Source organism: Psychrobacter sp. UBA3483, from assembly GCF_002377905.1.
Taxonomy (GTDB): domain Bacteria; phylum Pseudomonadota; class Gammaproteobacteria; order Pseudomonadales; family Moraxellaceae; genus Psychrobacter.
Genome location: NZ_DFQS01000057.1, coordinates 1 through 57671, shown reverse-complemented (window position 1 = coordinate 57671; position 57671 = coordinate 1). Strand labels below are relative to the sequence as shown.

Genomic DNA, 57671 nt, shown 5'->3' with positions numbered 1-57671 from the left:
AACCTTTTACTTTTATAATATTCGTTATTCCAAATATATCTATCGATATATCGCTTTTTGACTATACTTTCGTCTTTACATAATGGTACATTAGTATAACAGATAGAAACATTAGTACGTTAAGATAGCAGCCACCGCCTTCTTGGGTAGGTGTTGATATTTCTTCTATTAATGAGTAATGACTATGAAGAAGAATAATAAGAACAAGCTTATATCGCGACCTTTATTGAACGAGGCGGCCTTTGTGTCCTCACAGGCTGCTTGCCAACGCCAAAGCGCATGTAGTCTTCTAACAGCCAACGCTCAGAGCAAAAACAACGCTTATAGAAAAAACATTCCGATAAAAATAAAGAAGTTGCCCTTATTCATGACAAAAAAAATGATATTACCGCTATTTGCTGCCATTAGCGCCGCTTTATTGAGTTCAGTGACGCAGGCTGCCACGCCTGTGAGCTTTGACAATCAAGATTGGGAAGTCGCATGCGATAATACTCGTACTTGCCGGCTGGCAGGTTACCAAGCAGAAAACAACAGCGATTTACCTGTCTCTGTCTTGTTAATACGCCGTGCAGGTGCCAATGCCATAGTCGAGGGCAAGGTCAAACTTGGTGGCGCTAAAGAAAGCTCTGCTAAGGCGTTGATGCAGCTCGGTAATCGTCATCGTATCTCTTTATTTATTAACGATAGAGATTATGGGGAAACTAAACCTTACTCGGTAGCCGCAGGTCATGCCGAGCTGACCTCGGCACAAGTGAGCGCGCTACTTGACGCATTAACCAAATCGAGCAAGATTGAGCTGGTGATTCGCAACACGCGCTGGCAGTTATCGGATAAAGGGGCGAGTGCCGTTATGCTCAAAGCCGACGAGGCTCAAGGCCGAGTAGGGACAGCAAGCGCCTTTATCAGCAATAACGCCAGTAAATCCAATAGCAGTGTCTTGACCCCGCAAGCAGCTCCTTCACTGCGACTGGTCACTCCTAATCCCAACGCCATCTCTAGTAGCAAGAAAAAATTTGCCATGCGCTCGTCGCAGTTGGCAGAAATGATGAAACCCACTATGAAGGATGTAAGCACTGAATGTCCAAACTTGGCGGATAAATCACCGTGGCGCGTCAGCCGTCTAAATAACAAGCAGCTCCTCGCGGAGCATGATTGCTGGACGGGCGCTTATAATATGGGTACAGGCGTTTGGGTACTCAATGACACTAAGCCGTATAAACCGAGCTTGGTGACCACCAGTGCCACCGATTATAGCAATGGCAAACTAACCTCAGTACAAAAAGGCCGCGGGCTAGGTGACTGCTTATCTAAAAGTGAGTGGGTCTGGACAGGCAGAGCATTTGAGAAAAGCCATGAAAGCACCACAGGTATGTGCCGACTGATAGAGGCGGGCGGTGCTTGGCAATTGCCAACCTATGTGACGGAAGTAAAAGTGTCGCGCTAATCATTAAATTTTTTTAGAGCTTTAGCTTACTTAAAGGCTTGGTTTAATATCAGTTTTTAAGTATGTATTTGTGCTTATACTGAATCTTTTACTAATAAACAGAAAAATAGCTACAGCTTAGCGTTTTGTTGTGCTATAATGCGTCGCCACGTTAGCATAGACTAGCGTGAATTATGAGATTGATAACATCGCCTGCGATTTTGGGTCTAGGATGACCATAAGTAATTGTTGCCGATGATTTTGTGTACTTAAATAACCCTTCATATACATAGTGAAAAACACGTTATTTTTGACTCATATCTTATCTACTGACCCCTATATCGGTTAGATTGGTTGTTGTCAGCCTTTATCTGCTTTGGACAAAGCATAGATAATGCGCTTTTAGCAAACAAGGATGAGACACTCGGCACTACCACCAAAATACGTCAGACAGCACGAACGCCTTTATAATATTGACAAGCTCTATCAGCTTGGCTTTTGATTGTTAAGCCTTTTTAAGGTGAGATAATTATTTTATAAATGCAGCGTGGTGAACGGTTATCAGTGGTATGCATCAAGCTTGCTGAATTTACAGCAGCTTATACTTACCAAGGATTACTATGACTGACATCTTATCTGCTATCGCCGCTGAAAACGGCATCATCGACAGCACTGATACCCCAAACACAACTGCAAATACCGATACTAATAATCAAGCGGCTACTACTGACGCTGCTGAAGAAAACAAAATCACTTTTAGCGATCTTAATATCGCCAAGCCAATTTTGACCGCGCTTGATCGTAGTGGTTATACCCATCCAACACCTATTCAAGAACAAGCCATTCCTTTTGCTCTAGCGGGTCGCGACTTATTATTGTCAGCACAAACCGGTAGTGGTAAAACAGCGGCATTCGTTATCCCAGTACTTGATCGTTTAAGCCGTGCCACTAGCTTTGACAAATTAACCAAAGCCCTTATCTTAACGCCAACGCGTGAACTTGCTCAGCAAGTACATGACAGTGTGCGCACCTATTCGAAAGATATGCGCGGTTTGTTCTGTGTGCCATTAGTCGGCGGCGCACCTTATAACGGTCAGATTACTGCTTTGAAAAAGGGCGTTCAAGTGATTGTTGCGACGCCTGGTCGTTTACTTGACCATATCAAAGCAGGTCGCGTTGATTTATCAAATCTTGAAGTATTGGTACTTGACGAAGCTGACCGTATGCTAGACATGGGTTTTGCCGATGATATCAACGATATCTTGAAAGCGGCGCCTGATAACCGTCAAACGATTATGTGTTCAGCGACTTGGGATGGTCCTGTCGGCAAGATTGCTGCCAGCTTCACCAAAAATCCTGAGCGCGTTTCAATCAAAGTTGAATCGGCTCACATCGAAGAAAAAGTATATTACTGTGATGATTTTGATCACAAAAACCGTTTGCTTGATAAAATCGTTTGTGACAAAGATATGGAACAAATCATCATCTTTGCAGCAACCAAACGTAGTACGGAAAAATTGGCCAAACAGCTGCAAGAAGCGGGTCATAAAGCCAGTTTCTTACATGGCGATTTACCGCAAAGCAAGCGTAACCGTATCGTACAAGACTTACGTAATGGCAAATGCAAAATCTTAGTAGCGACTGACGTTGCTGCTCGCGGTCTCGACGTTCCAGCGATTTCACACGTCATTAACTATGACTTGCCACGTCAAACTGAAGATTATGTGCACCGTATCGGTCGTTGTGGCCGTGCTGGTCGTACTGGTATTGCTATCAGCCTATGTAGCATGGATGATCGTCCACAGCTAAACGCTATTAACCGTTACTTAGATCGCAAAATGGAAGTCTGTGTCATCGAAGGCATGGAGCCTAAGAAGACTTATGTACCGAGCGAAAACAAAGGTAATGGTCGTGGCCGTGGTCGCGGACGTTCAAGTGGCGGCGGTAACGGTCAAGGCCGTGGTCGTTCAGCTGGCGGTTATGCAGGTCGCTCAAACGGCGGCGGTAATGGTCAAAGCCGTGGTCGTTCAAGCGACAGCGCGCCGATTGGTCAACGTGCCAGTAATGACAGTGGTTACCAAGGCAAGCCAAGTGAGCGCTCAGGTGGCAAACCATATCAAGGCAAACGCACAGGCGCTCCTAGCCGTGGTGACGGCACCAGCGCACCACGTGGCGATCGCGCTGCAACCGGTCGCGGTCGTCCAAGTGGCAGCCAAGGTCGCCCAGCGAATCGCTCTGATAGCCGTGGCCAAGGTCGTCCAACAGGCGGCAACCGTGGTAGAAACTCGTAATAACGTTATAATCAACGGTTAATAATGGCTTAAATAAATGCCATTATTGGCCATATAACATATAGCGTCATATTAAAAAGCCAGATACCTGTTATCTGGCTTTTTTGTGGCATATGGTTTTATAGTAAGGCTTATTTATTTCAATAATAAAAAATCAACAATGCTATATCGTTGCTTGCGCGTCTTTTTCGCCTTGTCTATACTGACAGGCTTTTATTCATCGTGTGCTGCGGAGCCATCTGATGCCCGATATTTCTCATTTAGCCATTGATAATTTGCCATTAGCCTTTGGCATTATTATGGCCATTATTGGTTTGGTGTTTTATACCCAAGGGCTGCCTGGTAAGTTTTGGCGCCGCTTTTATGCCGTACTGCCGGGTATTGTGCTGTGCTGCTTTATTCCCGCCACCCTAAACAGCTTGGGTGTCTTTGCCGATGGTATTGGTTCACAGATTTATGGCTTTACCGCCACTTATCTGTTGCCAGCCAGTTTGCTACTGATGACGTTGTCGATGGATGTGCCAAAAATCTTAGGTTTAGGCTGGAAAGCGATTGCCATGTTTTTTGCGGCCAGTGTTGCCATTGTTATTAGTGGGCCGATTAGTTTAGGTATTGCCAAATGGATTTCGCCTGAGATGTTTACCGACGATACCTTATGGCGTGGGTTTTCAGCGGTCGCGGGTAGCTGGATTGGCGGGGCGGCAAACCAAGCGGCGATGAAAGAGCTGTTCGGCGTCAGTGATGATTTATTTGGCATGATGATTTTGGTCGATACCACCAATGCTTCATTATGGCTATTGGCGATTTTGGTCATGGCCAAACACAGCGCGAAGATAGATAAGTTTTTACGGGCGGATAGCAGTAGTATTGATAAAGTGATTGCCGCGGTGGAAAGCTATGAGCGTGACCATGCGCGTCCTGCCACTATCAATGATTTGATGGTGATGTTTGGCTTATGTTTTGCCATGGTCGGGGTAGCGCATTTCGTAGGCGGGCAAATAGCAGGCTTCTTTGCGCCTTACAGCTGGGCAGTACAATATAGCTTTGCCAGCTCATTCTTTTGGATGGTGGTGATTATTACTTTAATAGGGGTGGTGTTCTCTTTTACTAAAATACGCCGTCTTGACCATGTGGGCGCCTCCAAAATCGGGACGGTCTTTATCTTTGTACTGATTGCCGCTATTGGTATGCAAATCAATCTAGCGGGCATTGTCTCGCAGTGGCGCTTACTGCTCATTGGTCTACTATGGATGAGTATTCACGTGGTGATTGTTTTTGCGGTTGCTAGGATGATTCGTGCGCCGTTTTTCTTTTTGGCAGTTGGTTCTAATGCCAATACCGGCGGCGCGTCATCAGCACCGATTGTCGCCACGGCATTTCACCCATCACTGGCGCCAGTTGGCGTATTCTTGGGTATTTTAGGCTATGCAGTGGGTACTTTTGGCGGTTATATCAGTACGCAGATGATGCGGTTGGTGGTGGGGTAAAATTTAGCTGTATGAGTAATAATAAACAAGGCGTTCAATGATGAGCGCCTTGTTGCATTTTTTATTCTTTATACCATTCATTGGTATCTATAAACGCCTGCAAACTTTGGGTTTTAATGAAGTTCAGCTTCTTATCGTAAGTTTCCACTATGTTTTTATGGCTGTTGATGGCATACAGCCTGCCTTCAGGATCATAAAGATTCGTTCTAACATCATAGTATTTCATATCAAGTACCACTTTACCTGATAAATTCATTAAACCTAAATTATTGGCTTCACCAACGGTCTCGCTGTCAGCGCTTTTATCTTTAACGACTGCTAAATAAGCGGGGTAAATAAGAGATTGTATATAATCATATGCTATTGGTGCTACAACGCTGCCGTTATGAGAAAAAATACCGTGTTTGCCATTTTTTCCTACGATGTATAGCAGTAGAGGGGCTTTGTTCTCACCCCATACAGCCTCATAGTTATTTGATAGCCCTTGTAGTTCTAAAGAATCATAAACGGCCGGTATGATGGTTTTACCCTTGTAGTCAATCACCCCGTATTTATCGTCGTTTGTTTTTACGATGATATTGTTTTCATTATTTGATCGCTCAATTGCAGCATATTGTGACAAATCACTAACCAGTACTTTGCCTGACGTATCTATTAATACTTTTTTGCCATTTAATTGGGCAAGGATGCTGTCGTTATAGATACGCTCATACATATCCTCATATATAGGCTGAATAAGTACCTTCTTTTCTTTGACGCTGAATAAGCCGTATTTGCCGTCTTTTTCAATCACACTCATATTGTCTAAGTAATCAAGTTTATTATCCACAAATCGATAGTCAGAAAATGGCGTTATGATACTGCCAAATTCATTAGTGAGTTGTTGCTGATTGCCTTTGGTAAAGACAATACCGATATTATCCTCGGTTCCATGTGAGTCGCTAAGTGGGGTAATATCATCATAAATAAGTGCTTTTACTGTCTCATTATTATCTGTCAGTAAGCCATACTTATTGTCTTTTTTTACCTTTATAAACCTATTGAAATAGCTGAGTTCATCGTAAATGATGGGTATCAATACCTTGTTGTTGCTATCAACCAAACCAAACTTATGATTTATTTGAGCAATATATGAGCTATTAGATGGGTTGTATAGGGTTGCTCCAAGCGTATTATCCGCTTCTTCAGTAGCTTCTTCAGCGCTTGTAGCCTCATAAATGACTTCCTCTTCAGTACTGGCGTCCTCCTCATTTTTTAATAATTGACTCTCTATTTCATGCAAAGTGTAAGTACTGTCTTCATTTAGCTCAAGGCCATCATAGAATTCACTGACCTTAAGTTTGCTATCAGCGCCCTTAGTAACAATACCTATTTTTTGATTGTAGGCGGCCAAGATAGGAGCGTTATATTGGCTATACTGACTGTATAAATAGTCAAAGCTCGCTGGTAGTACGATGGCCCCACTATTATTAATGATGCCGTACTGACCAGATTTTTTATACTCATATAAATGGCTGTTTAGCAGTCTAATACTGGCGTCAGATTTTATTAGCGGTACACCTTTACCGTTTATTAGGTTTTCGGAAATAACGGTCTCTCTATTCAAATGACCAATATTGCCAGTGCCTTTAGGAACGTAGGACTTAACACTGAATATCTGCTTATCTTCATTAAAGTTTTCGATATCTATATTTTTGGTAAAGGGTACGACGACTTTTTGATACTGATCGATTAAACCAACTTTGTCCCCTAATTTTGCCTTCATAAACAGACGTTCATTAGGGCAGGTGTCTAGCAACTCTAACTGGTCATACACAGGGGTAATCAAAGTCTGTTTTTTATCATTGATTAAACCGTATTTACCATCTTTTGAAATCATAAAGTAGGTAACGTTATTAGTTTTATCCGCATACAGATAATTAGTTTGGATATCTTTATCGAATACTTTGCTGGCAGGATAAAGCCAATCACCTGCGCCATTGGCTATTGCGGTGGCTTCTTTACTACCAAAATACTTGGTTAGATGATAAAAATTATTGTCTAAAACCTCAATAGCACCATATTTGAAGTCTAAAACCATTTTTCCAGTTGCATCAATAGCGCCAAAGTAGCCATGACGTTTGGCGACAATACGCCCATCTTCATAGGCTTTGATGTCATATAACTTGTCTTGAACGACAGCACCTTTATCATCGATAAGCTGATAATAAGCATTGTTGGCTGTTAATGTTAGCTTATGAGGGTGGGCGTTGTTTAGCTCATCAATTTCAATGGAATACAATTTACCTTGATCACAACTACAAGTGTCGGCGTGGGCGCTTTGTGTCGTTGTTATCGAAACGATGGTAAGTGATGCTAACGCTAACGAGATAGCTAAGCTTAATTGACGTACCTTAGTTGCAAGTGATTTGGCGTTCATAGTGGTTCTTGGTATATTTAATCAAATTTTGTTGGTAGTAGGAGTTGAAATTTACCCTATATATAGATTCATTGGCAATAGCTTTGTTTGCTTAATAGGAGATAAACAAACTTTTTATAGCTACAGCTGTACACTCACAGTCAAAAACTCTGCACGCACAGTCCATCTATTTGACCAAAACCTAGCTATAGTGAAAAAGCTTGATCATTAGGATAGATGATAAGCCAGATAAAGCGCACGCTAAAGGGTAAGGATAAATGGTCGTATAGACCGGAATATTCTTTTATTTAGCCTATATAAATGCGCTTATTCTGACCCAAATTTCTCGACAAGGAGTCTTTTATGAGCAACGCTCACCCCTCTATAGATCCTATTACCTTGTCTGTCGTACGTGGTGCCCTAGAAACGGCGCAGCGTGAGATGACAACCACCTTAGAAAAAACCGCCCGTTCGAGTGTCTTTAACTTAGCCCATGACTATAGCAATGCGCTGTTTGATCATTTGCCTGAGATGATTTTGCAAGGGCAAGATATTCCCATTCATTTAGGCTCACTGATGCCTGCCATGAAAGCCGTTGCCGAATATTATGGTGACGACATTCATGAAGGCGATGTGATTTATCATAACGACCCTGTGATGATGGGCAGCCATATCCTAGATTGCTGTATGTATAAGCCGGTATTTTATAAAGGCGAGCTGGTCTTTTGGACGGTCTGTAAAGGTCATGTCACTGATATCGGAGGCCCTGTACCCGCCGGCTATAATCCTGATGCTAAAGAGATATATGCCGAAGGGTTACGCATTCCGCCCATTAAGATTTGGGAAAAAGGCGTCAAACGCCATGACGTGATTAACCTCATACACAGTAATATGCGCTCACGCCGTAATCAAGAAGGCGATCTTAATGCTCAATATGGGGCGTGTGCCGTCGGTGAGCGCAACATGATTGCGCTGTTAGAAAAATATGGCATTGAGACGGTACGTGGCGCGATTGAAGAGCTAAAGAGCATGGCTGACACCCATATGCGCTCATTAATCTCCTCTATTCCAGATGGCGATTATCATGGCGAGGCGGTGTTAGAAGACTCAGGTCATGGCTTGGGTGATATGACCATTAGCGCCGACATTGTCATCAAAGACAGCGACGTGCATATTAAAATCACCAGTCCACCGCAAGTCCCTTACTTTATCAACTCTTATGCCGGTAACTCGATGTCAGGGGTATTACTTGGTCTGATGATGTTTGCTCAAGTAGAGCCGCCGTATAACGAAGGCTTATACCGCTGTGTGACTGTTGATTTGGGCGAGCATGGCACCTTATGTAATGCCAAAGAACCGGCGCCGCATGTTAACTGTACGACCACGCCGATGGAAACCTTGACCGATGCGGTACGTATGGCATTTGAAGCGGCAGCACCTGAGCGTGTTACCGCGTCTTGGGGACATTCATCAGGGATTAATATTGCTGGTATAGATCCAAAGACTGGCGAGCAATACGTCACCATGATTTTGGCGTCTATTATTTCAGGCGCAGGCGCCACACAACAAATGGATGGCTGGCATGCTTGTGGACCATTGAGCTGCTTTGGGGCGCTAAGCTCGGGAGATATTGAGCTATTGGAATATCAGTATCCCATCTTAATTCATAAGTATGGCTTGGCAGCTCATTTGATCGCGATATTCAAGCGGTCATCAAGGATGTACAAGAAAGGATTATCTCAATTGCTGCGGCAAAGATTGAATACGGTGTGGTGATTGACCCAGAGACTCTGACGCTCAATGAGACTGAGACTGAGTACTTACGCCGCCAGCTAACCGCATAAAATACCCATTAATATTTCACGATTGAGTTAAGGATGACTTATGAACAACGATTTTCGTATTGGCGTTGATGCTGGCGGGACTTTTACAGATTTTGTCTTAGCAGAAAAAACCGGTGATATTCATTTGTTTAAAGCACCATCGACCCCAGAGGATGGCACCTTAGCCATTGCCAATGGTTTACAGCAAATTGCCAATAAATTTAACCGTCCTATCGAAGACATCATTCAAGCCTGCGATTTGTGCATAAATGGTACGACGGTTGCACTGAACGCACTGATTCAAATGACGGGCGTGAAAGTGGGCTTGCTATGTACCAAAGGGCATGAAGACAGTATCGAGATACGCTTAGGGCACAAAGAAGAAGGGCACCGCTATGATGCCAGTTACCCGCCAGCGCCGCAGATTGCTACTCGTGAGCGCCGCTTTCCCATCCGTGGGCGTATCTTAGCAGACGGCAGCGAACACGAGCTGCTAAATGAGCAAGATATCCTCGATGCGATTAAAGTGTTAAAACAGCAAGACGTGCAAGCGGTTGCTATCTCTTTTGTGTGGTCTATTCGCAATACCCAGCACGAACAGCGTGCCAAAGCGCTCATTGAGCAGCACATGCCGGGGGTGTTTGTCTGCTGCGGTAGTGAAGTATATCCGCAGATTAAAGAGTATACACGTACCTCAACGACATTGGTGAATGCCTATTTAAGTCCGGTTATGGCGTCTTATGTACATAAGATTGATGATTACTTTAAAGCGCTCGGCGCTGAGCAGCCTGTTCGTTACTTTCAGTCGAATGGTGGACTTGCCGTCGGTAACATCATGCGCGAACGCGCAGTTAATGCCATCAACTCAGGACCCGCATCAGCACCGCAAGCAGGACTGTATATTGCCAGCGCCTTTGGCATTGATAACATTATCACCGTCGACATGGGCGGTACGTCTTTTGACATCACTATGGCCAAATCTGGCCGAACCAGCCTAAACCGTGATATTGATTTCTTACGCAATCGTATTGGCGTGCCGATGATTCATGTCGAAACGCTGGGCGCAGGCGGCGGCTCTATTGGTCATGTGAATAACTTTGGTATGTTGGAGGTTGGTCCACAAAGTGCTGGCGCGACTCCGGGGCCTGCCTCTTATGGTAAAGGCGGTGAGTTGCCAACGGTTACCGATGCCAATCTGGTGTTAGGCTACTTAGAGCCCGATGCCGTGCTAGGTGGCTGCGTGACTTTGGATAAAGACAAAGCTCAGCAAGCGGTACAAAAACATATCGCTGATCCACTAAAGATTGACTTGGCACATGCAGCCTTTGGTATCAGTGCCATCGTTAACCAGAATATGGCAAATGGCATTCGCCGTATTACCATTGAAAAAGGCTATGACCCTCGCGACTTTGCATTAATCTGTGCCGGCGGTGCTGCTGGCATGCATATTGTTGATTTGGCAGAAGAGATGGGTATTGGCACTATCTTGATACCAAAGATTGCCTCTTGTCTCTGCGCCTTTGGTCAAATCATCTCTGATATTAAATATAACTATTTGGCCACGCAAATGATGCTTATTGCGCCAGATTCAGAGCTACAGTCGCTCAATGCCACCTTACATGAGCTAGAAAGCCTAGGAGTGCAAAAGCTGTTAGAAGATGGCTTTGCAGAAGACGACATTATCATCGAGCGTACCATGGAGATGCGCTACGTCGGGCAGGTGCATGAGTGTAATGTACTGATACCCAATGGCAAGCTTGATGCCGATAGCGTGCAAACGATTTTGGAAGCCTTCCACCATCGTCATAAAGAGCTCTATACTTATGATGAGCGTGATAATAAGGTGGAGCTCGTCAATATCGAAGTCGCTGTCATCGGTAAAATCAGTAAGCCCAAGCTACCAGAGCTTACTAAGCAACAAGGTGATATCAGTCAGGCTCAAGTCGGCAGCCGTGAGATGATCATGGATCAAGAATACGAATGGATTGATACGCCTATTTATAATGGTGAAGAGTTTGGGGCAGGGGCGTTGATTGCAGGGCCTGCGCTTATTCAAGAGCCAACTACCACGATTGTGATTAAAAAAGGCTGGCAAGCAGAGCTGCATGAAACGGGCACTTATAAGCTGACCAAAGCCGCTTAGCTTGCAGTTTTTATCGTTTTTTATCGTTCTAGCTTTTTATAACCTTTCCATCAGGCATTGAACCCTCGTTTAATGCCTGATGTTTGTTTTAGGTATCGTATTAGACATGATAGTAGTTATACGTTTATGATATAAAAATAACCGCTTAGCATCTAATAAAATGCTTACAAATAGCGCTTAGTGTATAAACAGCGATTACGGCTCGTTTTTTATTCATAGAGTATTCAAGGATGAATGCAGGTCACGATACAGATAAGACAAATGGCACAGCAAACAGCGATAGTCTCATGGACATTGTAGGGGAGTGTTCTATTTCAAATTCGGCAATATCATCACCACTATTAACCCCATTTTCGCCAATATCTTCAACGCCTGCTATAAGCGCTCCTCAAACGTTAGACGCGTTTGATTGGAAGCACACCATCAACGACACCTATTTTGATCTCAATGTCAACTTTCGACAGCCAAGTCAATTTGCTGGTTATTTGCAACACGCCAAGCTTTTGGATATCGGCGTGTCTCATTATCATGCCAATACCGTGCATTATAAACGCAGCTTAGTAAGCAATCAGTCTAGTGACGGCGTTAAGGACAATAGTAGCGATGACAGTATTTTAATCACCTTTCCTGTGACCGGTAGCGTCCGTTTTGCGCAAAAAAACCGCCAATTAACCTCAAGCCCGGGTCAGTTTTTTATTGAGCTATCAAACTTACCTTACGAGTTTTATCACCTGCAAGAAGTATCGTTATATGTGATTAAGGTACCATTAGCGCTATTAAGCCCGCAAATGGGTACGATAGAGCGGCAATTTGCCCGCAGTCTGTCTATTGATGAAGGGGCTGGCAGGTTGCTGGTTTTTCAAATCAGACAGATATTAGAGCTGATTCAGCAGCATCGATTGGCGGCTTTAGAGGTTAAAATCCTAGAGCAGCAGCTGCTTAATCTTATTATATTGACATTGGGCGCCCCGAAAGAGGTGATGATGAGTAGCAGCTCGTCCATACAGTCGGTGCGTCTAAAGCGCATCGAGCATTACGTCCATCTGCACCTAGAAAACCCTGCTTTGACACCAGCGATGGTCGCTGCTGCTTGTCATATATCGGTCAGATACTTGCATAAGCTGTTTGCTGAGTTGCCCTATAGTTTTTCGGAATGGGTAAAAGAATTGCGCTTAAAGCAGGCCAATCATATTTTAAAAACCAAAAGTTATGTGACCATCGATGAAGTGGCGCATCGAGTCGGTTACGGTGACCAAGGTTACTTTTCACGCATTTATAAGCAGCATTTCGGTTATACGCCGCGAGATACGCCAAGCACAGGCACAGAATAGTCATTGTTATGTACTCTGTCATGCAGTCGCTGTATGATTTGCCTATTAAGAATAATAACCACAGCGCAAGCATTTATATTGGGATTAGGATTGGGGGAGAGCTGAGATGATTAACGTTATGAATGATGAAGTGGCAAAAGTAGAGATATATGAAAGCGCTGATGGAAAGGCGCAGATAGAGATACGCTTAGAACACGACACTCTATGGCTCTCACAATCCCAATTGGCGACGCTGTTTGAAAAAGACTCGGATACCATAGGGTTGCATCTAAAAAATATTTATAAAGAAGGTGAGTTAGACCCAGAAGCAACTACCGAGTATTCCTCGGTAGTTCGTCAAGAAGGGAGTCGGCAGGTTCGACGTAACATTCGCTTTTACAATCTAGATGCTATTATTTCTGTGGGTTATCGAGTTAATTCCAAAAAAGGTACTCAGTTCCGTATATGGGCAACTCAGCGCTTACGAGAATACTTAGTTCAAGGCTACACGCTCAATCAAGAGCGCTTTGATAAAAACTCAAGCGAGCTACAACAAGCGTTAAATTTAATTCGAAAAACCGCGCAAAGTCCCGAGCTTAAAACTGATGAAGGCCGTGGCTTGGTTGAGATTATCAGCCGTTACACACAGACATTCTTATGGTTACAGCGCTATGACGAAGGATTACTTGATAATCCTGTAGGGCAAGAGGGCGGTATCTTACCCAGTCCGACTGAGGCGATGGCAGCGCTGACAGATTTGAAAGCGCAGCTGATAGATAGAGGTGAGGCGACTGAGCTATTTGCTAAGCCTCGCGGTGATGGCTTGGACAGTGTACTGGGTAATTTAGAGCAAACGGTGTTTGGCGCGCCTGCGTACCCGACCATCGAGAGTAAGGCGGCACACCTACTGTACTTTATGGTCAAAAACCATCCTTTTACCGATGGCAATAAACGCAGCGGCGCTTTTTTGTTTGTAGATTTTCTGCATCGGAATAATCGACTGCTTAATGATAAAGGTGATATGGTCATCAATAACACAGGTCTTGCCGCATTAACGTTATTGGTTGCCGAGTCTGACCCCAACCAAAAAGAAACCTTGATTAAATTGATTATGAATATGCTGTCCTTAGAGTCTTGATAAACAGGTTTATTGTCAACAACATTTAACCCCTTAAAAACACATAACGCCAATAATAAAAAGCAGATTCAACGCCAAAATTAAAGGAAACTCACTATGTTTAGTATGATAAAAGACTGGCGCGAGCAGCGCATATTGGACAACAGCGAGTTTACCCATGCTGACTGGCTGCAAGCGGCTCAGCGTATTGTCATACTTGATAGGCTAGACGAGGATGAGCTAACACGCTTGTTTGAGCTGGCGACGTTGTTTTTGGCGGATAAGTCGATTACTGGCGCACAGGGTTTCGAGATTACCGATGCGGTCAAGCAATCTATCGCCTTACAAGCTTGCCTGCCTATTTTAAACCTAAGCCTTGAGTGGTACGCTGGCTGGTCGGCCATTATTATTTATTCAGGTTCTTATAAAAGCGAAACCACCACCGTCGATGAGTTGGGGGTTGTCCATGAGGGCAGTCAGCACCGTAGCGGTGAAGCGTGGCTGCGTGGCCCCGTTATTCTGTCGTGGAAGGATGCCAAACACTCAGGTGAGCGCGATGGTCATAACGTGGTCATTCATGAATTTGTGCATAAGCTTGATATGCTAAATGGTCGTGCTAATGGCTTTCCGCCGCTGCAACCAGATATGGATCCGGCGCACTGGACCAAGATTATGAGCCGAGACTTTGAGGATTTTCAAAGCCATCATAAATCAGGTCTCGACCGTTATGGCGCGACCAATCCAGCAGAGTTCTTCGCGGTACTGAGCGAAGTATTTTTTGAGACGCCGCAAAAGCTAATTGATGCTTATCCTGATATTTACGAGATAATGGTGAAGTTTTTTCGCCAAACGCCGCTATAAATGAAAGGCGTCTTGGTAAAAGCGATTAGAAAAAAACCATACTTACAAGAATATGAATTTCATGAAAAAATTGCTAATTTTAATTTATGCTTTGCTGATAACGCATCCGGCCTATGCTATCAATGCGCTCTCACAATATCCTAAAGAGCTGCAAGAATTAGGAGTATATATAGATTCAACCCTCGATAAAGTCAAAAATATACCTGATAATGAAGGTTTTTGTTCAACTCAGTCAGCTTTTGCTTTCAATATTATGGAGATGAGACAAAAAGGGGTTGATTATAGTGACATTTATCATTTAATGAATATAAACAACAAAGCAGATTTAACGACAAAAGGCATGGATAAACTAGATAGTTATAAGGGCGTTTTTGAGGAAGCGTATGATTATCCAGTATATGAAAGTAAAGAGGATAAGGGTACTGCTACTACCTTCTATATGACCTATAAAAATCATCAATGTTTACTCAGTTTATAAGTTTTTTTACGGATTTTTCAGTCGCTAATGTCTTAATTATCCGTTTAATAGCTTAGAAAACAGATGAAAAGGGCAGTGTATTGATTTAATAGCACTGCCCATTATTGTTGGATTTTATGACTGTAAGCGCTTGTTTTTATAGCTAAAAATTATTTAAACCGTCCATTGTTCATTGACGATAGCGACCAAATAGCGCTTGCCTTGGTACTCATCAAACACTAAGCGCATGATACGCCAATCCATACCAGAGTATTGCTCTGAGCCTTTATGATAAAACTCAACAAACTCGGAATTGGGATAAATTTCTTTTAAATTATTAATCATATTACCACTGTGCTTAAACTCGTTAACGCTGATACTGGCATTGTTATAGGTATCGCCATCGACCCAAGTTTCCAAGTATTCTGGGAGCGGAATCACTAACGGCTCACCAGAGCCATCACGTTCACCCCAAGTAAAGCGGATTCTGGATTGTTGTAAGTACTGCGCGAATTGCTCGCGGCTAAAGACTTTATCAGTCTCAGGGCGCACATAGGCATACATGGAAAAACGCACACCGCGCGTCGGATGAATGTCGTTGGTAATGCGCGCAAAGTCGTTGTTCGCCAGTGCACGCTGGATACGTAAAGCTTGCTGCCTAAGCGTTTGCTGGCTCATATCGGAGATAACGGGTGCTGAGGTGTTGCCATTTTGTTGGCTGGGTATTTTAACGGTAGACTCAGCGGAAGATGAGCAGCCAGTCGCGACAAGTATGGAAGCAAAGCACGCCGCAGTGGTTAATTTATACAAACCTGACTGAAAAATATTAAAACGAGATGATGACATCATAAAAATATCCTTATCGTAGCTTATTAAAATTAGAATGGCTTGAAACCTAGGTTATTGCTGGTTTACATCGGTGTTCGCTTATCAGTAGCGATTATTTATCAATAGTACTCATAACTGCCCAAAGTTGATAATGTTGCAGTGTAAACGGGGTTGTTGTTTGAAAAACTTCATTGACATAATAATAGCGTAAAACAATAGTTTATATTCTTTTTTATGAATATAATACATCATATGTTGTAGCCGATGGAGAGCGCCATGCAGAAAACAATATTTTCTATCATGATGTTAATCATAGGGTTTTTTGCCATGTCTGCGACCGCCAATCTAACAGAAGCCTTGCAGACGACGTTTGCCATGAAAGTCACGACCATCGCAGATATGTACCAACAAGATGTGGATAATCAGGGTCAAGATTATCCAGTGGTTTTGCACCAATATGGCAGCCCAGAGCTAAAAGCGGCCATGCAGCTTGAGCGGGATTATTTTGCTAGAGAGCAAATGTCTTGTCATATTGGTTATGATGTTTTATGGAGTTCGCAAGATCCTGATTATGAGCAAGATAAGCAGTTTGCAGTAACCGAGCAAGGATTGGTTCAAGTCAGCTTGGCACAAGGAGATGATGTGTATTATGAACTGTCATGTAAAAGCGTTGGTCATGACGTGGCTTGCCAAGTGACGGATGTCATCCTAGATGAGGATGGAAAGTCTTTACGCGAGTATTTGCTAGAGCATTGTCGTTAGCTGGCGCTGAAGTTTTAAATGAAAATTTTAAAGTCGGTGCTGGTATTAATATTAAATGCGAAGATGAACATTGTAGATATTTCTTTTTGGCTGGAAACAAATGACAATCATGACAGAGAAAGTTAGATAAAAATATTATGTACTTTACTCTTAAGACCGTTGGCTTATTTTCGCATAATGTATATTATGTTAAAGGGACGGTACCCGATGATAAGTTCATGGGATTATGATCAAACAGTAATTTGTTAGTCAGTCTGGTTGTTAATTGCTTAACCATGATATGTGTTACCTGTTCAAATAATCATTGTAATCACCGCTAGTATAATTACTAACTGATATATCTTGAAGCCTTAATGTATAGAGTCTTCATAGATCCTAGTTTATCCGTAATCGATTAATGTATTAATTCAAGTCGCTAATAGCCTCTCTATATATTCCAGAAGCCTATTATAGATATGTTGTAGATACAGTAATTTTACTATTCATTCAAAGTTAGTCTGTTTGGTAATCTTGCTCTGCTCATCATTGCTAAGCTTATTACCTTCACAATACCTACCAAGCCCTTTGCATAATCTGTCATTTCTAATCATCACCTAATAACCGAATCACTCATCAATCGATTGTTGGTAGCTTAGCCGACTTCCTCATTAATGCGAATATGCTTGAACTACGTTAGGTACAGAAGTATTCGCCACCAAGTGACAATCAGCTCAAAGTAAAAGCAATAACCCTTCTGAATGCCTATTACTCTATATCATTGATAAGCATGTATACAAGCTCTGACAATGCGCCTACTTGGCATATCAGTAGGTCCAATCTAGATGCACCTTATAGCTGCTATCATCATAGCTAACTACGTTGTAATACGCTTTTATTTAGAGTCATCAAAAGAGCCTTCCTAATTAGTGAAACATTCATTGGTCTTTTCTAACATCTCTCGTTCTTCCTGAGATATCTTAATATAAAGCATTGAGTTGATACCTTCCAAATTTGCACAGAACAGTACTATCACCCTGATTAAGGTATTCTGTGCAAGTACAGGAGCACGGTTTTTCGTGCAAATATGTCGAAGGACTCTATTGCCAATAGCAAACAGCACTCTTACTTTTAACCTATGTGAAGTTTATTCCTTCAAACACCATATATATCAACAAAAAAATAGCTTACTCCTTCTTTCTCCACTATACTATAATTATCCCCAACCTTAACTTGGGGATAATTAAGTGTTAAAACCTTTATTATATAAGGTTTTTCTAATAATATTAGCGAATACCAGTGTCCATAGCAGTGTCCAATAATATTCCATGCTGCTTTCCTTAACTTGAAAAACCTACTGAAAAATTACTCTGGACCTCAGCATATAGATATTAGATCAATAATCATAACTCATCTACCTTAGAGAAATTACGGATACACATCATGACTATCAATAATGCAAACGATATCAATAAGCTTGAATGCCGAGATAAGGATTATTCGGTCAGTGTCTCAGGTGTGGCTGGTTTAAGTCTGCGTATTTATCCAAATGGTAAAAAGGAATACTACTTGCGATATTCCCATCCACATATCGAGGGCAAACGCCCTAGGATGATGTTAGGTAAGATTGAGGAGATCAGTTTACATGAAGTTAAGTATAAAGCAGAAGCCATCCTTAATACGGTCGCAAAAGGTTCTGACCCTAAAGCTATCCAGCAAAAAGAGCAAACTAATAAGTATACTCACCTAAAAAATGCTACGTTTTCTGACATTGCCCAAGCATGGCGAGAACACAAAACATCAGGTCGCAATCAAGGCAAGTCTAAAAAACCGTCATTTAGTGAGTCAACCCTCAAGTTTTGGGATTTATGTCTGGGATATATGTGTCGTGAAATTGGCGACTTGAGAATGGACGATATCACCAGCGAGATGATACTGAGTGTGTGTGAGTCAATTCAGAATAATGACAATCAAGCGACTTTCGTTGGTGCAAGCACTCGTTTGTATACTGAAAAAGTCTTTTCGTTTGCTGTTGCTCGAGGGTTGTGCGATAGAAATGTGGCGATTGATACCCGAGGTGAGCTTGCACCTGCCAGCTCAGGCAATCACTTACCAGCCATTACCAAGCCTGATCAGTTTGCAACCCTTCTAAATGACATGTCCAATTTTAAAGGTGCAAGTAAAATCACATTGGAGGCAATGAATCTACTACCATATGTCTTCGTACGTAGTATCGATTTGCGCTCTATGCGCTGGCAAGATATAGATTGGGATAATAAGCTGTGGGCGTTCTCTCCTACTAAAGGCGAAGGCCGTGAGGATATGGTATCGCACTTAGTTGTGCCTTTAGCCACGCAAGTCATTGAACGCTTACGAAGAATACAAGTAATCACAGGTCATAAAGAATATGTATTTGCATCACTGCGTGCCTCAAGCAATAACTATATTAGTAAAGCGACTCTAGTACAGATATTCCATAGGCTTGGATACAAAGATATTCAATGCGCTCATGGATTCCGAGCATCGGCCAAAACCTTACTTATGGAACAACCTGAGCTGCGTTATTCAGATATCGTGACTGAGCTGCAATTAGGACATCGAATAAAGGATACGCATGGTGGCGCTTATAACCGATTAGATGAAATTAATACCAGAGTGCTAATGATGCAAAATTGGGCTGATTATATAGATGAACTAAGAAACTCTCCTAAAAAGAGATCTTAGGGTTTTTCATGAAAAACCTATGAGCTGTGAATACTTATTCAATCTTTCTCAATTAACTTTTGATCAGCAGAGTATTCAATAGTATCAACTACATCGGGTTCAATAACACTTGGGATAAGCATTTTGCGAGGTTGGGTCATATACAAACCTGACCTTATATAATTTTGGACAGCTTTAGGGGCATTATTAAATAATTCCAATAAAGATCTATCATCTTTAGATACTCCATCGACACTACGTTTCCCTGTGACCACATAATGAATATCAAAACCTAGCTTTGATATTTCATAAAGGTATCTTGTGTCAGGACTTCGTTTACCTTTCTCATAATTAGACTGCGTTGGTATTGCTATCCCCGCAAAATCCGCTACTTCTTTTGCTTTAAAACCTAGTCGTACACGTTCTTCAGCTAAAAATATATTATTCAATTGATTAATATCCTAATTACAATAGTTAACTATACGGATAATTTATAAAGCTGTATTATACCCTATAAATCCTAAATAACCTTCTAAGTCAATCATAACTTTATAACAGTATTCTTGCAAAAATTATCAATAATAATCTTTGAACTGTGAGAGCGAAGGGTGTTTGACAAATTGCACCAGATGCTCTCAATTCATATAAAAACTATATATAACTGTCTCGAATAAGGATAGACCCATATGTTTTTAGTTAGTCTAGTCAAACTATCTAACCCATCTGACAATCGAAGGTACATTTTGATTGATGAAGAAACACGCTCTCCATGTCTCTACCCTCTACTTTACGTCATGTCGAAATTGAGACTTAAAAGTCTTTCAACTCAACAGGGTAATTTGAACGCATTGAAGTTTTGGCATACTTTTTGGAAAGAGAAATTTAACGAAGATTTTTGTTTATCGTTCTATGAAAGTAAATATAATGCTGAAATATTTATTGAGGAGATTGATAGTTTTTTTATATATCTTGAAAACAATAGTAAATATGATAAGAATCTGATAAGAATAAATAAACAGGTAGAAATGAATTACACTACAATATCAAAAAAAATTCAAGACACTATAAAGTATCTAATTTTTCTAACTGATAATTTTACATGGCAAGATATTGAAAATAATAACTTAAGACATAATTCCAATAGAAGAATAATGCTAACTCTTCAGAATAAATTAGATCAATATACTAGAATGTCTTCTAGTAATAGTAATGTGAAACAATTTAAAAGTTTAACTAAGCGTATGAAAGATAGTTTTTATGAAATCATATTACCATCGACTCCAACAAAAAATAATCCTAAAAACATTTTTAAAGATAACTCAACTCAGTTCCGTAACTTTCTTATCGTCCGATTACTCATAAATTACGGATTAAGAGCAAGTGAATTACTACTCCTATCGACAAAATCAATAAAATTAGATGGGAATGCAGGCAGTTCGTTCTTAGTTGTATGTGATACTCAAGATACCAAAGATTATAGATCACCCAAACCTAATATTAAAAACGAGCAGTCAAATAGAATCCTTCAGCTTTCGCGCGATGATTACAAGTTGATATCTTATTATACTGAAAATCATAGACCTAAGAATGCAAAGTCTGATTTATTATTTTTGTCTTTACAATCTCCATTTTCTCCATTGAGTTACTCATCTATAAAGAAGATGTTTAATGCATGGGATAAACAGCTTAGAGAATTATATCCAGAATATTATGACTCTAGGTACACTGGTTCGATTGACAAGTTGAGTGCACATGTCTGTCGTCATACCTGGGCTACGCTAATGCTAGAATACACGTATATTACAGCTATGAATAGTTCATCTAATCATGAGGTTGCAATGAGTCAAGCAATAGAGGATTTGAAAAAATCTGGAGGCTGGAGTTCAAATAGTTTAATGGTAAGTAAATATGCTGATAGATATTTATCAGAGCGTGCTAACACTACGAATATTAATAGAATGACAAATCATGGAGACGCTTTATGAACCTATCTATTAAAAAAAATTATACGAATGAAATGATAACTGAGGAGTCAATATTCTCAAATGAGCAGTTAGATTTTATTAATGAAATAAAACTACCTAAAATCGTACGATTCATACGTGCAGATAAATTTGATGATAAGTTTATAAATGTTTCAAAGGATATTTGGGAGTTTAAATACTCTGGAAATCGTGAAAAAATTTCATTTAAAGATATGAATTACGTAGAGGTGAAAATAATAAAGTTTCTTTTGATTAAGTATATATATAAAAACTCCCCCTCTCATCTAGGAGATAAGTTTAGAAAAATAAGAAAGTTTTTTAAACACCTTAGTGTTACTGAAAGAATAATTAACTTTAAAAAGTCTAAGAAGATTTTAATTAACTCAACCGATGATAAACAATTTTACTTTTCGATTAAATTTATTATAATTACTTTTATTTTGGAGGGCTTTCCAGAATTTTCTATTGATGACGAATATGACCTAGAAATAATAAAAAAACCTAAATCTACAAGAAGTAGTCTTTATTACGAAGAATATGAAGATAATATAGACTTACCAACTATTAATATAATTCAAAAAGGGTTTATAGAGCTCAATCATATATTAAATTCGGCGAAAAAAGATTCGATAAGCAAGTCAGAGCTAAAAAATGCGTCAATATTAGCGTTGGCATTCACTACAGGTATGCGCCCTGTTCAAATGTCAAAGCTTTCAGCTGGAGACTTAAAAGAAGATATACCAGAAGATTCACTAGGTATAGCAAGATACAGCCTTTTGGTCCCTTATGCAAAACAAGCACGCTTTACGCACAAAAAAGTAGCTATAAAGTTGCCAGAAGAAATTGCTTTTATCATACTTACCTATATTCATCGATTAAAATTATCAGATACAGATAAACTATTCGAGTTAGGAGAAAAATCCGCTGTCACATGCTCAGAGGCTATTAACGATCAGCTATTTAAGTTTTCACCTGTCGAATATAGGACTCAAGTTTTAAGTGGAGATATACTTCAAATAAAATATTCGATGTCACAATTTAGACATCATGTTGGACATAGCATGGCAATGTCAGGAGCGAGTGCTGAAGAGATTGCCTACATCCTAGGTCATTCAAGTCTTGTTGTTGCTAGGCATTATATATTTTCATCACCTGAAACTGCAATTATTAGAGCTAAAGCATTAGGGAAAAATGCTGCATACAAGCAAATGATCGCTATGTTTATGACAAGTACTATTGTTAAAAAATCTAAATGGTTAGGAAAAAAAGTTAGTGGCTTCGTTCATAAAGATTTTCATCATGAAATAGGGGGTTGTGCATATGATGATACTTGCCCATTCGAGCAAGTCAGGAATTGCTATGGATGCTTATATTTTCATCCATTTAAAGACAAAGATCATTCAGAAGTGTTAGAGAGCATACAGTCAGAAGTTAATGATATTATCACTATCGCTGACTCTACACAATGTTCCAGAAACCCTCTGCTATTAGTACACGAAAGTACAAAGTTTGAAATTGAGTCTGTGATAGCAAGATGTAGTTTAATGGAGGATATATAATGTCAAATAAAGCTTACCTCGATTTTATAAATGAGCAAAAAGATCATTTTAACCGACATTTATCCTCAGACTTTAATCAAACGTGGAATGATACGTATTGGCAAGGTGGTGAGAAAGGATCTGGCTGGTTGTACTGTAGAAGTAAAGACGTAAACTTAGTATTTAATGAAGGCAAACGATTAAAAGGTTTACCTGCGTTTGATATCTCAGAAAATTTTTATGATTTCTTTAGATCAATATTAGTACTTAGTTATAGAAGATCTAACTCCAAAGCGTCACCGCAAAAACTTCATGCTGAACTATTAATTCTCAAACGTTGGTATTATTCTTTAGTTACTTTAACTGACGACAACTCTCCACAAAGCTTGTGTACCGAAGTTTTGGTTAACGCTTTTGAAATTCAAGTTAAAAATAGCAATCCCAAAAGTCTACCTGATATTGCTGGTACATATTTGAGACTTCAAGAACTTATTAACAAGCATATGCACCTGAGTAAGAGATTAGAATTTGAAAATGATTATAACTATCTTAGTAGTAAAAATAGAACACCTAATGCAAGAAAGACGAAAGAACTAATAGATAAACTGGACATAGATGAAGATGAAGTTGACACAAAAAAACTTATATCGATTCAAACTTTTATTAATATCGCATCATTAAAGAGTTTATGTCAAACAAACAGTGAGAAGATGTTATTAAACCTTTTAACTATTTTAATAGTTACTGGGTTTCGCTCGACTGAAGCAATTCTACTAAAGAAGGATTGTTTAATCAAAAAACCTTTGCTTGATCCTTCAAGTGGGAGTACCTTGAAGCATAATGGTATAGAACAGTATTCACTCGGTATTCGCTACTATGGTGCTAAAGGTGCTGGAGAGAGAATTCACTGGGTTGAACCCTCCTCTTCTAACTTAATAGAAAGACTAGTTTTAGATACTATTGAGCTTACAGAAAAGCCTAGAAACACATTAAAATATTTAAGAAGTAAGAATTTAATTGATCTTCTACCTAAAGCTATTGACGATATCGAGTCAGATTTAATTGAGCTTGACGACTTGATGAACCTACTTTTCCATTTGAAAGAAAGTAAGCTAGGTCGTGCAGGACAAAGAGATATGGCTTTAAAATCCTTCAAATCAGCGGGAGTGGTTCCAGATAAAGAGCTGCCTAGCGGTAAAAGTATTCTCAGATATTATTCCAAAAAAACTATTAATGAATTTATAAAATCACTATCAGATTATGATAAATCTAATCCTATAGATTATATTTTTAATTATGAGGGTATACAAGAAACCATTCCTTTTGAAGACCTTCTATTCATACATGAATATAGGTCCACTAACCTAAAAAGAAACTTCTACAACAAGACCAATATTATTCCCTTGACTAATATTCTTATTAATGGTTTTTTAGGAGCTACAAGAAATATATCAGTGTTTGAGAAGTTTGATCTCAAGGACAAAGATAACGTACACTCTAAAATTACAAGCCACATACCCAGACATAATATCAACACTTTTTTAGCAATTGCTGAAGTCTCAGAACATCTACAAGCAATGCTTATGGGTCGTACAAATCCCAGTCAAAATAAAAGTTATCAGCACCTTAGCTTACGACAAAAAACCTTCAAAGCTGATTTATCTTCTAAAAAAGCTGCGAGTAAGATCGATTCGGTTACTTTGTCAGAACATAACGCTTTAATAAGTCAAGAGCCCCTTGTTAAAACTCCTATTGATACTCTGCTGGAAGATCTAAGTCTATATGCTTCTCCCGATCGATCATTAGAAAATAATATTAGAAGTAATTTACACACTTTTGATAACAAAGATGAAATAGCTGATTTTTTCAAACCTTTACCATCGGATGTTTTATTCAATGATTTTATCGAAGGTCTAGGTCAATCTTATCAGAACGAACTTATTAATAGTGAAGTTTTAGCTGACGAACTAATAAAGAGGCATGCTTATCTATATCCCCTACCCTTTGGTTCCTGTACGCGTAATATAGGGGCTAATGGGTGTCCGAAACGCTTAGCATGCCAAACAGGTAGTCCATGTAGCGATTTCACTGTTACAGGACGCTTGGGTGAATTAAACAATCTAATAGAAGTTAAAAAGAGCTTAATGGAACAGTATGAGTTTATTAGCAACAGCAATAGTATTTCGCATCCTAATAAGATTTTAGACAAGACTAAAACTCAATTACAAAATTTACAAATTATAGAGGATAGGATGATTGAACGACAGCAAGGGCTAACTAAAATTAGTATGTATCAACATGATGAAGGCGTTAAAAGATTACCAATAACGATTAGCGAGTTATTTACGATAGAATATGATAAGTCTGAGGGTAAGGAGGTAATCTAATGTTACAAGATAGTATTGATAAACCAGTACTAAGAGGACAAGAGTTAAATAAAGCCATAGAGTCTGAACTACAACTAATGCTTGATGAAGGATACGATATAAGTCCAATAACTCATAAGAGCCTATATGATCGTTTGAAAAGTAAGGGCTACATCAGGGGTAAGATAAGCACTCTAAGTTCACGTAAAGAACTAATTAGCGGATACATGACTGAACAAATAGAATCAAATGGGTTTACTGAAAGAGAAAAGCAAATTTACGTTAATGGAAAAAGCAACAAAGCATTGCTAGAGAAGAATAAAAGACTTGAGAAACGTATTCAAGAATTAGAATGTCTACTGGATGCTAATACTGAAATATTAATAAACATTATTCAAGAAGTAAAATTAAGGGGTAAAATGGATATTGACTTATTACTTGCACCTCATTTACTTCGAAACCACAAAGTTAGTAAGTGAATATCGATAATTGATTAGTGTAATTGAGCCCATTCCGATCGAGTAGCCTTTGAGTACTATCTATCCTATTGTCTATTCAGGCTATATCGTAGTTAAAGTTTATCAAGATAAGTAGAGGGTATTAATATGGCTCTCTTTCCTTAAGCGTGAGTCTTGATGGTAAAAAAGGCCCATATAGCATGCATCTATCAGAAAGTGAAGCTGTTTGGCTTGGGATTTTTACTGATCGATAAAATCGCGCGGCACAAGATATCTTAAGTAATCTCTTCTGATCAGGCAACTTTCAAGCCAATGTACCTAACCTAGTAGCCCAACAAACGTATAAAAGCAATCTATGTCAATTTGTAATTAGATGGCTACTCTTAATCGATTTATGGTTATTTTTGATGACCGTCCTAATAATTATTTGATCTAAATAGCAGTTACAAAAAATCCAGAAGATACTCTATAACTTTTAAAGATCATATAATTTTTAGTCTTGAATATAAATAAAGTGCTCAAGTTGTAAAGAAAAAATCCTCACCGACCAACTCCCCATCCTCTAGGTAATATACACCCGAAATATTTAACCTTTTTTCAGTTGATTTAGTACCTCCGTACATCGCAATTTTCTCTGAAAGTATTGTCCAGATCACTCTACATCCAGTGCTTTTTTGCAGCTCTTCTAATGCGTCCTTTTTCACCATTAGGTTGTTACCAGATTCATTACCATAAAAAGAAGCGTCGAACATTACTAATTCATCATGCTTATCAACCCATGAACCTGAAAACTTATCGTTCTTTAAACCAAAACTATCAACTAATAATTGAGCAGGTGCGCTGATGTTATAGCTAAGATCACGATTTTTCACCCCTTCTGAAATATGACTTTCTGAACAAATATAAACCTCACCTAAGCTATCTTCATCTGAATTAACTCGGCGTTCACGTATATTTTGCCACCCATAACTACCGTAGTATTCACTTTCATAAACTTCTAGCAAAGGTGACCAGTAATACTCTAAATTAAATATATCGTTATATCTTTCTATGGGCTGAGGCATCCATCGGCCCATAAAGTTTCTATTTTTTATATTCGCTATTACCAAATCGAAGTCTTCATCTTTAACCAAATATGTGTTAACCATATACCACATACGTTGATATGAGCCAGAGTAATCACCATCACCTAACTTCTTATTAGGTTCAAATTCAATATGCCTATCTAGGGATAACCAGTCTTCGTTCTGAAAATAGTTTAAGATAACTTCTTTTGAATCAATTAAATCATTTTTTGAAACTACCCAATTTTCAAAATCATCACTCCACCCATTGTAATTAGGGGAAGTTATAAGACGGATGTTAGTTGAATCAGGAGGTATGAACGTAGGGTCAATATCTCTAAAAGAAGGCTCTACAGAACCGTTATACCATAAATATTTCTTATCATCTTTCCAACGTGTTGATGGGTCTGTCATTTCAAAGTTATCCGCTACTCTAGCTACCACTTCATACATTGCCATCCACTGATACTTTTTACCAATTCGTTCAACTCTGTTTTCACCACGACCTGTATAGGGAGTGTTTCGATCAAACTCTCCGTGTTTTTCTGCATCATAACCGAATTTATCAAAAATTATTTCTACGGCATAATTGCTAAGCTTATCAATATTTATATTACTCCAGTTACTAAAATTAGACTGAAAAACGTAACGTCCAAAATCGCCGTAACGACACATACCCCTGCCATACTCTGTCGTCATTGAGCTTATAATTCTATCTTGAGCAAAACGATATTTAGGAACACTTTCATCTTTATAATCATTACTGTATTTGCTATCAACATCTTCATTACTAGGAAGGCTTTCAGGAAAAGCACTCTTATATGGTGGTCTAGCTAACGTCAGCTCACTTTCGCTAAAACCTACTAAATTATGGCTATTAGCATATTCAATGATATTTCGAGCAAAGTCTCTTACAAGAACATTAGGATACACCTCTTCTTTAGCGAAAATATTGCTAAGGATAAAACTGGATATCTCATTTATTGCTTCATGGCTCTGTGACGATAATATTGCACCATACACTGAAGCTAAAACACGCTCAAGCACATAAGGATCATCTACCTCTTGAAAGGTTGATAGCAATTGAACCGTAACATGAATGTGGTTTTGTAGAAGGCGAGTCAATGCTATTGTGGCATTGTCTCGTAACTTGATGTTTGTACTGGTAAAAACCCAACTAAGGGCAACAGCGACTAGGTATCTGCTAGTATCGGTTAAACTCTCTGAAAAACCTTGTTTTTTTGCCCAGTCGATAAGCGTATAAATAGCAGAATCTTCATCGATATAGCTATTACTAATGTGTGTCGTCCAAAACGCATCTCTATCAGCTAAACTATACTTTGAAAGCCACTCATGCAATTTATTGGCATTTAATGGATGGTTTTCTTTACCTGCTACCTTGTACTGTAAGTCTATAAGTTTAGCAAACAGATCATCATATCTTAAAAGACCGTTATTTATATAATCCTTGCACTTGTTGAAATCAAAATTGCTACGGTCACGCCAGTACAAGCCATCAATGAACGCTAAGCCAAATGAATAGTTTTGATAAATATTGTCTTTATCTAACAACTCAAACAGCTCAACTTCAAATTTGCTAGGAATAAGCACAGACAAGATACTCAATGCACCTTGTGATAGCCGTTGACTCTTATACATTACGCTGAATTTATCACAATTAAGGGATGTTTCTAAACCTTTTGTTGTCGTATTATCATCGCAAATAAAGTTAGCGGTCAAATAGTCATAAAAACGCTCATATGAGAAATACAGTATTTCGCTGTTGTCTCTTGGATTTTGGTAAGAAGTTAGTAGATTCTCATCAATCAGGACTTGCAAAAATATATCTGCATTCAAAGAATAGGTGTGAGCATCGACAACTTGTATTGCATGTTCATAAGTTAACGATTGAGCGTTATTACGGAAAATTTCTTCAGCTAACTTATTTAGTATTTTTTGCACATAATTTAAAGTAGATCTATATCCAAACTCATTAGCTATCTTGGCATTGATTGATGAGAAGTAATTATCGAAAACTTCTGTCAATACCATTGCGAAGTCATCGGTTTGTGCGTGTTTTCTATACTCACAATAAATCTTAAGAAATAAAGGATTCGTAAATTCTTGCGTTAGTAACGGCTCTTTGGGCAAAGCCAACTGATAATACTCAAAGAATGACCGAACCGCCTCAAAAACGTTAGACTGAAACCCATAATGGCGCACTTCACTGACTATGCCATCCTCAATATCTTGTTGTACGTTAGTTAAAATCTCTTCTTTGTATTCACTTCGAACTGATAGTACCAGCGCTACCCAAGGATATTTTTTAAACTTTTCAATAAAGCCTGCCAACGTATTTTTCCAGAATGAACGTCCTTTGCCTTCGTTCAAAGCATCAATGACAATAGGAACCCTCTCTTGTTGAGCGTGACCTATCGTATTTAAAACACCTAGAAATACATCTTCATTACAGTCAAGTCTTAGCTCATCTTTTAAGATTTGCGTCCAGGGGTTCGTGGTGTCTGTCAATGTTTGACCGAGAACGAAAATGCTCGGCTTCTTGTCTTTAATTAACTTGTTTGAAAAATCACCTAATAGATGAGACTTGCCAATACCCGCATCGCCATAAACGATCAGATAAGGGTGGTTAAATAAGTTAAATGCTTGTGAATCTACTTCAAAATCATCAATAGCGTTCCTAAATTCGTACTTGTCATTTTGAAATGCTCGTCTATCGCTTTCACCTTCAATCATTCTGCTTTCTTTACTAATATCATTAAAAATGCTTCCAGATAACCTTACTATTTCTTTAACTGCTATGTCATCAGTATTTTCGATTAGGATGACGCTGGCGTCTCCCCTTGATATATTTTGCCAACTATCTACTAAGCAATTTGATAGTTTATTAAAGTCATCCTTTATATCTAACCCATACTTATCGCAAGATCCTTTCAAACTTTTAAGTGCTTTATAGAGCACGTTAAGTTTCTCAAAAATATAGGTTCTTGCCTGTTCATTCTTTAATACAGCATCGAAATTATGATTAATTTCATGTATTTCCACGTTGAGTTCGGGCGTAAATCTTGGCCCCAGATTTTTAATAGACGTATTGACCTGTTCGATAAACCATATCTTAGAAAAATTATCTCCACCAAACCAGAATTGAACGATGCCAGCATTTATAGGTTTTTGCAGTTTATTATTAAGCTCAAAAGCACCCCAAAACTCGACCTCAACAGTCATACCTTTTTCTGACGCTATTGCTTTACAATCTTCTACGAAGTCGTTCCATCTATCCTGAAGATATTTTTTATCTGGTATTCTCGGGTCTGCTCTATCAATAGGACAACAGACATAATATTTAACAAGATTTGGATGCTTTGTGATGGCTGTCTCAAATGATTTCTTAATCTGCTTAAATTGACTATCTTGAATATCGAAGAAATACTTAGCCTGCCAACCAATCTCTTCTTCATTGTCTAAAATTAGATAAGACTCAACACCACCATCAGGGGCTTTTACTCTAATATATTGGCCATTTTCTTTATTCTCGTTATAAGCTAACTGGCAAACAACCTCTTCAAAGGCTGTATTTTTTGAGTACTCATAGCTCTTTATATCTTTCCAATCTATAGTGTTCGCTAGCATAAACGTTGGCATACCTAATTTAATAAACGGTGATATCGATAATATCAATATTTAGAATTGATTTCTACGGACTAGAAGCATAAGCAATGTCTACAAGGCTAATATAGTGGCTGTGTATCGAAAAATTGTCAAAGATATGATAATACTGGCAAATACTAGTTGACTGTGGCTCTAGAGACGATAAAGGAAAGCATATACTTTAGTTATTTACTCACTACCTAGAAGCTATAAGTATGTCAGACCTACCTGAATTTTTGCGCCTTACCACCACAAAAGACCTTAAGCAGCTACAAGTGGTTTATCATCCTTCTGACTTAATGTCACAATTGAATCAATATCAAACACTTTGGCTAGATTTGGAGATCGATCCAAAAAGTGAGGCTCTAATTGATGGTGACCACTATTGGCATTTTGATGCTAAGTAATTTTGCCAGCATGCTCTGTTTATCTACCGTTTATTAAACAAAGCATCTTATTTAGGGCAATGTGACTGAAATTTTGGAGCATTAGCGTACAGAACAAAAGCTAGACCCTTTAGATAAAGCATGGGATGCAATTATCAGTCGTACTCAAGAGGTGGCAAATGTGACTTATGAGCAATTACTACAGGTGCTAGAGTCCACCTTATAAGATGATAATACACAAGTGATATTAATTACCTACCATAGTGCTAAAGGCATGGAGTTTGATCACGTCTATGTCATTGATGAGCAGTCGTCAACTGCAACTGCCATTGATCATAGCGATCATAGCCACGACAGACCGCTGTATGTGGCACTAACGTAACGCGGCGAGCGAAGCAAACCCTGACATTACTACTGCATTATAAAGCGCATCATCCTACCCTTGCCAATATCCTACCTACTCATAGTGAGCAAATCGACTTGCCTGCGGTTAATCCGCCTGCCATGCTGACCTTTCATCGCTTTATGCGTTTGGACGAGCTTATGCTAACGCCGCGCGCTCTGGTTAATAATGCGGGACGGGAGTTTATAGAACAGACGTTTTGCCAAGATAGCTGGACGAAAAATCGCTATGATATTACTGGACTGTTTCTTGTCGCCTGCCGTCAGCAAGATAAAAAAAGCGATGGTTTTTACTCAATCAAGAGACAACAAATTGCCCAGTTTGCAACCTCTTTTGCTAAAGAGTATTCGGCTCAAGGGCAAGGTAATGAGCTCCTAGCTATGATGGGATTTACCACTACCTTGTTTTATCAGCAAGATATTTCTTAGTATGAAAAAGCAGGTTATCATGGTAAGGAGAGTAGTCATTATCTGATTGTGCCCTATGTTAGGTTTAGTGTGCGGTGTGATTGACTACAATGACAAACATCTATTTATTTCCTATCAAAAAAGCTTGTTGAAGCTATTTAGCTAAAACAAATCTTATATTAAGGTGTTGCAATAGTGGCAGACTCTGGCTTTAGAATAGACTGACATGCAAACAATACTAATGCTCCAATTAAAAGAAACAACCCAAAAGCATAGAATGCGATAGCAGCGCCATATTTATCGATAATCAAACCCGTAAAGATTACCGGAATACTAAACCCCATGTAAGCCATTAAAAAATAGCCAGCACTGGCTCGTGCTTGCTCAGTGCCAGCAGACTGTGTCACCCCTGACAACCCGCCTAAATAAACAAAGCCATAACAACTACTGCTCGCTAAAAAAGCCGCTAAAAGAATTGCTGATAGATTGGCATTCAAAGCGCCCCAAGCAAGCAGTGCATAAGCGGGCAGTAAAATCAGAATACCCAGTTTACATGATACCTGCGGGTCAAACTTTCGAGCGATAGGCTGAAACAATAATCCGCAACTGATGGCGAGCATAGAGGATATACCAGCATACTTAGCCAGTCCATGTGTGGCCAATACTGACGGAATAATCGATAATACCAATCCGGTAGTCGCCCAACAAATCAAAATTCCGCCGCCATACCATATTACCTCACGATTAAAATACGGCAGTTTGAGCATTGATCCACGAGTGTTCGAGCGCCCGTGCGCAGTCTCAGGTAATCGCCATACTAAAACTATTGATAAAAACGCGCCTATTAGCATGAGGAAAAAGCTAGCAGGTTGCTCTGTCTCATAAAATAACAAAGAAACTGTCGTTAGTGCAGGCCCAAGACCAAAACCTATAGTGGTACTTGCAGTGACCCAAGTGGTGGCACGCCCTGTATCGGAGGAGCCAATCAACTCAATCATATATGCGGTCGCTGTTGCTGCCATTAAGGCTGTGCCAACACCAAGTAACAATCGCGCTACTGCTAACGCTCGCGTATAAGGATAGAACATCATCAGAGCAGTTGCCGCTATTGATAAACCTAAAGAGATTAAAATCGTCTTGCGTCTCCCAATCCTATCGGAGAGTCCACCAAAAGCTAATAATACCGGTATCACCCCCAACACATAAAAAGAGAATGCGACCGTGGTCGCTAACACACCGTATCCGTCATTTTTAGCATAAATGGCGTAAAGTGGTCCTTGTATATTAACGCTAGTTGTTATCACGCATAATGCAAATGCCAGATATTTATTATATTTTTGAGTGGTCATATATAGCCGCTTTTAAAAAAGTATCATTGGGTTGATTGATATTAATGGTTGTCACCACTCAGGCTTTACAGCCATATCACATCGTTTTAGGTTCAATGATTAAAACAAAAGCGCATTAGGTTATCTATATACAATCCAGTACAATTGGACAGAACTGTTTGGCATATAAAACCCATACAGTTCTTCTATCGAATTTATATATTCATGGGTTCACCTGAAAAATATGAAGTATCAATTAACACGAATTGAAATCGTCATGGCTGACGTGAAAGAAAAGATAGTAACCGTCGTCTATATGCCCGGAACACGCCTGCCCTCCGTACGGGCAGCAGCAAACAGTTACGGGTTTTCACCCTCAACGGTAGTTGAAGCTTACGAGCGCTTGCAAACCGAAGGTATTATTTACTCGCGTCCTGGCGCAGGGTTCTATGTCGCAGAGACGACAGCGCCGCTCTCATTAACAGAAACAGGACACAATCTTGATCGCGCGATAGATCCACTCTGGGTGTCGCGGCAATCGCTTGAGCCATCCGATAATGTACTGAAGCCGGGCTGTGGTTGGTTACCACCAGATTGGCTGTTTGAGGAGGGTATGCGCCGCGGTTTACGACATGCGGCAAGAGGTGATACTACCGTTATCAGCGAGTATGCAACGCCGCTGGGGCTATTAGCATTACGCCAATTACTGACACGGCGTATGACAGGACTGGGTATCGATGCGCAGCCTTCACAAGTAATGCTGACAGAGTCTGGGACGCAAGCGATAGATTTAATCCTTCGATTTTTATTGGCTGCAGGCGATACGGTAGTCGTCGATGACCCTTGTTATTTTAATTTTCGAGCGCTATTGCGTGCTCATAGAGTCAAAGTCATTGGCGTGCCTTATACGCCGAGTGGTCCAGATGTAGAGGCTTTTGCAGCTATTTTGGAAGAACACAAACCGCGCCTATATATTACCAATGCCGCCATCCATAATCCTACCGGTGCAACTTTATCGCATGCTACGGCGTACCAAATACTGCAATTGGCTCAGGCCGCTGGTTTATATATTATCGAAGACGATATTTTTGCTGATTTTGAAGTCAAACCTGCGCCACGGCTTGCGGCATTAGACGGTTTATCACGCGTATTTTACATTGGTAGTTTTTCTAAAACGTTATCGGCATCTTTGCGCTGCGGTTATATAGCCGCGCCGAATGAATGGATTGAGAGTTTGCTTGACTTGAAAATAGCGACTGGTTTTGGCAGCGGTCAGCTGGCAGCAGCAGTTGTATTATCAGCGTTAACGGATAGCGGTTATCGCAAACATATGAGCATGATTCATACGCGACTTGCAAGCGCACGTTCTCAGACGCTACCACGCTTGGCAAAATTAGGAATTGTGCCGTGGTTAATACCGCAAGCAGGGATGTTTCTTTGGTGCCGCTTGCCAGATAATAATAGTGCAACCGAACTGGCCAATCGTTGTTTGTCACAAGGTGTAGTCTTAGCCCCAGGCAATGCTTTTAGTCAATCAAAAAATGCTGAAAGCTTTATGCGTTTTAATGTGGCGCAGATGAGTAACTCAAAAGTATTTGAGGTGTTGGCAGAGTCATCAGATGAACTCAGAAAATAGTTGTATTAATTATTAACTTTTAGTCTGGCTCTATAGCCAACATAGTTTAATATTGGCATTAAAAACATTGTTATACTGAGCGCACCTATAAAAATGGCATAAGCAATATGATAAAGCCTAATTTTGAACTCATGGCAGAATACAACGCTTTGATGAATCAGAAATTTTGCGATAGTATCTCAACTGTTTCTAATGATATTTTATGGCAAGACCAAAAAGCGTTTTTTGGTTCTATATTAGGAACCCTAAACCATCTTATGGTGGGCGACTTGATTTGGCTTAATCGCTTTAACCAACATCCAAGTCATCCGAAAGGATTTAAAGCTTTAGAAACCTTAACAGACTTTCCTTTGCCTACCAAACTGACGCAAGTTTTGTGTGAAGATAAGCAAAGCTTTATTATTGCTAGACAAGCTTTAGACCAAGTAGTCATTAGATTCATTGATAAACTAAATGAGAGCGATTTTTTACAGATTTTGAGCTATAAAAACACTAAAGGTGACTGTTTTAGTAAGCCATTCTCCATGTTGCTACAACATTTTTTTAACCACCAAACCCATCATCGCGGTCAGGTAACAACTTTGCTTAGTCAAACGGATATTGATATTGGAGAAACGGATTTATTGATGTTGATCCCAGATCTGGATGATTGCCAAGGTGTTCAGACGATGGCAATCAGTCACAATGCTATGCTATAGCTTATTAACCTCGATATACCATTTGGGTTGAATGTCATCAAAATCCACTCTTATATTTGATGGTAAATAGCTAGCTGAATCAACCACGAAAGGCTGTTCCTCTATACGCTTAAATACTACCCAGTGCCAAAAATTAATCCCATCTTCTTCGTGATACTTGATGGATAGTAATGCCAAGTCAGGTAGTGCATACCAAGAATTGAATAAAACCTCATTATCCGATGTCTTGAGACCTTCATGAGATAACAGCTCTCGAACATACCGAGTATCTGACCATAGTGACCTGTCATCTGCATAGATGCCTGAGTCATTCGCTATAGCTTTCATCTCTTGATAGGTTTTACCAACTATATTAGCTACGGACGCTATTCCGCATCCTGTTACCTCTTCCTGTACTATTACTTTAAGCATTGATACTCTCTTAGTCTGCTTTACATTTTTTAAAATATTGATTCATTACTCAACTCTTTTAAAGCAAGTAAAGCTTGTTCTGCTTGCTCTAATGATACGAATATATGGTCATGATAATAAGCAGCAATGACATTAGCACTGATACCTTTCGAAGCAAGTTTTGTCGACACTGCTGCTGTCAGGCCTACAGCTTGTAGGCTAGAATGAACCGTTAAAGTAATTTGCCGAAAAACACCTTCGTAATTTAAACCAGCCTCATCAGCTTTATCTTTTGTTAAAACCAAAGTTAGACCTTCTGACTCAATGAATGTGGCTATTGGCTCCAAAGCTATGTATTGCTTAAAATGCCCTGCCACGGTGCAAAATACGAATGCTTTATCTATTAGTTCTGGCTGCATCGTAGCGAGCAGTTCATTTAAATTCTGGGTACCTGACATTTGATTACTCCTGAGTAAACTTTAAGTAACTATCTAATCATCTATAAATTCTTACAGTGCTGTACCATATCAGCCTAAGTTGCTAGAACTTTACAAAGCGCACGAGCCGGCGTGTTGCTTTCCTGTGACATCTAAAGAACATGGTTGCACCCTTTTTCTTCAAGTAAATTCTGCCATGTCTGTTCAATCGTGCTTATTGGTCAAGTAGTCTCATAAAAATTTAGATAGCTTTGCCATAATCTTAACCAATCGTTGAAATCAATACCTGATAAATCAATGATTTGAATGGGTCCATTATTTTCCATATTTACCTCAATTTGGAAATTTTAGACATTTGATAGATTATCCAGTATTGTTGCTAACCATGCGTTATTGTCTACAATATATTGGTTGCCACACTCTATTATCTCAGCAGGTGATTGGACAGATTTAGGATAATTACTAAGTTCGTTTTGGATTTCATCACGCCCATGCTCTACCATTTTGATCATAATTTCTTGGGTCACCTCAAAGTGACACTGCCAGCCGATTACAAAAGATCCAAGCTCTTTATGCAACGGTGCTTGATAAATAAACCCTTGATTAGCCCACGCATCTGATGTTGCAATAGCAGTTGCTCCCTTCGGACAGTCAAAACCATCACCATGCCAATGGAATACAGTGAACGCTTGCTTGGGTAGCTTTTGTAGTAAAGGATGACTTTTTCCTTCTTCTGTCAATTCAATAGGTAACCAGCCTATCTCTTTGACGCCAGAAGGCTTAACAATAGCACCCAAACAATGCGCAATGAGCTGCGCCCCTAAACATATACCAATGACGTTCTTGCCATTATCAATACTTTGTCTAATGAAATACTTTTCATCTGCTAACCAAACAAACTCTTGTTGATCGTGAATACTCATCGGTCCACCCATGACTATGAGCCAATCAAAACTGTCTTGCTCTGGTAATGAGTCCTCATTATAAAATCGAGTATAGGTGATGGTATGACCATGATTATTTGCCCATTGTTCAATAAAACCAAGGTCTTCAAAATCAACATGAAGTAATGCATGAATACGTATAGTCATAAAACACCTTTTATTGGTTATATAATACGGTTTATTTAAATTAATGAAGACAAAAATTTTGGTATTATACAGCGATTAAAGGCTTTGTATGATCTAGAAGAATTACAAAGATTATAGTTACTCCATTTAACCTATGAGCACAAACTCTTATAAGGGTAAAATAATGAGCTTACGAGATAAAAAACCGGCTTTGCTAGTTATTGATGTTCAAAAAGGCTTCGAAGATGAAGCCTATTGGGGTGGTAATCGTAATAATAAAAATGCTGAAAAGATTTGTGGAGAGATACTACAGAAATGGCGAGAGCATAAGTTACCTGTTTTTCATGTACGTCATAGCTCACTTAATCCTAATTCTCGATTGCATCCTACCCATTCAGGATTTGAGTTCAGCGAATATGCCCTGCCTAATAAAGATGAGACCGTGATTACCAAACAGGTGAATAGCGCCTTCATTGGTACCGATTTAAAACAACAATTAGATAATCAGAACATATCAACGGTAGTCATTATTGGATTGACGACCAACCACTGTATCTCTACTAGTACTCGTATGTCAGGTAACTATGGCTATGAGACTTATTTGATAGCTGATGCTACTGCCACATTTGATAGAGTAGGTATCAACGGTGAAAAGTATGAAGCAGAGCTTATGCATCAGACTACGCTAGCAAGCTTAAATGAGGAGTTTGCTAGGGGCATTACTACTAAGGCTTTATTGCAAGCTCTTTAAGCAAAAACCTTAAAAAACTCAGCATCTAATTCCAATGACTCTTGACCCGTTTGTGCGGCAACAATAATACCTTCCCCAAATACGAACAGAGTGTCAGATCTCTGCTTAGCATTTTCCGCACCTACCTGTTCAAACTTAGCAAGTAGCCATTGTCTGACTTCAGTCTTATGCTGTTTGGCTATTTGATGCGGGGAAGACTCAGCATCTGAATACTCTGCGCAAGCATTAATAAACATACAACCATAAAAATCCTCTGATGACGTCCAGTTCTTAAGGAATGTTAAGTAGCAATTGGCAACATCCGCTGCCTCCTTAATCTCAAAACCAACCAAGTAACCTTTTAGCTGCTCCATAAACATCTGATGACGATATTTAAGCACCTCCTTAATAAGTCCCTCTTTATTACCAAAATGAGCGTACAAAGTCCTCTTGGTAGTCCCTGCTCGCTTTGCTAAAAGCTCTACACCACTATCATGGAAGCCCTGCTTATAAAAGAGCTCATAGCTTTTTCGTAAAATAGTGTCTCGTAATTGCATTGCTAAATCTCCTATTCTTTTTGTTCCTACTATTTTATTAAGAAAAAACTATTATTTTTATATACCGTTCGGTATACTTACATAATATACTGACCAGTATATCAGTAGTAATACTTTTAAATTGTTTATTTATTATAGGAGTTAACATGCATTCATTTTTTAATTGGTACAAATTAAATGGTAGAGTCAGTCCATGCCCGGAAAGATTACCATTATCGATGATACTAGTGGCTTGGCTCGGCGGAACCCTCGCAACGGCAACGCTTGCTATGCTAGGAAGCTCGGTAGAATTAATAATGATACTGGGATCATTTGGTGCTAGTTGTTTATTGATATTTGCGTATCCTGCCAGCCCTTTTGCGCAGCCAAGAAACGTCATAGGCGGGCATGTTATTGCGACTTTTACAGGACTGGTATTTATGATGTTATTTGGCATTCACTGGTGGAGTATGGCAACCGCTGTAGGCACAGCCATTGCGCTAATGCTGGTATTTAGAATGCCGCACCCGCCTGCGGGGTCCAACCCTTTGATAGTCATGCTGGGTGCGGTGAATTGGGGGTTTTTGATAACACCTACCCTGCTCGGTTCTATTGTTTTGGTCATGGTAGCGCTGATTTATAACAATTTAGGTAAGGATAAGCAGTATCCAACGTATTGGTGGTAGAAGAATAGCTTTGACAGAAAATAGGTGTTTATATTTAATTATCTAAATACCCTCCCAACCACTCCAAGAACTCATCGCTAGTCGTCGATACATTTAAACGAAGATGCGTCGAGGCAATAGTATCTGGATTAAACAGATGCCCTGGCGCAACCAGCCAATCTTCTTTATAAGCTTGTAATGCCAATTCTCCGGTATCTTGCTTTGTATCTACCCAGACAAACATGCCTGTCTGCGTATGCTCTGGATAAACAAGACCGATCTTAGGTAGTGCCTCACGCAGTCTTTCATGAGCAGCATACAACTGCTGCTGAACCTTTTTAATTTGCCGACGATACTCGCCGTGTGTCCATAAGCGATGAACAACGCGTTCACCAAATTCTGGCGTATTTGAATTACTTAATATTTTTATTCGTATGACGTCATCAATAAATTTTTCAGGGCATACGAGCATTCCCACGCGCCATCCTGATGCCATTGACTTTGAAAATCCTGCTGCATAAAACACCCGTTCGAACTGATCGAGACTGGCATATCGTAGCGCCTGACCATTTGGCACAAAGGGAGCATATAAGTCATCTTCGAAAATGTAAGCGTCATATTTATGAATCAAATTGAGTACTTGATGCGCGCGAGCAGGATGCAAGTTATAAGAGGTTGGATTATGTAGCACGCTATTAGTTAAGTATAACTTAGGGCGATGTGCTGCAAACATCTTTTTCATCTGTTCGATGTTAGGACCTTGATGATCACGTTCAACAGCGATGACATTCAAGCCTTGTTGTTGTAAGCAGCTGGTTAGCCAGTACCAACCGGGTGCATCGACCAATACGGTATCGCCAGTTTGGGTCAGCAGCCGCCCGATCATGGTCACAGCTTGCGACACACCTGCTGTGGTGATGACATTCTCAGCATGAGTTTGCATGCCTAGTGTATTTAAATGCTGCACGAATTGCTGACGTAATGGCAAATAACCTTGGATACTTCCATAGTTATAAATAAAGTCATCCGCTTGCTGAGTAACCTGCCGTATCGCCCATTCCATTTTGTCATTACGCACCCAATCACTCGGCAAGGTTCCTGATCCTGGTGAGCGGTGATGCGGGGTATTATTAAAAACTTGTAATAACCAACGTGTATCTATGACTGGAGATTTACTCACTGTCTCTTTATTAATGCTTTGATGGTTCATGCTTGTCATCGCATTGACATAGTAGCCAGAGCTAGCTTTAGCCGTTAATACATTGGTGGCCACCAGTTGCTCGTAGGCTTGCACTACGGTAAAGCTTGATATATCTAATAGTTTTGCTAACTTTCGCACCGAGGGCACGCGCTGATTGGGCAGGTAAATCTGCCAGTCGATACGCTGCTGTAGCCATTCAGCGACAGCGGCAGTTTTAGTGAGATTGGGGTTTAAGGTATAAGTTTCGACCATAATGAATGCGCTTCTTTTATTGTCTAATTATAAATAGGCAAATAAGTAAATTGTAACGTTAGGAGCAACTATACACTTTGTTCATCACTCGTGAAACTGTATCGGGTCTGTTATGGTCATATAATTTATAGTGAGTCTTATCAGTAACCTTTAGCACTATTGAGACGACAGACTAAATGATTATAACCGCGGGCTTCGAAGGCAGTATAACGGCACTGGCAATTTTCATGCTAGTCAATTCTATTACGCCAGGACCCAATAATTTAATGCTGTTACACGGCAGTGTTAAGTGTGGTTTTTGGGCTTGTCGCCTACACATGCTTGGTATTACTGTTGGCGTCACGATTATGCTTTGGCTGAGCTATTGGGGCATGGCAGCCTTAATTATCAGCTTCCCCGCTGTCATGCTCATCATAAAGATATTGGGCACACTGTATCTATTATGGCTCACTTATCAGATGGCTAAAACCGACTTCATTACTGTCGTTAATGACGCCCTAAAGCATGAGCAACAACATAAGCAAGCAAATGAAGTCGTTATCGAGGTAAGAAAACGTTTTGGTGAATTGCCTCTAAGCTTTGGACAAGCATTATTGTTTCAATGGCTTAACCCAAAAGCATGGACAATGACGGTAGTTGCACCCAGTCTAGCGATGTTTCATGCCGGCAAGCCTTGGCTAGACAACTATGCATTGCTTGCTATGTGCGCGATCATCAATCTGCTATCCATCAGCTGCTGGGCGGCAGGTGGACATTGGCTGCGCACGCTGGTGCATTTACCACGAGTCATGCGTGTTATTCATGCTTTGATTGTACTTATGACGCTATATTGTGCCCTAACACTTTGGTTATAGATAAAAGCTACTCAAACTCAAAACTCAAGCCTTAACAACAACTATAAACCAATAATCATCATCTAGGACAATCCTATGATCCCAATCCACATCGCCTTAGCCGTATTGGTTGCCTTTATTTGGGGCGTAAACTTTACCTTTATTGCGTGGGGACTCGAAAGTTTTCCACCGTTAATGCTTACCGCCATGCGATTTTTCTTTACCGCTGTGCCACTGGTTTTATTTCTTAAACCTCCCAAGTTTAACCGTACGCTATTTATATATGCCATTGGTACGTTTGTCATGCAGTATGCGTTTGTATTCACTGCCATGCACTTAGGCGCATCGGCTGGGCTGACAGCGCTATTACTACAAGTTCAGATTTTTATCACGGTATTACTGGCGTATGTCTTATTAGGTGAGGCAGTGAGTCGTATGCAGATCATCGGTATGATAGTCGGTGTGCTGGGACTGGGCATTATTGCGCTAAACCTTGGCGGTGATATGCCTTTGATTGGATTTGTTTGTATCTTAATTGCGGCAATCGGCTGGAGCTTTGGCAATATTGCTTCAAAGCAGGCATCAGCGCCCCCTAATAAACAGGCGTCGCTAAAAAATCCTAGCGTATCGACATCGACAGTCTCATCTGCCGGTAATAAAAATAAAGCATCGGCATTATCTGCTCTAGCCTTGGTGGTTTGGGGCGGACTGATTGCCTGCGCAATTTTAACGCTATCTTCTTTTATCTTTGAAACTGAGGCTTGGCAGTTGACAACGTTTACGCAAGCCTCGCTTAAATCTTGGTTATCACTTGGCTTTATTGTCTATATCTCAACCTTGATAGGATTTGGACTTTGGGCGCATTTATTGGCTCAAAATACAGCGTCTAAGGTTGTGCCATTTGCTTTACTCGTGCCGATATTTGGAATGATCACCTCGGTGCTGCTGCTGGGGGAAAGCGTAACGTGGTGGAAGATGCTGGCTATGCTGTTTATCCTATCAGGACTGGTATTAGCGAATGTGAAGATAGGGCTAGGTAGAAAGTCTGCTTTCAAATAGCAGCAAATGAATTAGTAGGATTAGTTGTCATGTTACTAGGGCGTGTCCTCATTTCAAAAATGATAATAAAAATGAGATAAATTACAGTTAAACAAGGAAAATAGCGCAGATAATATCGGGATATTACCTAGCTATTTGATGATTTTTGGCAAAATTTAATCATTTTTAACTCATTTAGATATGATCGCTTGAATTGAGGACATGCCCTAGGACTTATACTTTTAATCTTTAACTTCGCGGATAGAAAAAAGATACTCGATCATAAGGTTGTCCATTGAAAGTTATGAAACCACACAATAACTTAAGTAATTCACTGGGTATTTCATTTGCCCTAGCAGCAGCCGCACTTAACGCCACGATAGGTATATTTAGTGTGCTACTAATAAATACCGGACTCAAAAGTAATGATATTGCATTTTTAAAAACTATTATTGCTTTTGTCTTGCTATCAGCGCTGTTAAGCAAAACGCCAAAGCGCATGCAGTATCAGCATCTTATCACTACTGAATTTGTCGGTTCTAGTAATAAGCGAGTTATGTGGACAGTTGCTATTTGCGCCTTTCTCGGCATTTTTACTTTGTTTGTATTTGAGACTAAGGCTTATGAGTATGGCAACCCTGCTAATGTCGTAGTGGTATTGATGGCAGCGGCAACTATATCAGCAACCCTATTTAGTGCACTACTACTTAAAGAAAAATTATTACTAAGTACTATTCTCGGAATATTATTGGCCGTTACTGGGATATTTGTTATTTCTTGGACTAGCAGTGTCAATTTGAACTTAATCTTCTTTGCATCGCTGGCGGGTAGCGGTTACGGACTGTTTTCAGTATTGATGCAACGTTTTGGTTTACAAGGTGGAATTTATTTAACCAAATACTTATTACTATTTGGCTCTGTGTTCTTATTCATCCCTTTTATTGTGACCTTTGAGCCTATCAACATAGGTTATCCATCCGTTTTAGGCTTGCTAGGCTTAGCTATTTTCCCAACTATACTGGGATTTTATTGCACGACTAGTGCATTAAAGTATTTGCCAGCGGCTAAAGTACAAGTCATTGAGTTATCAGAGCCACTGTTTGCTATGTTTTTCGTGTGGTTAATATTGCATGAGGTGGCAACTATGAGATTTTGGCTGGGAGCAGCTCTAGTCATAGTGGGTATTTTGACCATTACTCACTTGCCAAAAAGTCAGCTCAATAAATTATAATGAATAAATATCTAAATACTATATTTTAACCTCTTCTTATGATCATACGCTGTAACGACTTCGGATACTTCTCAAGTTTAATGTTCTAGTCAATATCAAACTCCATACGTTTTGCCGTTGCTTGCATGATTTGGCTATCTATCAATTTTTCTACACAGTACAGGCTGGCATGAATACCTGCACTTATTCCTGCTGAGGTTACTAATTTTGTGATCTCATCGCTGGCATCGACATAGCGGGTATTAGAGATAACATCAATATTAGGATAGGAAGCTAAATGATCTAAGTCCATCCAATGCGTGGTTGCTGACTTGCCAGCGAGTAAACCGGCTTTTGCTAGCAGCAACGCACCCGTACATACCGAAAGTGTCAACTCTGCCACCTTGGCTTGACTGACAATCCATTCAATAGTCACTTGATTGTTGATCTCGATCTTTTCAGCGCCATGACCACCCGGAATGACTAAAACGTCAATATCAGGATGATCAGCAAAACTATAATCAGGAATAACGGTCAAGCCATTTCTAGCGGCTATTGGGTCTGTCTGCTCAGCGATAGTAATAACGTTAAAATGCTTATCACTGCTATCATTCTCAGCTAAAGAAAACACCTCAAAAGGTCCTGCAAAGTCCAATACTTCGACTTCGTTAAATAGTAAAATACCAACAGTTCGCAGGGTTGTCATAGTGTGTCCTTGAGTTAATATTAAATAGCGTTGCACTTGGTATGTTAATCTAAGAAATGAAATACCGCTTATTCATACCCTTATAATTGAGTTAAATTATAATTTATCTTTTCAACCAACATAGCCATTTTATTCGCTTTTGCTCTATTAAACTGTGCTAGCCCTATCACTTACATGCTCTAACTAAGCTAATAGTAAAAACAACTTGTTATTTATGTACTAGTACATTAGAATTTTTGACTGAAACTCATACTCAAAATAAGTGTTGCTACTGATACTATGAAAAATAACCCCTACGACAGTCTATTAGTCCACTTAGCAAAATGCGATGACAAAGATAGTATCGAATTACTCTTAAACGCCCTTTTGACTGAAAAAGAGCAGCGAGATATTGCCAACCGTATTCGTATCTTAGACTTATTAGAACGCGATGTTCCCCAACGCAATATATCAGAGCAATTAGGCGTCGGTATTGCTACTGTCTCTCGCGGCGCGAAAGCAATACAGCATCATGATATGAACGCCTTACTGATAACGTATCGAAATAGCTCAAAATAGACTGCATAGCGTCTTATTCTTATACTTTTAAATACAAATATTTCTGGATCATTTATGACTTCAACTAGTACTAGCAATGATAAACCAACGCATAAGCCTGCCCCTATAGATATACCTAGTAAACCAATACGTATTAAGCTGACCGAAGACATCGACTTTTTTGAGTTATTCAAACGCATTGAAGTTAAGTTTGCTACTTGCTATTTATTGGAATCTTTAGGGGAAGAAAGTCATATCTCACGTCATCACGCCATTGGCTTTGATCCTGTTATAACTATTAGTGCCACCGATCGGCACACACTTGCAATTACTAATCATGGGTCAGGCACGACTACTACCTATCAAGCAGACAACCCTTATAAGCTATTGCAATCTATCACGCCGCAGCATGTCATTACTCGTGATCAGAGCGGCGGTCTGGTTGGCTATTTAGGCTATGATAGCGTGAACTTTTTTGAACCTAGCCTAAATGCTAAACCAAGCAGCGATTTTGAGCCCTTTAAGTTTGGAGTGTATTTGGATGGTTTAACGCTCGATAAAATGACAGGTGAGATCTTTTATTTTTATTATCCTACCGAGCAGCAGAACAACCGAATTGAGCAGATCAAGGACTTACTCTCAGCCCAAATCCCCACTTATGACCCGCCCACAGTTGAATTTTTGGGCGATGTTATGAGCCGTGAGGAGCACGCCAGAGCTGTTATGCAAGTCAAAGAAAATATTATCTCCGGGCGTATCTTTCAGTGTGAGGTGGGCTTTAAATCCAAATATCGTATCAATGGCGCGAAAATGCCCATTTATGAAAAGCTGCGCACGGTCAATCCCTCCCCGCACATGTACTTTATGAAGTTTGGTCAGCAGTGTATTGTTGGTGCCTCCCCCGAGCTGCTATTCCGCTTGCGTCAAGGTGAGATGGAAACTTATCCCTTAGCCGGCACTGCCAAACGCGGCACAGATGTTATTGAAGATCGTCAATTGGCACGTGCCCTACTCAATGACGCCAAAGAGATCGCTGAGCACAATATGCTAGTCGATCTGCATCGTAATGACATTGGCCGCGTAGCACAATTTGGTACGGTAAAGGTACGTAGCCTGATGGATATCAAACGCTACTCACACGTACAGCATATCTCATCGGAGATTGTCGGTATCTTGCATCCTAATGAAGATATGTTTAGCGCGCTTGCCAGCAACTTCCCTGCGGGCACGCTATCAGGTGCGCCCAAGGTTGAGGCCATAAAAGTTATCAATGAGCTAGAACCTGATGGACGCGGAGCTTATGGCGGCGCACTGGGCTCCTTTAACTTCAATGGCGATTGTATCTTTGCTATTCCCATTCGCAGTTTATTCATCAATGACGAATCTGCGTACGCGCAAACCTGTGGCGGCAATGTCTATGACTCCAATCCTGAAGATGAGTACTTAGAGATTCAGCGTAAACTGTCCGCTATGAAAGTCGTTTTGGAGAGCTTTAATGGTTACAGATAAGAAAAACCAACATTACGTTCCTAAGTTTTATCTGCGTAATTTTTCTTTTGAAGATAATAAGAAGCAAATTGGATTATTTAATCTTGAAAATGAGTTCTATATTAAAAGAGCAAAACTCAAGACCCAAGCTTCAAAAAACTTTTTTTATGGACGAGATGGTGTAATTGAAGATCAGCTTGCTAATATTGAGGGAGATTTATCAAACACGATTAAACATATTGTAGAAGAATCAAGCTTACCTAAACGATATAGCCAAGGACACTCCAAATTATTAAGCTTTGCTGTTTTGACTGATTTGAGGAACCCTACTAGATTAAAACAAAATCAACAAATGGCCAATGAAATCTTGAAGTTCTTTCCTAGTAATGAGAAATCTAATAACATTAAGAATACTGCGCCTTTATTTTCTCCAGAAGCTATGATTGAGATGAGTTTAAAATCTGTACCAAATCTCATTAATGATATAAAAGATCTAAATTATAAATTATTAATCAATGAGACGATGATACCTTTTATAACTTCTGATTATCCTGTAGTACGCTATAACCAATTTTTAGAAGAACGTGAACATCCTCCATCTAACACGGGATACGGCTCTGTAGGATTACAAATATTTATTCCTTTAAATGGGCATATTACATTAGTCTTATATGACGAAAACATATATAAAATTGGAAATAAAAAACAAAATACAGTGGTATTAACTCAAGAGAAAGATGTTGATCAACTAAATATTTTACAGTTTGTTAATTGTTTTAGTACTATATACTTTAATCATCAAGCAGATGAAAATTATATAAATTATCTTTTCAAGAAGTCGAAAAAATACGAAAGAGCAAATGATGTTCTGTTCAGTTCGGGTAGATTAATTAATGGGCAGCATGAAATAAGTAGTTCTTACGCGAATGAAGAAGACAACCTCCTTATATATAACGATAAAGATTGTGAAATAAACTTAAACCTTACTGTAATGAAAGTTCATTCGAAAGGTAAAAAATATAAGATGGTTGATTCAGTCGTTCAAACCAGAAGACATGTAATAAATCAAAAATCAGATAAGACTTATTTAGCTCAACATATTTTGGGAAATAAAAATGAACGTACTCATTATCGATAACTACGACTCGTTTACCTTTAACTTATACCAGTATGTAGGCGAGATTTTACAAACCTTAAATGATGGCATAAGTAACAATGTCACAGTTAAACGCAATGACGAGATCAGTCTAGCAGATATAAAGTCGATGAATATTGATCGCATTATTATCTCACCTGGTCCTGGTGCGCCTGATGATCCCGCCTACTTTGCCATCTGTAGCGAGGTGATTACAGAGCTGGGCAAAACATACCGCTACTTGGCGTGTGCTTAGGGATGTAAGGCATCGCGCATGTATTCGGCGGCGACGTGGTACGCGCAGCTGTGCCCATGCATGGCAAAGTGTCATCCATTCGCCATGATGGCGCAGGTATCTATCAAGGATTACCGCAAGAGCTTGAGATCATGCGCTATCATTCGCTGGTTGTAAGCGCTGATAAATTGCCCGACTGCCTGACAGTGACAGCCGTTATCCATAACGATCCTCATAGCGATTTGAACTTGAGGGACGCGACGTTATCGGGTGATGAAATCATGGGACTACGCCATAAAGAATACCCTATTCAAGGGGTGCAATTTCATCCTGAATCATTTGCGACCGAAGGGGCTAAGCGCTTATTAGCTAACTTTTTGAATCAGGTATAAGTTCACTTAGCTTGATTCAAAAAATGAAAGATTCGTTAGCTCATACTCTCCACTAACATTACCATCTTACCAGCCTCAAACGTTCCTAGCCGTTTAAGTCCTGCGACCACCCCTGCTCTATTCTCAGCCGATTTATTTTGGCTCAACTTAAACTGCGCTTGAATATCAGTGATATCAACACGAATACCAATAATCGCACGGCACATAGTCTGAATACATTTTTCTGGCGCATCATCAAGGGACCAAGGATGTGGTTGGCTAACTTCAAAATCGGCCGTTTGCTTTGATAAGATTTCAATAAGTGTTTCAGGCGCGGTTAATAAGCTGACATTACCCGTAATATGGACACTACGATAATTCCATGTCGGTACTTCTTTATGGGTCACTGCTTTACTAGGATACCAATTAGGGCTAATGTAGTGCCCAGCATCTTGAAAGATAATAAGCCACGGCGCAGCAAGATTAGCACTAATATTTAGCTCATTTACTTTGGCAATATGACCATATAGGCAACCAAACTCACTCCCATCGTCCTGCCAGTACATAGGAATATGACAAGCTTCAAGTCCGTCGCCCATTTGTGCCATGACCGTCGCTAGCGGTTGCTCTTTAATAAATGCTTGTATAGTTTCAAAACTGTCTTCTTTAAAAGCTTTAGGGGTAAACATCATGTCTCCAAATCGTTGTGTTATATATATGGAGTAATAGTACGACTTCACCACCTAAGAATACCGATGCATTTTTTAAAATTACCAACAAAGTGTATAGTTAGATAGCCCTTGACAGCTATGGGCACACTTTCTTAATTCTAATAATAAGCCCACTACTTTATGAACGACACTCTCACTCTTAATCCTAATATCAGTAAAACAGCAGCTGTGATCGAATGGATTCAGCAGCGAATTGATAGTCAAGTCTACAAACCCTACCAGAGAGTGCCTTCTATACGTAAACTAGCTACAATTTTGGGTGTTTCGAGCTTTACCGTGACCCAAGCTTATGAGCAACTAGTCGCTACGAATGTGTTAATGGCTAAGCCGAATTCCGGCTATTACGTATTACCTCAATCGAATCAGAATAGAAGTATAGAGATTTTAGATAAAAAAGCCGTGGTCGATACTAGCTGGCTAGTACAGCAAATGTTGAACGATGTTCCTAATCACCGAGCACCAGGGTCAGGTGAATTGCCTATTGAATGGATTAAGAACGATAGGATGCAATGGGCGGTTAGACAGGTCAATCAAGATATTGATAGCTTTATCTATAACTACGGTGAGATTCAAGGCTACTTACCCTTGCGTGAGCAATTAGTCCAGTATTTAGATTTGCTAGGCATCCATACTAGTATCGATAATATTGTTACTACAACAGGAGTTTCGCAGGCTATTCTGACTGTTATTCAACTACTATTAAACGTAGGCGACACGGTCATAGTAGATAGTCCTGGTTGGTATTGGACATCAAGCACCTTACAACAGCAAGGCTATCAGGTGGTATCAGTTGAACGTGACTATCAAGGCCCGAACATTGAACAAATGAGACAGGTTTTAGAAGAATATCGTCCCAAGTTATACATTACTAACAGCGTACTTCATAATCCAACGTCATATAATTTGCAACCTGCCCGCGCTCATCAAGTCTTAAACTTAATGCATGAATACGATGTTTGTATTTTTGAGGATGATTTGTACGCAGCATTTTTACCTGATGAAACGCCGCTTAGGTACGCTAATATAGACCAATTTGAGCGAGTTTTTTATGCCACTGGATTTTCTAAATCTATGGCATCAGGCTGGCGCGTGGGCATGCTAGTCAGTCCCGATAAATTTATCAATCAAATCCTTAAGCTTAAAACGCTTAGCAATATGACCTCACCTGAGTTTGGCGAGCGCGTGGTTCATCGGCTATGGACGCAAGGTGAATACCGCCGTCAGCTCAAGAAAGTACATCAGAAACTCTATATTGCCCATCAAGATATGCGAGATGCGCTATTTAAAATAGGTATCACTTACCCTGAACATACCAATCCGGGTATTTTTGTGTGGATAGATACTGGCGTGGATTCTGGAAAGCTAGCCTTAGAGGCTTATAAAGAGGGCTGGCTTGTTGCCCCTGGTCAGTTATTTAATCCAAGTGCTCAGCCTTCAACGTATTTAAGATTAAATGTGGCGACGACGAGTCATGAGTTTTTGAAATGGTTGGATGTGTACATAAGCTCACAGCATAAATAATTCTTAATAAACAATATTCATCAATATAAAAATCGTAGTTGAATACATTATGATTAAAGAAAGTAGTTTTAAAAATCTGTTATATATCCGAAGCTATTTGAATACAGCGAGTGAGGGGCATTTCCATGATTTCAATCAACTAATTATTCCATTAACGACCTACCTCGATACAGGTGTACGTGATAATACTGTACGCATTCGTTACGGAGAGGCGCTATTAGTCAGCAAAGGCGTTTTTCATAAGTGTTTATCGGATAATAACTTTAAATTTCTGACTGTGAACTTGCATGAAAATATTGATAGCTTGTGGACATCAGAGGCAAGTATGCATTTTTCGCTAGATGAAAAGACTTTGCTGTTTTTAACATTTATGGAGAAACAGTTACAGTCCGCTTGCGATCAGCAGGCAGAAGCGCAAATGTTTGCTCTGCTAAAAACATTGTTAGGATCGATGACACCTGTAGGTAAGACAGACCCGCGTTTGCTATTAGTAATAGAGGTTATGAAAAATGACTTAGCAGGCACACATACTATTTCATCATTAGCGCAGATAGCGTGTTTGAGTGAAAGCCAGTTTAAGATGACGTTTAAGAAACAGTTTACATGTACGCCTTTAGCATATCTAACAGAGATTAGAATGCAGTCAGCTTTGAGTCTTATGCTAAACACCGATATACCTGTCGCAATAGTTGCTGAGCAATGTGGATACAATAATACCCTCTCTTTAGTGCGTAACTTTAAGAAACGATTTAATCAAACACCAAGTGAGCGCCGCAAACGTCATTTGGCACATTCGAATTGATAGTAAAACATACCTTCAAAAAACATCCTATTTGTATGTAATGCCGTCTTTTTTGATGCTTGAAGTAAGCTTAATTACGCTATGATAATGTATAGCAATTGGGACAAACCATACCAAAACACCTTTGTTATTAATTCAGTTTATCAACCTATTTTTAGGTAAGAAATGGAACCTATTTTGGAAAGCGTAATGAATAAAAAATCTTCAATACCCCAGTCTGACCAGATTGTAATACAACCTCTTAACTCTGCCGATTATGATAATTGGCTTGTATTATGGAATGCATATTTAACGTTTTATAAGACGTCATTACCACTTGAAACTAGTCAGTATACTTGGCAGAAACTGTTAGACAATAGCGTGCCTATTTTTGGCTTTGGTGCCCATAAAAATGGCCTGCTTGTGGGCATTGTTCATACTGTATTTCATCCAAACACGTGGAATAATACGGACGTTTGTTATCTAGAGGATTTATACGTGGCGGAATCTATACGGAATTCTGGAATAGGACAAACTTTAATTAAGCATGTGTATACTTTTGCTAAATCTAAAAATTGCAATCGGGTCTATTGGGTGACACAGGAAGAAAATACAACTGCACGCAAACTTTACGATAAACTCGCAACGCTTACTGACATGGTTCAATATCGACATAACTTATAACAACTCCTACTTATTTAGCATACATAGTAGAGTCGAGTAATTTCGGCTCTTTTTTATTGCTCGTAATTTAGGCTCAAAACTCAGTTTTTTAAAGAAAATTAATGAAGGTTTTTATGTTTGGAATTACTGATTTAGTTACATATGTGATTGGCTCTATTATTGTAATCGTGTTGCCAGGGCCAAATAGCTTGTATAGTTTGTCAGTTTCAGCCTCTTATGGTGTACGCCGAGGCTATTACGCTGTCGCTGGTATTTTTGTGGGTGATAGTATTTTGATATTGCTAACAGTACTAGGAGCAGGTACTTTATTAAAAATATATCCTACATTGTTTATCGCTATGAAAATGATTGGCGGCTTATATTTAGTGTACCTCGGACTAAAACTGTTGATGAAAGCTTATGAGACGTATCAAAATCGAGCTTTAGCATCTTTATCTAAAGAGATGGCTAGAACAACCGTTTTAGCTGTGCCTGATAAATCAACTAATCGAAGCTTCTTAAAAAAAGGTATGTTATTAAGTTTAACCAATCCAAAGGGAATCTTATTTTTCTTGTCTTTTTTTGTGCAATTCGTCGACCCTACCTACTCCAAACCATTAGTCTCATTTTTAGTGCTGGCTATTATTTTGCAAGTATTAAGCCTGTGCTATCAGAGTCTGATGGTACTATCAGGTAAACGTTTAGCAATGCGCTTTCGTCAGTATCCATGGTTAGTGGTCTTGAGTATGGGATTGGTAGGCTTGCTATTTATTGGCTTTGCAGCGAGCTTGTGGTTAGCTCAATTGGGGTGAAATAGAATATTATTAATAAATTGAATCGAGAACTGCTTGATAAACAAACTCAGGTGGTTGAATACTTACCTCCTCTTATGCACAAAACACAATATTTTTATTTGAAATGAACTATATACGACAAAGGTTGATTTTATGACTCCTGAATTTTGGAAAAATGCATGGCAAAAGAGCCAAACTAATTTTACTCAGAAAAAACCGAACCCTATGTTAACGCATAATTTCAAAGCACTTAATACATTTAAAAATGGACGCGTTTTTGTGCCCTTATGCGGTAAGAGCGTGGATATGCTATGGTTTACAAGTCAGGGTTTTGACGTTATTGGTGTTGAGCTGTCAGAGATAGCGGTTACACAGTTTTTTGCCGAAAACGATTTGCAAGCGACAGTATCACTACATCTCAACACTCCTAGTCTCACTTGTTATCAATCTGAACACCAAGGACAAAGTCTCAAAATTTGGGTGGGTGATATCTTTGATTTAAGTCCTATTGATATTGGAATAATAGATGCTGTCTATGATCGTGGTGCATTAGTAGCTCTTCCAGATATGAAGCCTGATAACCTACGTACACGCTATACACAGAAAATTATGGCGCTTACTAATAAAGCAAGCCAACTTCTGTTATCTTTTGCTTATGATGGCGAAAGGCAGCGCAATGATAACCATAGAAACTTACCGCCTTTCTTAGTGACACAATCTCAACTTGAACAATATTATGCTGAATATTATGAGATAAACTTGATAGCAGAAGAGAAAGTAGACTATGTTTCTACCGCAGGTGATTCAGGGTATCGTCTTGTATATACCTTATTATCTAAAAGTTAATTCCTAATCTACATCTGGCTTGTCTAATCAAGAAGTGATCTAGAATGTTCGCTGTTTTAGTAAAGAGTCTAGATGGTAAAATTAATATTAAAAACCTTACTTTAAAACCAATAAAGCTTTTAGACGAAGCAAAAAATAATTCGTTAAAGGCAATATTAAAGAGCATCATATGTTAAACGTTAAGATTAAAATTTTGAACGTGGATGAGTCTAACGATTTCAGAACTATCAGACTTTCAGCTTTGGAAAAATCTCCCGAAATGTTTGGATCCACCTATATAGCAGAAGTAGAGAAACCGTTGGTTTTTTTCAAAAGCTGTTTATCAAGTTCAACTGTATTTGGCGCCTATTATAAAAATAAAATTATAGGTTTAGCAACCTTAACACAAGAGAATGGAATAAAATTTTCTCATAAAGCCTCTTTATCAAGTGTATTTATTGAACCTGAGTTTCAAAAAAAAGGCGTGGCAAGTATCTTACTTAGTGCAATCATAGAATATAGTGAAAAACATGTGGAGCAAATTTTACTTACTGTTGCCGATGATAATAAGCCTGCGATTCATCTTTACAAAAAATTTGGTTTTGAAACTTATGGTATAGAAATACAGGCAATGAAAGATAATGGACGATATATTGATGAAATTTTGATGAAACGGTTTATGTCTTAATAATTTTTACTATACTTAAAAACATATGTTCAGCAAAGTATAAGAAAACTATCTCATAATGAGGATTTGAAAATTTAGCTATAAACGATTTCACTTGTCAAGATAATAGCAGTGTACTTCACAGTGTACCTATCGAGTAGATTAAGCGCTTTTCAACTCAATGCCTAACATCCATTACAAGTCTTGTTTGAGCAAGCTCATCAAGATATTGATCTATGATTTGGGTATTATCCTTATCCAAATGGGCATCCCACTCATCAAGCATGATAATTGTACTTTGGTCGTCCTCTCTAATTTCTTGAATTTGCTTGATGAGTTGTTGTCCTGTTGAACCTCTATGGGCTTTGTCAGTTTTGTAATTGAAATACAAATTGTGCTTGGCTGGTAAATAGTAAGCCTGTTCTTGGTAGTGGTTTTTGAGCTTGAGCAACATACAAGATTTACCAACGCCATTATTACCAACCAACGTTACTCTACCTTGCTTGGGCAGTTGTGTTGAATCAAAAATTTCACCTGTTTGCTTCACACGTATTTGGTTTGCCTGAATGTAGGTATCTAAATCCACAGTGGTAGGTTGTAAAACCTCCAAAATACCATCTAGCATCGTTTTAATAACGCCAATACTGGTATGGTAGCCAATCAATGCATAGCACATTTGCAATAGCTGAATTTGTCTTGGTAGCGTGGTAATTAGTACCGCCATCGTCGCCGCATCCTGCCAATTTTTATTAAAAATAAAAGCAGTGACCACAAAGACCGGCAGCATCAATATGATCATACCTAAGCTTGAATTAATGTGCTGAATCGATGTGGATTTAACGCTATTATTCTTTGCTGTCGTAAAGCTTTTTTGAACGATATTGTTATAGAGCGTGTAATTATGCTTATTGAAAATAACGACGTTATCCCAACTGTCAAAAAGTTTAGCGGTTAAATTCAGCCGTGATTGCTGGTCTGTTTTGGCAGCTGTTTTTAAAGCATGTCGTCTAAAATGCACAAACGCAGAAGCAAAGATAATACCTACTGCATAACCAAGCAGTAATGTACCATCTAAAAACCAAGCAATGACCAACACGTTAAATAAGACATTGAGTACCAACGCTGAAATATCAAAAATACTATCAATGACTGTTTCAAGGGTGTAGTTGCTTTCTTGGGCGAGTGTTGTCGTTGCCATACTCTGCAAATCATCGCTAGATAACAAATAGGTCTTGCCTAAAAATACAGCATGAAAGTTATCGTTGTACAGCTTATGAGCGTCGTACTTAGCACGTTCTGTATTGGTGACACAAAAATACGCAGGCACATAAACTGCTACTAAAGAGACGGCAAATAGCACCATATACAAAATTGAAATAGTGTCCTCGGTCAAACTTTGTGCAAGGCGAGCAATAAAGTATGTAGATGAAGCCACAATAATTTGCTGGATTAGCAGAAATAGTAGGGCAACCTGCAAATGCTTATTTAGTATGAGCTTATAAATCAAGTTTATTCACACCCTTTAAGATCAAAACACAATAACTCAGCAGGTAACGACTTCTTACTGGTGTCAACTCTGCTGACATATAATACTCTTACTACCCCTTAGAGCTTTATCGAGGGTAAGCTATAGCTAATGCAAACTTACAAATCTAACTAAAAGAACTAACTAATGGAGTGCAGTATGTTTTTTATACGTAAGGCCAATCAAAATGACGTCTCAGATATTGCTCATATACATTTTACAAGTTGGCAAGCTACTTATGTATACCTTTTGCCTAAAACTTATACAGATAAAGAGAATAACTTATCTCAAAAGGTAGCGATGTGGGAGAAAATAATCTCTAGCTCTAGTGTCAACACATGGATAGCCTACGATGCTGAAAATAATAGTGTAGGATTTATTTCTTACTTTACGAAGGATAGGGAGTGTGAGATAACGACTCTGTATATTCTACCTCAATATCAAGGTTTGGGGCTTGGCACTAAGCTAATGAATTCAGCAATAGATGATATTTTGACCTATGCTGTCAAATCTGTAGACATTAACTTGGGAGATTTTAGTTACGCAGCCTGACGATAAAAGTCAAACCACATCTGTCTTGGCGTTTTATAGCCCAAACCCTTTTGAATCCTAGTCTGATTGTAATCTAGTTCGATATATTTAGTGATATCACTGATAGCTTCGAATCTTGTTTTATAGTCTTCGTGATACACCAACTCATTCTTTAATATGCCCCAAAAGCTTTCTATTGGAGCATTATCAAAGCAATTACCACGTCTGGACATTGAGCCCTTAAATCTATGTTTCTTAATGATCTTATGATACTCGTAACTACAGTACTGACTTCCTCTGTCAGAGTGAACAATCAGCGCTTGGCTGGGTCGTTTGTTCTTGATGGCCATGTTCAATGCTTTGCATACTAGATCTGCGGTCATTCGCTTATTGTTAGCATAGCCGACCAGCTCTTTGGTGTATAAATCTTTGACTCCCACTAAATACAACTAGCCCTCAAGCGTCCAAATATATGTGATGTCACTGACCCACGCTTGGTTCGGGCGACTGGCATCAAAACTTCTAATCCAGTACGTTTGGATAGACCAGCTTGTTGTGATTGGAGTCGGTGATGACTTTAAAGCGTTTGTGGTGATGGCATTTGATGCCATGTTCTTCTTTAATACTTCTGACCATATACTGGCTAATATAATGCCTTTGTTCACTCAAATGAGCATGCAGACGCTCAACACCATAGCGCTCTTTAGTTTCACTGTGAGCGGCTCTAACCAATAGCTCAGAATGGTTACGATGTATCTGTTGGTAGCTGATATCGCGACTCAGCCAGTCGTAATAGCTTGATGCCTTAACACTTAACACGCGGCACATAGTGGTGATGGTAAAGAAGTGCTGGTTATCTTTGATGAAGGCGTACCTGACTAACTGTTTCTCGCGAAGTACGCCGTCGCCTTTTTTAGTATCTCTCGTTCCTCTTCGGCAACTTTGAGCTGTCTTTTAAGACGCTTATTTTCTTGATCATGGTAAACTCCTCATTGAGTCGTTAGTTTACCAAGTTTACTTATACGGTTTATTCAGCATAGCTCAAGTCTGATATATTTGAGTTTTTACAGCCCAATTGATATCCATTTTCACAAGCTTTGATAAAATACTTTTTCGCTATAACTATATTTCGACGTGCGCCTATGCGATGAGGTGCTCCTATGCTATTGAGGTGCATCATACCAAGGTTATATTGAGATCTAGCATCTCCTTGATTGGCGGCTTTTAGATACCACTTAGCGGCTTGATAATCATCCTTACGTGCACCTTCGCCATAGCTATAGAT

General features: G+C 39.5%; 49 protein-coding genes and 2 pseudogenes. 36 read left to right on the top strand and 15 right to left on the bottom strand.

From position 1 onward, the window contains the following. Positions 1-367 precede the first annotated feature (367 nt). From B2866_RS10730 to B2866_RS10720, 3 genes are all read left to right on the top strand, one after another. The gene (locus B2866_RS10730; RefSeq protein ID WP_296193966.1) at positions 368-1444 is read left to right on the top strand and encodes a DUF1176 domain-containing protein; all 1077 of its coding nucleotides are present in this window, start codon (positions 368-370) and stop codon (positions 1442-1444) included. 599 nt (positions 1445-2043) lie between these two features. Next, complete coding sequence (locus B2866_RS10725; protein WP_296193965.1) at positions 2044-3714, top strand: DEAD/DEAH box helicase; 1671 nt, start codon at positions 2044-2046, stop codon at positions 3712-3714. A gap of 242 nt (positions 3715-3956) precedes the next feature. Then, positions 3957-5201, top strand: coding sequence for a DUF819 domain-containing protein (locus B2866_RS10720; protein ID WP_102076430.1), 1245 nt, complete (start codon positions 3957-3959; stop codon positions 5199-5201). A gap of 61 nt (positions 5202-5262) precedes the next feature. Here B2866_RS10720 and B2866_RS10715 read toward each other — a convergent pair whose 3' ends face one another. Continuing rightward, entirely contained in the window at positions 5263-7620 is a 2358-nt protein-coding gene (locus B2866_RS10715; RefSeq protein WP_296193961.1) for a WG repeat-containing protein, read from the bottom strand. A gap of 342 nt (positions 7621-7962) precedes the next feature. On the opposite strand from B2866_RS10715, the gene B2866_RS10710 reads away from it, so the two are divergent. The 6 genes from B2866_RS10710 to B2866_RS10685 all read left to right on the top strand — a co-directional run bounded on the left by B2866_RS10710 (position 7963) and on the right by B2866_RS10685 (position 15331). Continuing rightward, complete coding sequence (locus B2866_RS10710; protein WP_296193957.1) at positions 7963-9375, top strand: hydantoinase B/oxoprolinase family protein; 1413 nt, start codon at positions 7963-7965, stop codon at positions 9373-9375. A 108-nt stretch (positions 9376-9483) separates the two neighbouring features. Beyond that, positions 9484-11565 carry a hydantoinase/oxoprolinase family protein gene (locus B2866_RS10705; protein WP_296193955.1) on the top strand — a complete coding sequence of 694 codons (2082 nt, stop codon included), beginning with the start codon at positions 9484-9486 and terminating at the stop codon, positions 11563-11565. 230 nt (positions 11566-11795) lie between these two features. Next, the gene (locus tag B2866_RS10700; RefSeq protein ID WP_296193953.1) at positions 11796-12896 is read left to right on the top strand and encodes an AraC family transcriptional regulator; all 1101 of its coding nucleotides are present in this window, start codon (positions 11796-11798) and stop codon (positions 12894-12896) included. 106 nt (positions 12897-13002) lie between these two features. After that, entirely contained in the window at positions 13003-14013 is a 1011-nt protein-coding gene (rhuM, locus tag B2866_RS10695) for a RhuM family protein (RefSeq protein ID WP_296193950.1), read from the top strand. Positions 14014-14109: 96 nt separating this feature from the next. After that, positions 14110-14853 carry a zinc-dependent peptidase gene (locus B2866_RS10690; RefSeq protein ID WP_296193946.1) on the top strand — a complete coding sequence of 248 codons (744 nt, stop codon included), beginning with the start codon at positions 14110-14112 and terminating at the stop codon, positions 14851-14853. Between the two features lie 61 nt (positions 14854-14914). Beyond that, entirely contained in the window at positions 14915-15331 is a 417-nt protein-coding gene (locus B2866_RS10685; RefSeq protein WP_296193943.1) for a hypothetical protein, read from the top strand. Between the two features lie 153 nt (positions 15332-15484). On the opposite strand, the gene B2866_RS10680 is transcribed toward B2866_RS10685, so the two are convergent. Then, the gene (locus tag B2866_RS10680) at positions 15485-16159 is read right to left on the bottom strand and encodes a hypothetical protein (protein ID WP_296193941.1); all 675 of its coding nucleotides are present in this window, start codon (positions 16157-16159) and stop codon (positions 15485-15487) included. Positions 16160-16414: 255 nt separating this feature from the next. Between B2866_RS10680 and B2866_RS10675 the strand changes: the two genes are divergently transcribed. Next, on the top strand, positions 16415-16900 hold the full coding sequence (locus B2866_RS10675) for a hypothetical protein (protein WP_296193938.1): 486 nt from the start codon (positions 16415-16417) through the stop codon (positions 16898-16900). Positions 16901-18319: 1419 nt separating this feature from the next. After that, positions 18320-19600: a tyrosine-type recombinase/integrase gene (locus tag B2866_RS10670; protein WP_201540764.1), complete on the top strand. Its 1281-nt coding sequence runs from the start codon at positions 18320-18322 to the stop codon at positions 19598-19600. 38 nt (positions 19601-19638) lie between these two features. Here B2866_RS10670 and B2866_RS10665 read toward each other — a convergent pair whose 3' ends face one another. After that, positions 19639-20028 carry a helix-turn-helix domain-containing protein gene (locus B2866_RS10665; protein WP_201540765.1) on the bottom strand — a complete coding sequence of 130 codons (390 nt, stop codon included), beginning with the start codon at positions 20026-20028 and terminating at the stop codon, positions 19639-19641. A gap of 294 nt (positions 20029-20322) precedes the next feature. Here B2866_RS10665 and B2866_RS10660 point away from each other — a divergent pair, with 294 nt between their 5' ends. Genes B2866_RS10660 through B2866_RS10645 form a run of 4 tightly spaced genes read left to right on the top strand, consistent with a single transcriptional unit; the run spans position 20323 to position 25947 of the window. After that, a complete protein-coding gene (locus B2866_RS10660; protein WP_296193928.1) occupies positions 20323-21564 on the top strand; it encodes a site-specific integrase in 1242 nt (413 codons plus the stop codon). Further along, positions 21561-23123, top strand: coding sequence for a site-specific integrase (locus B2866_RS10655; protein ID WP_296193924.1), 1563 nt, complete (start codon positions 21561-21563; stop codon positions 23121-23123). Before B2866_RS10660 ends, B2866_RS10655 begins: the two co-directional genes overlap by 4 nt. Continuing rightward, on the top strand, positions 23123-25489 hold the full coding sequence (locus B2866_RS10650; protein WP_296193921.1) for a hypothetical protein: 2367 nt from the start codon (positions 23123-23125) through the stop codon (positions 25487-25489). Before B2866_RS10655 ends, B2866_RS10650 begins: the two co-directional genes overlap by 1 nt. Then, on the top strand, positions 25489-25947 hold the full coding sequence (locus tag B2866_RS10645; protein ID WP_296193918.1) for a hypothetical protein: 459 nt from the start codon (positions 25489-25491) through the stop codon (positions 25945-25947). Before B2866_RS10650 ends, B2866_RS10645 begins: the two co-directional genes overlap by 1 nt. 497 nt (positions 25948-26444) lie before the next feature. Here the strand turns inward: B2866_RS10645 and B2866_RS10640 are convergent, their stop codons facing one another. After that, a complete protein-coding gene (locus B2866_RS10640; RefSeq protein ID WP_296193916.1) occupies positions 26445-30638 on the bottom strand; it encodes an NACHT domain-containing protein in 4194 nt (1397 codons plus the stop codon). A 233-nt stretch (positions 30639-30871) separates the two neighbouring features. On the opposite strand from B2866_RS10640, the gene B2866_RS10635 reads away from it, so the two are divergent. The 3 genes from B2866_RS10635 (at position 30872) to B2866_RS10625 (ending at position 31873) form a co-directional block, all read left to right on the top strand. Further along, positions 30872-31063: a hypothetical protein gene (locus tag B2866_RS10635; protein WP_296193913.1), complete on the top strand. Its 192-nt coding sequence runs from the start codon at positions 30872-30874 to the stop codon at positions 31061-31063. A gap of 220 nt (positions 31064-31283) precedes the next feature. Further along, positions 31284-31424, top strand: a complete 141-nt coding sequence (locus B2866_RS10630) for a 3'-5' exonuclease (protein ID WP_296193911.1) — start codon at positions 31284-31286, stop codon at positions 31422-31424. A 98-nt stretch (positions 31425-31522) separates the two neighbouring features. After that, positions 31523-31873: a hypothetical protein gene (locus B2866_RS10625; RefSeq protein ID WP_296193907.1), complete on the top strand. Its 351-nt coding sequence runs from the start codon at positions 31523-31525 to the stop codon at positions 31871-31873. A 158-nt stretch (positions 31874-32031) separates the two neighbouring features. Here B2866_RS10625 and B2866_RS10620 read toward each other — a convergent pair whose 3' ends face one another. Next, positions 32032-33201, bottom strand: coding sequence for an MFS transporter (locus tag B2866_RS10620; protein WP_296193904.1), 1170 nt, complete (start codon positions 33199-33201; stop codon positions 32032-32034). A gap of 223 nt (positions 33202-33424) precedes the next feature. On the opposite strand from B2866_RS10620, the gene B2866_RS10615 reads away from it, so the two are divergent. Together B2866_RS10615 and B2866_RS10610 are read left to right on the top strand one after the other, a co-directional pair. After that, positions 33425-34816, top strand: coding sequence for a PLP-dependent aminotransferase family protein (locus B2866_RS10615; RefSeq protein ID WP_296193900.1), 1392 nt, complete (start codon positions 33425-33427; stop codon positions 34814-34816). A gap of 107 nt (positions 34817-34923) precedes the next feature. After that, positions 34924-35514, top strand: coding sequence for a DinB family protein (locus B2866_RS10610; RefSeq protein ID WP_289048576.1), 591 nt, complete (start codon positions 34924-34926; stop codon positions 35512-35514). Here the strand turns inward: B2866_RS10610 and B2866_RS10605 are convergent. The 3 genes from B2866_RS10605 to B2866_RS10595 all read right to left on the bottom strand — a co-directional run bounded on the left by B2866_RS10605 (position 35509) and on the right by B2866_RS10595 (position 37432). Beyond that, positions 35509-35925, bottom strand: a complete 417-nt coding sequence (locus tag B2866_RS10605) for a hypothetical protein (protein WP_289048577.1) — start codon at positions 35923-35925, stop codon at positions 35509-35511. The genes B2866_RS10610 and B2866_RS10605 overlap by 6 nt on opposite strands. Positions 35926-35954: 29 nt before the next feature. Then, on the bottom strand, positions 35955-36362 hold the full coding sequence (locus tag B2866_RS10600; protein WP_289048578.1) for an ACT domain-containing protein: 408 nt from the start codon (positions 36360-36362) through the stop codon (positions 35955-35957). Between the two features lie 326 nt (positions 36363-36688). Beyond that, the gene (locus B2866_RS10595; RefSeq protein WP_296193896.1) at positions 36689-37432 is read right to left on the bottom strand and encodes a type 1 glutamine amidotransferase; all 744 of its coding nucleotides are present in this window, start codon (positions 37430-37432) and stop codon (positions 36689-36691) included. 163 nt (positions 37433-37595) lie between these two features. Between B2866_RS10595 and B2866_RS10590 the strand changes: the two genes are divergently transcribed. Continuing rightward, positions 37596-38162: a cysteine hydrolase family protein gene (locus tag B2866_RS10590; RefSeq protein ID WP_296193891.1), complete on the top strand. Its 567-nt coding sequence runs from the start codon at positions 37596-37598 to the stop codon at positions 38160-38162. Here B2866_RS10590 and B2866_RS10585 read toward each other — a convergent pair. Beyond that, entirely contained in the window at positions 38159-38698 is a 540-nt protein-coding gene (locus tag B2866_RS10585) for a TetR/AcrR family transcriptional regulator (protein ID WP_289048581.1), read from the bottom strand. The two genes, B2866_RS10590 and B2866_RS10585, sit on opposite strands and share 4 nt — an antisense overlap. Before the next feature lie 146 nt (positions 38699-38844). On the opposite strand from B2866_RS10585, the gene B2866_RS10580 reads away from it, so the two are divergent. Beyond that, the gene (locus B2866_RS10580) at positions 38845-39363 is read left to right on the top strand and encodes an HPP family protein (RefSeq protein ID WP_296193888.1); all 519 of its coding nucleotides are present in this window, start codon (positions 38845-38847) and stop codon (positions 39361-39363) included. A 34-nt stretch (positions 39364-39397) separates the two neighbouring features. On the opposite strand, the gene B2866_RS10575 is transcribed toward B2866_RS10580, so the two are convergent. Then, positions 39398-40795, bottom strand: a complete 1398-nt coding sequence (locus B2866_RS10575) for a PLP-dependent aminotransferase family protein (RefSeq protein ID WP_296193886.1) — start codon at positions 40793-40795, stop codon at positions 39398-39400. A gap of 176 nt (positions 40796-40971) precedes the next feature. Between B2866_RS10575 and B2866_RS10570 the strand changes: the two genes are divergently transcribed. The 3 genes from B2866_RS10570 to B2866_RS10560 all read left to right on the top strand — a co-directional run bounded on the left by B2866_RS10570 (position 40972) and on the right by B2866_RS10560 (position 43897). After that, the gene (locus B2866_RS10570; RefSeq protein ID WP_296193884.1) at positions 40972-41649 is read left to right on the top strand and encodes a LysE family translocator; all 678 of its coding nucleotides are present in this window, start codon (positions 40972-40974) and stop codon (positions 41647-41649) included. A gap of 75 nt (positions 41650-41724) precedes the next feature. Beyond that, the gene (locus tag B2866_RS10565) at positions 41725-42687 is read left to right on the top strand and encodes an EamA family transporter (RefSeq protein ID WP_296193882.1); all 963 of its coding nucleotides are present in this window, start codon (positions 41725-41727) and stop codon (positions 42685-42687) included. Positions 42688-42970: 283 nt separating this feature from the next. After that, positions 42971-43897, top strand: coding sequence for a DMT family transporter (locus tag B2866_RS10560; RefSeq protein ID WP_296193878.1), 927 nt, complete (start codon positions 42971-42973; stop codon positions 43895-43897). Between the two features lie 85 nt (positions 43898-43982). Here the strand turns inward: B2866_RS10560 and B2866_RS10555 are convergent, their stop codons facing one another. Beyond that, positions 43983-44582 (bottom strand): DJ-1/PfpI family protein, encoded by a 600-nt coding sequence (locus B2866_RS10555; RefSeq protein ID WP_296193876.1) that lies wholly within the window; start codon positions 44580-44582, stop codon positions 43983-43985. A gap of 279 nt (positions 44583-44861) precedes the next feature. Between B2866_RS10555 and B2866_RS10550 the strand changes: the two genes are divergently transcribed. From B2866_RS10550 to B2866_RS10535, 4 genes and pseudogenes are all read left to right on the top strand, one after another. Next, the gene (locus B2866_RS10550) at positions 44862-45140 is read left to right on the top strand and encodes a Trp family transcriptional regulator (protein ID WP_289048590.1); all 279 of its coding nucleotides are present in this window, start codon (positions 44862-44864) and stop codon (positions 45138-45140) included. Between the two features lie 54 nt (positions 45141-45194). After that, positions 45195-46628: an anthranilate synthase component I family protein gene (locus tag B2866_RS10545; RefSeq protein ID WP_296193869.1), complete on the top strand. Its 1434-nt coding sequence runs from the start codon at positions 45195-45197 to the stop codon at positions 46626-46628. Continuing rightward, positions 46615-47745, top strand: coding sequence for a DUF4238 domain-containing protein (locus tag B2866_RS10540; protein WP_296193866.1), 1131 nt, complete (start codon positions 46615-46617; stop codon positions 47743-47745). Before B2866_RS10545 ends, B2866_RS10540 begins: the two co-directional genes overlap by 14 nt. Next, positions 47723-48369, top strand: a pseudogene (locus B2866_RS10535) (anthranilate synthase component II). Before B2866_RS10540 ends, B2866_RS10535 begins: the two are co-directional and overlap by 23 nt. Positions 48370-48404: 35 nt before the next feature. Here B2866_RS10535 and B2866_RS10530 read toward each other — a convergent pair. Next, positions 48405-49037 carry an FMN-binding negative transcriptional regulator gene (locus B2866_RS10530; RefSeq protein WP_289048531.1) on the bottom strand — a complete coding sequence of 211 codons (633 nt, stop codon included), beginning with the start codon at positions 49035-49037 and terminating at the stop codon, positions 48405-48407. A 162-nt stretch (positions 49038-49199) separates the two neighbouring features. On the opposite strand from B2866_RS10530, the gene B2866_RS10525 reads away from it, so the two are divergent. The 6 genes from B2866_RS10525 to B2866_RS10500 all read left to right on the top strand — a co-directional run bounded on the left by B2866_RS10525 (position 49200) and on the right by B2866_RS10500 (position 54351). Continuing rightward, positions 49200-50600, top strand: a complete 1401-nt coding sequence (locus tag B2866_RS10525) for a PLP-dependent aminotransferase family protein (RefSeq protein WP_296193858.1) — start codon at positions 49200-49202, stop codon at positions 50598-50600. 49 nt (positions 50601-50649) lie between these two features. Continuing rightward, entirely contained in the window at positions 50650-51402 is a 753-nt protein-coding gene (locus B2866_RS10520) for an AraC family transcriptional regulator (protein ID WP_296193857.1), read from the top strand. Positions 51403-51591: 189 nt separating this feature from the next. Continuing rightward, on the top strand, positions 51592-52065 hold the full coding sequence (locus tag B2866_RS10515; RefSeq protein WP_296193855.1) for a GNAT family N-acetyltransferase: 474 nt from the start codon (positions 51592-51594) through the stop codon (positions 52063-52065). A gap of 113 nt (positions 52066-52178) precedes the next feature. Beyond that, the gene (gene leuE, locus B2866_RS10510) at positions 52179-52856 is read left to right on the top strand and encodes a leucine efflux protein LeuE (RefSeq protein WP_296193854.1); all 678 of its coding nucleotides are present in this window, start codon (positions 52179-52181) and stop codon (positions 52854-52856) included. Between the two features lie 135 nt (positions 52857-52991). Beyond that, positions 52992-53684, top strand: a complete 693-nt coding sequence (locus B2866_RS10505; RefSeq protein WP_296193851.1) for a thiopurine S-methyltransferase — start codon at positions 52992-52994, stop codon at positions 53682-53684. A gap of 169 nt (positions 53685-53853) precedes the next feature. Next, complete coding sequence (locus B2866_RS10500) at positions 53854-54351, top strand: GNAT family N-acetyltransferase (RefSeq protein ID WP_296193849.1); 498 nt, start codon at positions 53854-53856, stop codon at positions 54349-54351. Between the two features lie 157 nt (positions 54352-54508). Here B2866_RS10500 and B2866_RS10495 read toward each other — a convergent pair whose 3' ends face one another. Continuing rightward, positions 54509-55765, bottom strand: coding sequence for an ATP-binding protein (locus B2866_RS10495; RefSeq protein WP_296193845.1), 1257 nt, complete (start codon positions 55763-55765; stop codon positions 54509-54511). Between the two features lie 249 nt (positions 55766-56014). On the opposite strand from B2866_RS10495, the gene B2866_RS10490 reads away from it, so the two are divergent. Next, the gene (locus B2866_RS10490) at positions 56015-56407 is read left to right on the top strand and encodes a GNAT family N-acetyltransferase (protein ID WP_296193844.1); all 393 of its coding nucleotides are present in this window, start codon (positions 56015-56017) and stop codon (positions 56405-56407) included. On the opposite strand, the pseudogene B2866_RS10485 reads toward B2866_RS10490, so the two are convergent. Both B2866_RS10485 and B2866_RS10480 read right to left on the bottom strand, forming a co-directional pair. Then, positions 56395-57360, bottom strand: a pseudogene (locus B2866_RS10485) (IS3 family transposase); the annotation flags it as partial. The gene B2866_RS10490 and the pseudogene B2866_RS10485 sit on opposite strands and share 13 nt — an antisense overlap. A gap of 53 nt (positions 57361-57413) precedes the next feature. Further along, positions 57414-57671 (bottom strand): tetratricopeptide repeat protein (locus B2866_RS10480; RefSeq protein ID WP_414706795.1); only part of this gene is annotated, 258 nt, incomplete at its 5' end.

What these genes read in the sequence shown, in the direction of transcription:
- B2866_RS10730 (WP_296193966.1), top strand. Translation starts at nt 368, where the DNA reads ATGACAAAAAAAATGATATTACCGCTATTTGCTGCCATTAGCGCCGCT.
- B2866_RS10725 (WP_296193965.1), top strand. Translation starts at nt 2,044, where the DNA reads ATGACTGACATCTTATCTGCTATCGCCGCTGAAAACGGCATCATCGAC.
- B2866_RS10720 (WP_102076430.1), top strand. Translation starts at nt 3,957, where the DNA reads ATGCCCGATATTTCTCATTTAGCCATTGATAATTTGCCATTAGCCTTT.
- B2866_RS10715 (WP_296193961.1), bottom strand. Translation starts at nt 7,620, where the DNA reads ATGAACGCCAAATCACTTGCAACTAAGGTACGTCAATTAAGCTTAGCT.
- B2866_RS10710 (WP_296193957.1), top strand. Translation starts at nt 7,963, where the DNA reads ATGAGCAACGCTCACCCCTCTATAGATCCTATTACCTTGTCTGTCGTA.
- B2866_RS10705 (WP_296193955.1), top strand. Translation starts at nt 9,484, where the DNA reads ATGAACAACGATTTTCGTATTGGCGTTGATGCTGGCGGGACTTTTACA.
- B2866_RS10700 (WP_296193953.1), top strand. Translation starts at nt 11,796, where the DNA reads ATGAATGCAGGTCACGATACAGATAAGACAAATGGCACAGCAAACAGC.
- rhuM (WP_296193950.1), top strand. Translation starts at nt 13,003, where the DNA reads ATGATTAACGTTATGAATGATGAAGTGGCAAAAGTAGAGATATATGAA.
- B2866_RS10690 (WP_296193946.1), top strand. Translation starts at nt 14,110, where the DNA reads ATGTTTAGTATGATAAAAGACTGGCGCGAGCAGCGCATATTGGACAAC.
- B2866_RS10685 (WP_296193943.1), top strand. Translation starts at nt 14,915, where the DNA reads ATGAAAAAATTGCTAATTTTAATTTATGCTTTGCTGATAACGCATCCG.
- B2866_RS10680 (WP_296193941.1), bottom strand. Translation starts at nt 16,159, where the DNA reads ATGATGTCATCATCTCGTTTTAATATTTTTCAGTCAGGTTTGTATAAA.
- B2866_RS10675 (WP_296193938.1), top strand. Translation starts at nt 16,415, where the DNA reads ATGCAGAAAACAATATTTTCTATCATGATGTTAATCATAGGGTTTTTT.
- B2866_RS10670 (WP_201540764.1), top strand. Translation starts at nt 18,320, where the DNA reads ATGACTATCAATAATGCAAACGATATCAATAAGCTTGAATGCCGAGAT.
- B2866_RS10655 (WP_296193924.1), top strand. Translation starts at nt 21,561, where the DNA reads ATGAACCTATCTATTAAAAAAAATTATACGAATGAAATGATAACTGAG.
- B2866_RS10650 (WP_296193921.1), top strand. Translation starts at nt 23,123, where the DNA reads ATGTCAAATAAAGCTTACCTCGATTTTATAAATGAGCAAAAAGATCAT.
- B2866_RS10645 (WP_296193918.1), top strand. Translation starts at nt 25,489, where the DNA reads ATGTTACAAGATAGTATTGATAAACCAGTACTAAGAGGACAAGAGTTA.
- B2866_RS10640 (WP_296193916.1), bottom strand. Translation starts at nt 30,638, where the DNA reads ATGCTAGCGAACACTATAGATTGGAAAGATATAAAGAGCTATGAGTAC.
- B2866_RS10635 (WP_296193913.1), top strand. Translation starts at nt 30,872, where the DNA reads ATGTCAGACCTACCTGAATTTTTGCGCCTTACCACCACAAAAGACCTT.
- B2866_RS10620 (WP_296193904.1), bottom strand. Translation starts at nt 33,201, where the DNA reads ATGACCACTCAAAAATATAATAAATATCTGGCATTTGCATTATGCGTG.
- B2866_RS10615 (WP_296193900.1), top strand. Translation starts at nt 33,425, where the DNA reads ATGAAGTATCAATTAACACGAATTGAAATCGTCATGGCTGACGTGAAA.
- B2866_RS10610 (WP_289048576.1), top strand. Translation starts at nt 34,924, where the DNA reads ATGATAAAGCCTAATTTTGAACTCATGGCAGAATACAACGCTTTGATG.
- B2866_RS10605 (WP_289048577.1), bottom strand. Translation starts at nt 35,925, where the DNA reads ATGCTTAAAGTAATAGTACAGGAAGAGGTAACAGGATGCGGAATAGCG.
- B2866_RS10600 (WP_289048578.1), bottom strand. Translation starts at nt 36,362, where the DNA reads ATGTCAGGTACCCAGAATTTAAATGAACTGCTCGCTACGATGCAGCCA.
- B2866_RS10595 (WP_296193896.1), bottom strand. Translation starts at nt 37,432, where the DNA reads ATGACTATACGTATTCATGCATTACTTCATGTTGATTTTGAAGACCTT.
- B2866_RS10590 (WP_296193891.1), top strand. Translation starts at nt 37,596, where the DNA reads ATGAGCTTACGAGATAAAAAACCGGCTTTGCTAGTTATTGATGTTCAA.
- B2866_RS10585 (WP_289048581.1), bottom strand. Translation starts at nt 38,698, where the DNA reads ATGCAATTACGAGACACTATTTTACGAAAAAGCTATGAGCTCTTTTAT.
- B2866_RS10580 (WP_296193888.1), top strand. Translation starts at nt 38,845, where the DNA reads ATGCATTCATTTTTTAATTGGTACAAATTAAATGGTAGAGTCAGTCCA.
- B2866_RS10575 (WP_296193886.1), bottom strand. Translation starts at nt 40,795, where the DNA reads ATGGTCGAAACTTATACCTTAAACCCCAATCTCACTAAAACTGCCGCT.
- B2866_RS10570 (WP_296193884.1), top strand. Translation starts at nt 40,972, where the DNA reads ATGATTATAACCGCGGGCTTCGAAGGCAGTATAACGGCACTGGCAATT.
- B2866_RS10565 (WP_296193882.1), top strand. Translation starts at nt 41,725, where the DNA reads ATGATCCCAATCCACATCGCCTTAGCCGTATTGGTTGCCTTTATTTGG.
- B2866_RS10560 (WP_296193878.1), top strand. Translation starts at nt 42,971, where the DNA reads ATGAAACCACACAATAACTTAAGTAATTCACTGGGTATTTCATTTGCC.
- B2866_RS10555 (WP_296193876.1), bottom strand. Translation starts at nt 44,582, where the DNA reads ATGACAACCCTGCGAACTGTTGGTATTTTACTATTTAACGAAGTCGAA.
- B2866_RS10550 (WP_289048590.1), top strand. Translation starts at nt 44,862, where the DNA reads ATGAAAAATAACCCCTACGACAGTCTATTAGTCCACTTAGCAAAATGC.
- B2866_RS10545 (WP_296193869.1), top strand. Translation starts at nt 45,195, where the DNA reads ATGACTTCAACTAGTACTAGCAATGATAAACCAACGCATAAGCCTGCC.
- B2866_RS10540 (WP_296193866.1), top strand. Translation starts at nt 46,615, where the DNA reads ATGGTTACAGATAAGAAAAACCAACATTACGTTCCTAAGTTTTATCTG.
- B2866_RS10530 (WP_289048531.1), bottom strand. Translation starts at nt 49,037, where the DNA reads ATGTTTACCCCTAAAGCTTTTAAAGAAGACAGTTTTGAAACTATACAA.
- B2866_RS10525 (WP_296193858.1), top strand. Translation starts at nt 49,200, where the DNA reads ATGAACGACACTCTCACTCTTAATCCTAATATCAGTAAAACAGCAGCT.
- B2866_RS10520 (WP_296193857.1), top strand. Translation starts at nt 50,650, where the DNA reads ATGATTAAAGAAAGTAGTTTTAAAAATCTGTTATATATCCGAAGCTAT.
- B2866_RS10515 (WP_296193855.1), top strand. Translation starts at nt 51,592, where the DNA reads ATGAATAAAAAATCTTCAATACCCCAGTCTGACCAGATTGTAATACAA.
- leuE (WP_296193854.1), top strand. Translation starts at nt 52,179, where the DNA reads ATGTTTGGAATTACTGATTTAGTTACATATGTGATTGGCTCTATTATT.
- B2866_RS10505 (WP_296193851.1), top strand. Translation starts at nt 52,992, where the DNA reads ATGACTCCTGAATTTTGGAAAAATGCATGGCAAAAGAGCCAAACTAAT.
- B2866_RS10500 (WP_296193849.1), top strand. Translation starts at nt 53,854, where the DNA reads ATGTTAAACGTTAAGATTAAAATTTTGAACGTGGATGAGTCTAACGAT.
- B2866_RS10490 (WP_296193844.1), top strand. Translation starts at nt 56,015, where the DNA reads ATGTTTTTTATACGTAAGGCCAATCAAAATGACGTCTCAGATATTGCT.